Below are 55,242 nucleotides of genomic sequence, written 5' to 3'. Positions count from 1 at the left end.
CGAACGGCGTGAGGCCCTGCGTCTCGAACCCGATCGACGTCTGCACCAGGGCGTCGGCATCCCGCAGCGCCGCGAGCGCAGCGGGATAGGGCACCGGCCCGGGGATGGTCACCCGGTCGGCGAGCCCGAGCGCAGCGATGCGCTCTTCGACGCGCGGCAGCAGCAGCCCGGCTCCGTGCAGGGCGATGTCGGCGTCGATTCCCGACAGCGCGATCGCATCGATGAACTCGAGTACGCGCTTCTCGTGGCTCATGCGCCCGAGCCACACGAGCTTCGGGCGAGTTCGTTCCGAGCGCGGCACCTCCCGAGCAGCGGCGACCGCTTCGTCGTCCACCCCGTTCGGCGTGACGAGCACGGTGGAGCTCACCCCGTGCCGTCGCAGCGCCTCGGCGAAGTGCTGCGACGGTGCGGTGACGGTGTCGGCGTCGGCTGCGAGCTCGGCCAGGTACCTCCACGCGCCGCGCGAAGCAGGATCGACGCCCCCGCGCGGGCGGCCGAGAACGAGCCGCCGCCACGCGCGCAGCCCCGCGAACGCGAGCGGCGCGAGCGGCGTCACGGCGCGCGTGCCCTCATCGACGTGATTGTGCATCGTGTGCACGATCGGCACCCGGAGACCTCGTGCCGCACGGACGCCGTTCATCGCTCCCCAGAAGTCGCCCTGCACGTGCACCAGGTCGACGGGCGGCCTGGCCGCGAGCGCGTTCGCGAGCCTCCGATCAGCACCCCTCCCCGGCCAGGTGAGGCTGTACTCGCGATCGCGCGTGATCGGTCGAGAGGGGAGGTCGATGTACGCGTCGCGATCCGGCTCCGCCGTCGAGTAGCCGAGTCGGTGCAGTGCGGGTGCCGCGACCGTGACACGATGCCCGAGGCGTTCGAGAGCGCGTCGCTGCATGCGGATCGCCACCTGCACACCGCCGAGCGATTCGGGGTGCTGATCGGTGACGATGAGGATGTGCACGGTCAGCGGGAGTCGGCTTCGCCGCGGTAGAGCTCCTCGAACGTGTCGAGGGTGCGATCGATGTCGTGCACGGTGACCGCTTCGAGCGACGCGCGCTGCATGCGCAGGTACTCCTCTGGTGTCTGCTGCAGCACGCGGGTGATGCGGCTCGCGAGCTCGCGGTCGTTGCCCGGTTGGAAGAGAAAGCCGTTCTCCCCGTCGTGCACGAGGTGCGGCAGCGCCATCGCGTTCGCGGCGACGATGGGGAGACCCGAGGCCATGGCCTCCATCGTCGCGATCGACTGCAGCTCGGCGATCGATGCGATGGTGAAGACGCTCGCACTGGTGAGGTGCGCGCGCAGTTCGGCGTCGGTGACCCGACCGGTGAATTCGACACGATCGGAGATGCCGAGTTCTTCGGCGAGCTTCTCGAGATTCTTGCGCTGGTCGCCGTCGCCGACGACGGTGAAGTGCACGTCGAGTGATTCGTCGAGGCGCGGGATCGCGCGGAGAATCACGTCGATCTCCTTCTCGAGCGTGACGCGACCGACGAAGACGAGCTTGTTCGCGGTGCGGGGCTCGAGATCCGCGGTGTAATCGGAGGCGCGAAGCCCGCAGCTCACCGGTCGCACGCCGCGGCGGTGGGTATTGCGCTCGAGGAAGTCCGCCGCCCGACGGGTGGGCGTGGTGACGGCGGCGGCGAGCCGGAGCACGCGGTCAGCGGCGTTCCAGCCCCAGCGCACGAAGACGCGCTTCGCCTTCTCGGGCAGCAGCGTGAAGTCGAGCACGTTCTCCGGCATGACGTGGTTCGTGGCGACGATTCGGATGCCCCGCTTCGCGCCCTCGATGGCGAGCGCCCGGCCGATGACGATGTGCGACTGGATGTGGATGACGTCGGGTCGCACCCGGTCGAGCAGCTTTCGCGCGTATCCGCGCGCCCTCCAGGGCAGCACGAACCGCAGCCAGTCGTGCGGGTACCAGCGCCAACTCGCCCACCGGTGCACGGTCATGCGCTCGCCTTCGATGGTCTCGACGTAGCTGCCGTGCTGGCTGTGGCGCTTCGCGGGTGCGACGACGTGGACGTCGTGGCCGCGCTGCACGAGCCCGGCTGAGAGGCGTTCGGCGAACCGAGCGGCGCCGTTCACATCTGGAGAGAAGGTGTCGCAGCCCTGCAGAATACGCAGGGGAGCCTGGCGATCGGTGGTGCTCACGGTGCGCGGGAGTCCTTCGGTCGGAGATGGGTGCGGATTCGCGCGGACGACGCACGACGCTGCACCAGTCTACAAACCGCGGCTTGGAACCACTTCAGTCGGCGGATCGCGGCGGGCGCCGACCGACGTGCGGCAGATACCGCGGAATCCATCGCCCGAATCCGACGGCGCCGGCGACCGCGAGCAGCCCGGCGGCGACACTCGCGACGGGCAGCGATACTGCGGCGAGCCCGGAGACGGCGAGGGGCGCGACAGCGCCGCCGAAGTCGGTCAACGTGCGCCATGCCGCGAGAAACGGCGCCGGATGGTCGGCGGGCGCGAGGTCAGCGCCCAGCGTCATGTTGATGCCGCTCGACAGGCCGTTTCCGAGACCGACCACGATCGCGATCACGAGCAGCCAGACGCCGGCTCCCGGCAGGTCGTGCGTGCCCGCGAGCACGAGGAACCCGATCGCCATCACGACCATCGCAGGGAGGCTGGCCCACAGGCGGCCGAAGCGATCCATGATCTGGCCGCTCGTGTAGAAGAAGAGGAAGTCGACGGTGCCTGAGATGCCGACGACCAGCGCGACCTGCGTCGCGTCGAGTCCGATCGACACTCCCCAGAGCGGGAGCAGCACGTCTTTGATCGACCGCATGCCGGAGAGGATCGCGGAGGCGCCTCCGATGCGCAGGAGCGCCGCCCCGCCGTCGCGCACCGCCCCGAGCACCCCCGGGCGGGATTCACTGGGGACGGTGCGCGACGCGGTGCGCGACACTGTGCTGCGCGCGCTTCCATCGGCGCTGGCGTCGGGCGCTGCGCGTTCGGGATCAGGCGCTGCGCGTTCGGGATCGGGCGCCCAGGCGACGAGCGCTGCGGCGAGCACCAGGCACGCGGCGAACGCCCAGACCGGGGCCTCCGGATCGCCGGTCGCGGCGATCATGGCCGCGGCGAGGAACGGGCCGATGAACCGCCCGAGCCGGTTCGTTCCGCCGAGCAGCGACAGGGCCCGAGCCCGGAAGTGCAGCGGAACGCGCGTCGTCATGAACGCGTGCCGCGCGAGCCCGAACGAGGCGGCGGCGAACCCGATGACGAGCACGGCTGCGCCGAGCAGCGCTGGAGTCGGGGCGAAGGCGACCCCGAGGCAGCCGAGCAGGGCGACGGCGGCGGCGAGCAGCATCGCCGCGCGTTCACCGGCTCGTGAGACCACCCAGCTCGCCGGAAGGTTGCCGAGCACCTGCCCGACGACGGCCGCGGAGGCGATCACCCCGGCGAGCGCGATGCTCGCGCCCATCTCGACCGCGATGACGGCGACGAGCGGCAGAATCGCGTACTCGCCCAATGAGAAGAGCACCGACGGCCCGTAGATGCTCGGGGCCAGCCGCCAGAGGAACGCCGGAGCCGAATTCGTCATATCGGTTCCACAGTACTCTCAGCACCGCGCGCCGCCGGCCTCACGCGGCGCCGCAATCCGGCGTCCTCCGCGCGCAGCGCCGCGTCGGCCTCGTCCCGGTCAGGGTTCGCGCGTCGCCGACAGCACGGTGAAGACGGCATTGCGCGCGAGCTGCCGCGTCGGCCCCACCTCTCGCTCGACGAGCGGTCGGTACCCGAGATGCGAGTTGAAGACGAGCCGCAGTTCCCCGCCTGGCGCGAGCGCACGGCGGCACGCGCGGATGAGGCGATGACCGACTCCGGCGTGCACCGTCGCGCCGGTGTGGAACGGCGGGTTGAGCACGATCAGGTCCGCCCACGCATCGGGCACCGCCTCGAGCGCGTCGGAACGCTCGACGGCGATGCGATCCGCCACCCCCGCCGCCTGGGCCGTGAGGCGGGTGGCCGCGACGGCCGCCGTGGACTGATCGGTTGCCAGCACGCGCGCCTCGGGGAAGCGGCGCGCGGCCGACACGGCGAGCACACCGTTGCCGCATCCCAGATCGACGATCGTGGCGGGTTGCCGCTGCGTGTCGGCGAGCGTGGTGAGGAGCAGCCTGCTGCCGTGGTCGAGCACCGGGCCGCCGAATGTCGCGCCGAAGGCCGCGAGCGAGAAGTCGAGCGCTGGATCGGTGCCCCACCTCGGGAACGCGCTCTCCATCGTCGCCGGCACTCGGGGCCCTGCCGTGCGGAGCACGCGCGACTTGCGCCAGCCGAGACCTGCCGAGACCTCCGAGAAATCGCGAGCGAGCACGTCATTCATCGCGCGCGTCATGTGCTTCACCCGACCGCCGGCGAAGACGCGCACCTCCGGGTCCGCCCAGCGCGCGATCGCGCGAGACACCTCGGCGAGCGCGTCGAGGCCGCGCGGCAGTTGCACGAGCACGACCCGTGCGCCCGTCAGCGCAGCGGCATCGAGCCCGTGGTTCGTGTACCGGCCTGCCAACTGCACGCGCCGGGCGTTCTGAGCCAGGGCGCGCTCTCCGAGCAGCGGGTCCTGATGGGTCCGGATCCCCGCGACTCCGAACACGGTCGCGGCTCCGAGGGTGAGTGCGCCATGGCGGTCGCCGATGACGACGACGTCGTCGACTCCCAAGGGGACCGCGAATGGGTGGTCGGCCAAGTCGTCGGCCGCGGTGCGGAGGATGAGCTGGTCGGCGGCATCGAACGCTTGCAGCTCCGGCGCGTCGAAATCAGGTTCGCGCGTCAGCTGCGCGAACAGGGCCTCGAGTCGATCATCGGTATCGTGCGGGCTCACGGCTGCCACACGACGACCTCGGCGTTGCGCCGCATGCGCGTGCCGCGACGGAGGGTGACCACTTCTCCCCCGGCGGATCCGGCCGCGAAGACGCGGCGGTCGGGGCGCTGCAGTCGTTCCTCCGTCAGTGCGCGTTCGAGGTCGCGCACGCGCCCCTCGAGACGGCGCACCTGGTCTTCGAGCTCGAGCACGCGGCGGATGCCCTCGAGGCTGAGCCCTTCTGCGGAGAGACGCGCGACCTCTCGCAGCCTGGCCACGTCGTGCAGCGAGTACCGCCTGGTGTTCCCGCGGGTGCGCTGCGGTGAGACGAGTCCGATGCGGTCGTACTGCCGCAGGGTCTGGGGGTGCATCTCGGCGAGCTCTGCGGCCGCGGCAATGGCGAATACCGGCGTGAAACGGTCCAGTTGCGGATTCGCCATGATGCTGACCTGCTTTCGTGTGGCTCGTCGAGGAGCGCAGTGCGGGCCGCACGGCCGGCACTGCGCTCCTCGCTCAATGAGAGGAGATTATCCCTTCGCGCGAGCCAGGAGATCGGCTCGCGGGTTCTCCTGCGGTTCGACGTCGCGGAACGCTTCGAGCGCCGCCTTCGCCTCTGGCGACAGATGCGAGGGAACCACGATCTGCACCTCGGCGAGAAGGTCGCCGGTGCCCTTCGAGCTCGACACTCCGCGCCCCTTGACGCGAAGCACGCGGCCGCTCGGCGTGCCGGGCTGCACCTTGAGCTTCACCGGAGCGCCACCGAGTGTCGGCACTTCGACCGTCGCCCCCAGCGCCGCTTCGGAGAACGTCACCGGCAGCTTCACGCGGAGGTTCTGGCCGTCGCGCTCGAACACGGGGTGCTTGCGCACGCTCACGGTGAGAATGATGTCTCCCGCTGGTCCGCCCGTGGGGCTCGGTTCGCCCTTGCCGCGCACTTTGATCTTCTGACCGTCGGAGACTCCTGCAGGGATCTTCACCTTGACCGAACCGGTCGAGGCCTGCAACGTGACCGTCTTACCCTGCACCGCCGTCTCGAAGTCGAGGGTCGTCGTGGCCTGGATGTCACGCCCGGACTGCGGCCCGCGCGGTGGAGCTCCGCCGAACATGCCTCCGAAGATGTCTTCGAAGCCCTGAGGGCCGCCCGACTGGAAATGGGTGTTGCGCCCGCCTCCGCCGAACATGCCGCCGAAGACGTCCTCGAAGCCCTGGTTTCCGCCGCCACCCGCGGTGAAGCGGGCACCGCCGGCGCCCATCGCGCGGATCTGATCGTACTCGGCGCGCTGCTCGGGGTCGGAGAGCACCGAGTACGCCTCGCTGATCTCCTTGAATTTCGCCTCGGCAACCGCGTCACCCGGGTTGGAATCCGGGTGGTACTTGCGCGCGAGCTTGCGGTAAGTCTTCTTCAGCTCGGCGTCGCCGACGTCTTTCGAGACGCCGAGAAGCTGGTAGAAGTCTTTATCGAGCCAATCCTGACTAGCCATCCGCTCCCACCGCCACCGCGACCTTGGCGGGGCGCAGTTCGACCTCGCCGATGCGATATCCGCGCTCGATGACGTCGAGCACCGTGTGCTGCTCGGTGCCGGGAACCGGAACCTGTGCAATGGCCTCGTGGATCTGCGGGTCGAACACTTCACCCGTTTCACCGAAGCTCTGCACGCCGATGCGCTCGAACGTTCCGCGAATCTTCTGGGCGATCGTTGCGAACGCCGTGCCCTCTGCCAGATCGCCGTGCTTCTCAGCGCGATCCAGATCGTCGAGCACCGTCAGCATCGGGGAGACCGCCGCTGCGATCGCCCGCTGCTTCTCGACGGCCGCGTTCGACTCCGTGCGCTTTCGATAGTTGGCGTACTCGGCCGTCAGCCTCCGCAGATCATCGAGATACGGGTTGTCCGCCTCGTTCCCCGCCGCTGCCTCGTTCGCCGCGTCGACGTCCGCTGCGGCGTCGCTCTGCTCCGCTCCCAGAATGTCATCGACCGTGAGATCGGACTGGGGCGAGGAGCCGGAGTCCTGCGACTCCGGCTCCTGAGCAGGAACCTCGTCAGCGTTCGGGTCTTCCCCGGGCGTGCGCTGTTCCTCGTTCGCCATGGTTACTTCTTCTCCTCGTCGTCTTCAACAACTTCGGCGTCCACCACGTCATCGTCGTTCGACGTTGCATCGGCGCCGCCTTCAGCAGGAGACTCGGCCTGCGCGGCCGCGTAGATCGCCTCGCCGAGCTTCGTCTGGCTCTGGCCGAGCTTCTCCGAAGCGTTCTTCACTGCTTCGTCGTCGTCACCGGCGAGCGCCTGCTTCAGCGCGTCGAGATCTCCCTGCACTTCGGTCTTCACGTCCTCGGGCAGCTTGTCGTCGTTCTCGGAGATGAGCTTCTCGACCGAGTAGGCGAGCTGCTCCGCGTTGTTGCGCACCTCCGCCGCTTCGCGTCGCTGCTTGTCTTCAGCAGCGTGCTCCTCGGCTTCGCGCACCATGCGCTCGATGTCCTCCTTCGAGAGCGTCGAGCCGCCGGAGATCGTGATCGTCTGCTCCTTGCCGGTGCCCTTGTCCTTCGCGGAGACCTGCACGATGCCGTTGGCGTCGATGTCGAAGGTCACCTCGACCTGGGGCACGCCGCGCGGGGCCGGTGCGATACCGGTGAGTTCGAACGTTCCGAGGTTCTTGTTGTCGCGGGTGAACTCGCGCTCGCCCTGGAAGACCTGGATGGCGACGGAGGGCTGGTTGTCTTCCGCCGTCGTGAACGTCTCGCTGCGCTTCGTCGGGATCGCGGTGTTGCGGTCGATGAGCTTCGTCATGATGCCGCCCTTGGTCTCGATACCGAGCGAGAGCGGAGTCACGTCGATGAGCAGAACGTCCTTGCGCTCCCCCTTCAGCACGCCGGCCTGCAGTGCGGCGCCCACGGCGACGACCTCGTCCGGGTTCACGCTCTTGTTCGGCTCCTTGCCGCCGGTGAGCGACTTCACCAATTCCGTCACGGCGGGCATACGGGTCGATCCGCCGACGAGCACGACGTGCGCGATGTCGGACACCTTCACACCGGCTTCGGCGATGACGTCCTGGAACGGCTTGCGGGTGCGCTCGAGCAGATCCTTGGTGAGTTCCTCGAACTTGGCGCGGGAGAGCGTCTCATCGAGGTTCGCCGGACCGTTCTCGGTGAGCGAGAGGTACGGGAGCTGGATCTGGGTGCTCGTCGAGTTCGAGAGCTCCTTCTTGGCCTGCTCCGCCGCCTCCTTCAAACGCTGGAGCGCGATCTTGTCCTTCGCCACGTCGACACCGGTCGAAGACTTGAACTGCTGGATCAGCCACTGCACGATCCGCTGGTCCCAGTCGTCGCCGCCGAGGCGGTTGTCACCGGCCGTGGCGCGCACCTGAATCGTCGAGAAGTCGTCATCCTTGCCCACCTCGAGCAGGGACACGTCGAACGTGCCGCCCCCCAGGTCGAAGACGAGGATCAGCTCGTCCTCTTTGCCCTTGTCGAGGCCGTACGCGAGCGCCGCAGCGGTCGGCTCGTTGATGATGCGGAGCACGTTGAGCCCGGCGATCTCGCCGGCTTCCTTCGTCGCCTGACGCTCTGCGTCGTTGAAGTAGGCGGGAACGGTGATGACCGCGTCGGTCACCTTGTCGCCCAGGTAGGTCTCGGCGTCGCGCTTCAGCTTCTGCAGCGTGCGCGCGCTGATCTCCTGCGCGGTGTAGCGCTTGCCGTCGATCTCGTCGGTCTTCCAGTCGGTGCCCATGTGGCGCTTGACCGAGGAGAGCGTGCGGTCGACGTTCGTGACGGCCTGGCGCTTCGCGGTCTCGCCGACGAGCACCTCCCCGTCCTTCGTGAACGCGACGATCGAGGGCGTGGTGCGAAGGCCTTCGGCGTTCGCGATCACGGTGGGCTCGCCACCTTCGAGTACGGAGACCACCGAGTTCGTGGTGCCGAGGTCGATGCCTACTGCGCGTGACATATGTGCTCCTTCTGTCGATCGGATCGACCAGACGAAGCGCCTGGCCGGAGACTGCTCGTCACCGCCGACTCGCACGAGAGCGCGAGTGCTCACGATGTTGAGCCTGTTGGACTCAAGTTTACTCGCCGCTCAGCGAAGGTCAAGTCTGCACGTCAAAACTTGAGTCGATCCCACTCAACTCTCAGAATGAGAAGTGCGAGCGTCTCAGCGCTCGTCCGAGCTCACGTGCACGACGAAGTCGTACTCCTGGAATTCGGCGACCTCGACGGCCCACCTCGCCCGCACGAACTCGACGTGAGCCGGATGCTCGTTGTAGGCGCGGAACGCGCTCTCGTCGAGGAACACCATGGAGAACTGCCACTCCAGGCCGCTCTTCGGACTGACCTGGCGCTGCACGGTGAACCCGTTCACGCCGGGAATCTGCGCGAGATCACGCGCCGCCGACTCCAAGAACTCCGCCTCCTTGGAAGACCCCCTGGCGTGGATGAGGCGGAAAACGACGGTGTGCTGGATTGGCATTCTGGCTCCTCGGGTCAGGGAAGCTCCTGCGCCTCCGGCCCGAGCCTACGGCGGAGCGGAAGCGCGCACCAGGGAACCAACGGAAGATGACGGAGCCATGAACGGCAGCGAAGCTCCTCGCCCCGAGCCGTGACGGGGCTACGCTGAATCCCATGAGCGACCACGTGCTGCCGGCCCCCGCCGCGTCGGGCCCAGCCGCCCCCGCCTCCGTGAAGAAGCGAACCGTGTTCGCCTGGTCGCTGTGGGACTGGGGGTCGGCATCGTTCAACGCGGTCGTCACGACCTTCGTCTTCAGCGTCTACATCACGAGCGCCCCGTTCGGCCCGGAAGAGCAGGTCTCGGCCGAGCTCGGGATCGCGTTGCTCGTCGCCGGCATCGTCGTCGCGCTGTTCGCGCCGGTGATCGGGCGCCTCACCGACCAGGCGGGTCGCCGGAAGACCTGGCTCGGCATCAACACGGGCATCGTCGTCGTCTCCACCCTGCTGATGGTGCTCGTGGCCCCGGACGAGCAGTTCTTGATCTTCGGCCTCGTGCTGCTCGCGATCGGCAACGTCGCCTTCGAGTTCGCGAGCGTCAGCTACAACGCGATGCTGGGGCAGATCGCGAACAACGGCAACGTCGGCAAGATCTCGGGCCTGGGCTGGGGCATGGGGTACCTCGGCGGGATCGTACTGCTCGCCCTCATCCTCGTCGGGTTCATCTTCCCCGAGGTCGGCTGGTTCGGCGTCACCTCGGATGGCGCCTGGAACGTGCGCATCGCCATGCTCCTCGCCGCCGCGTGGTTCGCCGTCTTCGCGATCCCCGTCTTCTTCGCGGTGCCCGAGATCCCGGCGGCCGCTCACCCCGAGAGCAAGGGACGCTGGTTCCTGCGCGCATACGCCGACGTGTTCCGGAGCGTCGCCGGCCTCTGGCGCGATGCGCGGCACACCCTGCACTTCCTCATCGCGAGCGCCGTGTTCCGCGACGGGCTCGCAGGCGTCTTCACGTTCGGCGGAGTGATCGCCGCGCGGAGCTTCGGGTTCGACAACACGACCGTGATCCTCTTCGCCATCGCGGCGAACGTCGTCGCGGGGCTGGCGACGATCCTCGTCGGCTTCTTCGAGGATCAATTGGGGGCGAAGCGCGTCATGGTCTGGTCGATCGTGCTCATGGTCATCTGCGCCATGCTCGTCTTCGCGCTGCACGACTCGGGCACGTGGGTGTTCTGGATCTTCGGTCTCCTGCTCTGCATCTTCGTCGGACCGGTGCAGTCGGCGAGCCGTTCGTTCCTCGCCCGGCTCATTCCGCCGGGCCGAGAAGGAGAGATCTTCGGCCTCTACGCCACCACCGGCCGCGCGGTCTCGTTCCTGGCACCCGCGGGCTTCACCATCGCGATCGCGATCGGGGGCGCGACCATCTTCGGCATCATCGGCATCGGAGCCGTGCTGCTCATCGGGCTCCTGCTGCTGCTTCCGGTGCGCGCCCCCAGGTGAGGCGCGCAGCACGGGCCCTGGGGCAGTAGCCTGTTCGGGTGGCCCGTCCTGAACTTTCCGCCGAGCAGCTCGCCGTCTACGAACGCATCGAGCACACCCGCGAGCACCTGTTCATCACCGGCCGCGCCGGCACCGGCAAGTCGACCATCCTGAACCACCTCTCGTGGAACACGAGCAAGATCATCGCGGTATGCGCCCCCACCGGCGTGGCCGCGCTCAACGTCGGCGGGCAGACGATCCACTCGCTGCTCCGGCTGCCCACCGGCATCATCGCGGACCACGAGCTGGATCAGCCCGCTGAGCTCAAGAAGATGCTCGCCGCGATCGACACCCTCGTCATCGACGAGATCTCCATGGTGTCGGCCGACCTGATGGACGCGATCGACCGATCGCTGCGCCTCGCGCGCGGCAAGAAGCACGATCCGTTCGGCGGCGCGCAGATCATCATGTTCGGCGACCCCTACCAATTGCCGCCCGTGCCTCCGCGCGACCCCCACGAGCGCGCCTACTTCGCGGACACGTACCGCTCGCTGTGGTTCTTCGACGCCAACGTGTGGACATCGACGCCGCTCTCGACCATCGAACTGCTCGAAGTGCACCGTCAGCGCGACGACCGTTTCAAACAGATTCTCGGCGCGGTGCGCCACGGGGTCGTGACCGAGGATCAGGCGCACGAGCTGAACTCGGCGGGCGCGCGGCCAGCCCCGCGCGACGTCATCACCCTCGCCACGACGAACGCCACGGTGAATCGCCTGAACGCCCAGCGCCTCTCCGAGATCACCGGCTCATCGCTTCGCGCGGTCGCCGAGATCAACGGCGAGTTCCGCGAGAACACCTACCCCGCCGACGAGGTGCTCGAGCTGAAACCGGGAGCGCAGGTGATGTTCCTGCGGAACGACTCGGACGGGCGCTGGGTGAACGGCACGATCGGCACCGTCTCGCGCGTCGACGGGACCGTGTGGGTCGAGGTGGATCGCGAGGAGTTCGAGGTCGAACCGATGGTCTGGGAGCGGTACCGCTACCGGTACGACGCCGAGACGAAGAAACTCGAGAAAGAGGTAGTGGCTGAGTTCGAGCAGTTTCCGCTGCGCCTCGCCTGGGCGGTCACCGTGCACAAGTCGCAGGGACACACCTACGACGCAGCGGTCGTCGATCTCGGACCCAGAGCCTTCAGCGCGGGTCAGACGTATGTGGCGTTGAGCCGCGTGCGCTCACTCGACGGCCTGTACCTGCAGCGTCCGCTGCAGCCGCGCGACGTCATCGTCGACCCCAATGTCGTCCGGTTCATGCGCGGCAAAGAAGAGTCCGTCTGAGCGGAAGAACTCGCCGCAAAGACAGTACGCGTGCGGGGATCGGGCTCCGCCCGATCCCCAGAGCCTGCATCGCGTGACGGGGACTACGCCACCGCGAGCTTCGCCTGGCCCAGGTCGCGGAAAACCGCCGTATTGAATGCGTACGCCGCGCGCACCTCGTCGAGCATGCGGGCGCGCTCGGCCTCGTCGAGCTGCTCGCCGAGAACATCGAGCGCCGCCCGGTACTGATTCTTGAACTCGGCGAGATCGCCCAGCTCGGAGAAGTCGTAGAACGCGATTCCGGCGCTCGGCAGATCGTGCTGCTTCGCGACGCGCTTCGCGATGTACTGCCCGCCCGAGAGGTCGCCGAGATACCGCGTGTAGTGATGCGCGACCACGCCGGCCGCCCAGCCCTCAGCCGCGACCTCCCGCATGCGCGCCGCATACTCGAGCGTTGCAGGAACGGCGACGATCTGCTCGCGCCAGTCGGCGCCGATGAGGTGCACGAGGTCCGCCTCGAGTGCTGGCAGACGCACGAGCGACGGCGAATGGAAGCCGGCGAAGCGCGGGTCTGCGGCGACCTGATCAGCGGCAGCCTCGAGGGCTTCGTACATGAAGTAATGCTGTGCGACGAGATCGATGTAGTCCTGCAGCGACCCCTTGCCGCGCATGATGTCTTCCATGAACGTCGCCCCCTCGCTGTCGGAGTGATCCGACCACGAGCTCTCACGGATGACGACGGAGAACGGCCGGTCCTCTGGCGCTGCGGCTGGCGCGTCGACGGACGCATCAGCAGCGTCGCTCTGCGGCTGCGCGCCGTGCTCGTCGCGCGCCGGCACACCGAGCTTCGCGCACGCCGCGGTGTAGAGCGCGACGACCTCGCGCCGGATCTCCGGTCGCTCCGTGATCGGGCCACCGGGCCATTCCACCGTCAGTTCGTGCTCTCCCTCGGCATCCGTCACGAGCCATCGGCCGGAGGCGCCGGTCACGCCCACCATGGTGCTCGAGGTGGCGCCGGGGTGCCCGAAAGCACGCGCGATCAGGAGGTTGTCGGCCATATGGTCGCCGTTCATGTGCCGGGTCACGCCCGAGATCACGTCATCCGAAAAATTCGTCACCACGTCAGTCTAGTAAGGGTGGCCTCACTTCGCCCTACCCGGCGCCAAACTTCCCAGTCGCACGCAGTAGACTCCCGTGTGTTCTGTGTCCAATTCACCTTCGAGATTGGCGGTCGAATTTGATTCCGCGCTTTGCCCCTTGCACCCGCCTGCTGGCCGTCGGGGCCATCGTTGTCGCCGCACTCGGTCTCACGGCATGCACCGACGGCGATTCGGTGACCAGTTCCGCCGACGTCAACACCGTCGACCCGGCACTCGCGAGCGGCATCGATGACGCCATCGCGTCGGCCATGCAGCAGAGCGGTTCGACCGAAGCCGTCGTCGGCGTCTGGGGCAGCGATGGAAGCGAGTATCTGCGCGGGTACGGCGACAGCGGGGTCGACGGCTCCGCCAGCATCCGCGGAGCACAGGCGACCCAGCCGGTCATGTGCGCACTCATGCTCGACCTCGTCGATGAGGGAACGATCGATCTGGACGGGAAGGTGTCGGAGGACCTGACCCGCCAGTCCGGCATCGAAGACGTCACGTACCGGCAGCTCTGCGAGATGCGGTCCGGCATCGCCGACTACAAGAGCGGCTTCGCCGACATCTTCGCGAACAACCCGACGCGGCCGTGGGCCGAGCAGGAGCTGCTCGCCGAAGGCCTCTCACGGTCACCCGAATCGTGGCCGGGGCTCGACTTCCACCAGTCCGATTCAAATATGGTGCTGCTTGCACGCGCCCTGAAAGTGAAGACAGGACAAGAACTGCCCGATCTGCTCCGAGACCACGTCTTCTCCGACGTGAACATGGGATCGACGTACTTCCCCGCCCCCAATAGCACCACGATCTCCGGTGACGCGCTGCAGGGCCTCACCTACCCCTCGAGCGGCGGCAAGGCCGTCTGCGACGCCGCACCCGTTGAAGTATCAGAGGTATCCCCCTCGATGCTCGCGGGGGCGGGCGCGACGGTCACGACCGTCACCGACCTCAAGAACTTCTACGACGGGTACCTCGGCGGCACCTTCGGCGGGGAGAGTGCCGGAATCGTCACCGAGACCTTCCCGACGAAGAACCCCGAGCGCGACGAGAACGGCGAACCCACTTCGGAAGTCGCCATGGACGGCCGTTTGTGGAGCTTCGGTGTTGAGAAGGAGGGCCCGCTGTTTGGGCGGGGCGGATCGATCACCGGGACGTTGACCGCCGCGTACACCGACCCGGAGAGCGGCTTCTCCGTCGTAGTGGCGTTGAACAACTCGTCGGCGGGCATTGGGTTCGTAAAGGCACTTGCATTCCAGCTCGCGTCGCTCTCTCAGTCGCAGGGCGTGGCGCCGGAACTGACCTGGACTCTCGACCAGCAGACCGCAGCGCTTGCAAAGGCCGCCGTCTGCCAGTAGCAGCCGTGCGGAGTATTTCTGCTGCGGTGAATGAGTTGGAAGCGTCATAATCCCGACTTGAGCTAATTCATTGGCAGAACTTCAGCGTCGAAAGCCGTGACATAGGCGTCCTGAGGACGCCTATGCAGCGAGGGGACCTGCTTCGCTTTGATCAAGGAATGACGCTGCCCCGCGCCAATGATGTGTGGTCGTTGGAAACGCGAGGCAGCACTGCCAATCCTTTCACACGTCGACACGCGTGCGCTTGTCGACGTACCCGTCAGGGGTTGGCATGATCGCGAACGCAGGCTGCCCGACGGCGTTCTACACCGCATACGATCGTTCCGCGTGCTCAATCCCTGGCGGTTACTCGCGGACGATCGCGAGGACACCAGGTGGCGGGATCAACTGGCGATTGACCGCGGTCTCACCCCGGGCGTAACCCAAGCCGACAGGGACAACGGATGCCCCGTTCTCCCGTGCCTCTCAGCTCGAGAGAACGGGGCATTACCAGTGATCAAGTGAGCGGCAGTGCTGTCGTATCCTCCGGCACCGCAAGATGAAAGATCAGAGGGGCCTCGTCCTCGAAGAGACCAATCACCATCTTTGAGCGAGCAATCCAAAGTGGAGTCAAAATGGGTTCACGGGCCTTATCTGATACGGTAGACGGGTCGGAATCTTCGTGATTCCGTATCGGGGATGTAGTTCAATGGTAGAACTTCAGCTTCCCAAGCTGATAGCGCGGGTTCGATTCCCGTCATCCCCTCTGAACGGGCCCTTTCCTCCACGATTGGGCCCGTTCTTCGTTTTACTTGAGGCAAAGCGGCTATCTATTGGCTACTTTGAATCCACTCTCCAGCACCTTTTGCGATCGTCGAGCCCATCGGGTGTCTCCGAATTGGAGCAAGAATGGATCCGCCATTGGATCCTTGCGACCGTGGAGGGCGCCTCATTGCAGAATCACCGAGTGAACTCGATGGTCCGACTACCCGGTGGACGCTGCTCGAAACTCTGGTGATTCCATGACCATCCCTTCCCCGCAACCGAGCACAACTGTCCCTGCCGGCTGGTATCCGACCCAATACGACTTGGCGAGCCGGTCAGCGGCCTTCGCGAGCTCGCTCGCGTGAACGGTCACTTACGCCCCCGTGTTGCGGCGACGAGCGCAACGAGGGAGAACGCAAGTGCGGCAATTGAGAGTACGAGGGTGATGATCTCCATAAGGTTCCTCCCTTAAGAAGACTCCCCGTCCCGGTAGACCATCGGTTCACCGTGCCGATAGCCGAACGGATAGAAAGAGAAGATCACGCCGTCTGTGTAATCATGCTGAGCAGAGTCAGCGTACTTCAGTGCTTCCTCCTGAGATGCGCAGATAGCAAGGACATTGAAGTCCGGCGTGGAGTCCTCTTGGACTACCCACACTCCATCTTTATATCCGCCGTTATGCATCATCGATAGCAATTTCACTATATCCCTTTGGTCTAACCATGACGGAAAAATTGGTTAATAAACAAGTATCTCTAGCACCGCTAGATCAGTGGTGAATTCAATATTCGGTCTCGCGATGGCCGGTTTACTTGTCTCGTCGTTCGCCAGTTCGGCGTCGGCCACTTCTATCGGTGAGGAGGCGGGGTATGTCGAGACCTACGTCGGGGACGAACTCATTTCGACGACGCAAGAGAGCGATGGCTCCAAACCGGACGGGAACCTTAGCACGCGGTCGCTCCCGCCGATCTCGCATGCAGCATGCTACGTGGCGAAGAACGCGGCCTTCTCGGTTGCCAATTTTGATGTGAAGAAGTTCGGGAGTGGCCCAAACAAGGTTGATATGAGATGTGGAACTGCCAACGGTGCTGGTTACCTTCACATCGAATTCCGTCACAAGTCTCAGTGGGTCAAGAAGGGGCAGTGGCATAGTGCGTACCCTGCATCAGAGTGGGATATGTTCATGATGAAGGCTTCCCGCCAAGCCCTTGCAAAGCCGCTCAGCACCGTCGATCAGGGCAGCAATAAGTACTGCTATCAGTCGACGGTCACCCGGACGCATTACACAGCCAAGGGTCTTCAGGATCAGCGCACTTGGCCCATGAGCGTGGTGATCTCGGCGAACAACAAGATTGTCATCACTTCCTTCCCTGGAGCGAGCTGCAAAGAATGATGAAACCAACGCGAGTGACGCTGGCCAACGAGTACGGCTTCACCCTTCCTCTGACGGCTTATGACGAAGACGGGGAACTCATCGACAACTTGAAGGAGCTGTTCAGCCCTTCTCTCGACTCACGGCTTCGGGCGTGGGCCGCACGCTTCAACGATGATTACGATTACGAGTCGGGCTGGCCATCGCTGCGGGAGTGCCGAGAGGCGTATGCGGAAGGTCTTGAGCTCTGTGATTTGGTGAAAGAGGAACTGAGCGGAACCACCGTGACGTATGAGTTTTGGGAGACGCGCGTTCAGGGGAAGGACCGGTCGCTCGACGAGCTTCGGTAGGTCAGGGGGTGGAGCCGCGCTTTGAACGGAGGCATCGAATTGCACAGTGGCTCGGTGACTGCTGGCCGAACGTCGAGAAGCTGATGCTCGGCTCGGACGCGCGCCCCCACTACACACCCCGCTACGCGAACTCCTGATTTACTCACGCCCCCTCCTAGCCTCCGGGCCGGGAGGGGGTTTTTCGTGTTTTCCGGCAGAGGGAGAGCATATTAAAGGCCATTTAGGGCTGCTTTGCATTAGTCACCAGATTGCTAGGTTGAAACCATTAATAAGAAATGGAGCCAATTTTGAGAATGCCATGTCACTTCTTCGTGTGTAGCGCCATCGTGGCGGCCGCACTTCTAACGCCATCGATTGCGACGGCAACACCGCTAGTTGATCCCGATCAGTTCGTCGTGCAAGATGACTCCTTAAATGTCACCTCCGAAACACCTGCGGACGCGGACGGTGGCTCGGATGATGAAGACGACACCGAGTTCGACACGGAGTGGGTCGAGCCTTACGATCCCGCGATGGAATAAGGCGCTCTTGACGGACTGCTCACACCGGAGCCGACAACTCCGCAGTTGGATCTGCCGCCGCTGTACGCTGATGGCGGGCAGAAGGTGTACCGCTGCACTGTGAAGGTAAACAATCCGCACCCTTCTCAAGCGGAGTTGAAGAAGGGGCGTGTCAGTGTTGTCGGAAAGGCCCAAGTGTCATGCCCGAACGCGGGTAAAACACTAAAGGTATATGTGCAGGGATATCTGGCCCGCTCTACGTCCTACAACAAGAAGAACCTTCGGATCGTCGATTCCAATGCAGGGACGCTGGTGATCAAGCCGGGCAAGACAGGAACGTTGATGGTGCCACCACCTAAATCGACCGCGCACTACAAGGGCGGATACTGGTACCGCATGAGCGTTTCAGCTCGCATCGTCGGTGAGTCTCGCATTGCTCCCATCGGGGCTAAAGCAAGCGGGATGGTCTGGGTCAAGAACTAGGTTGATGAGCGAGAAGGGGGGCGAGGCCGGGGAGGCCTTGCCCCCCCAAGGTGTTATCGGCCCGTAGTTAAACGACTTGGTAGAGACACGCCGTAGCTTTTCCAGTTTCGTCATCGATATCCCAAGCCTTCACCCACGCTTGCACCTGCCTGCCGCGCCGTTCCTCATCGATCCAGGTGAGAAGCTCTCGAACATTCGCAATACCGGTGACCTCGTGTTCTGCTTCAACATTGCGATCGGGCCCAGGCAGATCGATCCCGCCGGTGAACGTGACGCGGTACGTCGGCCTCTCGTAGTAGTCGCCAATGAACTCATCACGCTCTATGTAGCGAACTTCCATTCGATCACTCACCTTCGTCAATTACAGCATCGCGAACAGAATATGCCCTGGGGAGACCGTTGCTACATCAGGGCTATGGCCTTAACGGTGCTGCCGTGAATCCACCGGTACTCGCAACTTCGACGGCATGACCCTCACAACACATACACTTGCGGCGTGAAGATCAGTAACGTGACCCGATTGATCGTCGCTGTCTGGGTTGTCGGCTTCACAGTGGGAACGATCACGCACACAATCGATCTGGTTACTGGTGGGCTCAACGTTTACGCCGGATTTCCGATGCCCGTGAGTTGGTTTTGGATCTCGCTCACTGTGCTCGATCCTCTGGTTGTGGTCCTCCTCATCTTGCGATCGCGGGCCGTGGTTCCGATAGCCGTCCTGGTGATGGCCGCGGACGTCACCGTGAACTGGAGCGTTTTCTTCACCGTTGGCGGGCTGTCCCTTTTCGGCGTGATTTCCCAATCCGCATTCGGGGCGATCGTTTTCATCACGTCCAGCCACGTTTGGCAAAGACAACGACGTTGAAGACGTCGACGTGAGCTGTCGGACACCCTCTCGGTTCTCATCGCCTGTCACCGTTGCTGCATGATCGACGGGCTCGGCCTCGCGCTCCTCGGCATCGTGGCGCTCATCCGGGCATTGCGCAACAGAAAGTAGCGACGACCGATCGGTCTTCTGGTTCGTCATGATGGTTTTCTCCTTCGGGAGGTCGAGTGATGTTCGGGGGACACCGAGCCGGGCGAGAGTGTTGATGTCGGTCTCGGTGAGGGTGGGTCGGCGGCCAGTCGGCCACCGCCGCGAAGACGTTGTCCGACGCGTCGCGCTCACCGCGCGGGGCGAGCAGTGCGCCGAGGATCGCGGCAACCGTGAGTGGCGGGACCGCGTTCCCGATCGCGGTTAATTTCTCGCCCTGGTTACCGGGCCAGACCATGTCCGGCGGGAACGACTGCAGCGCGGCCGCCTCGAGGTGGGTGAGCCGAAGTGAGGTGCCCGACTGTTCGCAGAAGACGAGCCCGCCTAGCTCCATGCCGCCGGCGTTCCCGCGGATGGTGAACGCCGGCTGGATGAGTGTTCGGCCTGGTCGACTTCCATGCCGTTCGACCATGCCGCCGCCCATTGTTTCGTCGCAACGGCCTGGCCGTTGAGAAGCCAATCGGGGCGCTCGATCATGAAGCGATCCGCCTTGCTCATGATTGTTCTGTCTGCCCTCGTTCGCGTCCGCGAGCGACCTGTGCCGTGGCGAACCGGAGCGAGGGTCCAACATTTTCGACCTCGAGTTCGAGGTAGGTGCGCTGCCGCCCAGGAAAGACTCAATGACGGGGCGTCACTTGATACCCCTCTCAACAATGACCCAGAACTTGGAGTTCCATTGCCCTCCCGAACTGAACTGTCAGTTGAAGGCGAGAAAGATGAGTAGAGCGGTGAATGAGCCAGCGCGAGGAGGCCGAGATTCAACCGAGCCCGTCGAAGGCAACGCATTCCGTTTCTTCACTACCTGAGGGTTGGTTCTCACTCACGAGGTCTATCAGATCCGGTGGAATCCGCCGTCGGGCTTGATGACCTCCCACCATCACGGCGTCGAACTTTGCCATCGGCGCGAACTTTGGCCATGTTCGCGGCGTGAGCGCGGTCGAGGGCTTTATCGATGTCCGGCGGCCGCGGCGAGCTCGTAGTTGAGGCAGATGATGTCTCCGAGTGGGGTGACCCCCGGCCGCTTCTTCGCGTCGCGACACTTCAAATTGCACTTTTTGCAACGCGCACACGCGGGTGGGCTATGGTCGGGTCAGGGTGGTCGCACCCGGAAAAGAGGCATCATCATGTCCAAAGACAAAGGCCAGAAGGCCGCCAAGAAGCCTGCCGCTTCGACTGCGAAAGAGAAGAAGCAGGCGAAGCGCGACAAGAACCAGGCCGCAGCGAACACGCTGAAGATGGGCAAGTAGGCGGTGTGCCGTCCGACGTCGTCGGGCGGCACCTGCCATCTGGAGAAGTGAGAAGCATCGGCTGGCGGCTGGCGGCTGGGCAGGCTGGCCGCATGCAGCCGCAGCCGAACCCCTTCCTTCCCAGTATCGACACGATCATGGTCCTCACTGTCGTCGCCTCGATCATCGGAAGCCTCGTCTGGCTCGGCCTGCTCTGGGTGATCGTCCGCGGTGCCACGCTCTCCGCCCTCCGCAAGCACTCCGAGGAGCAGGCCGAGCGTCGTCGGAACTCCGCATCTCCGCTGAGCTGACGAACGCGAGTTGACGACGTTCGCGAACGACGCTGCAGTGTCAGCGAGCTTCGGCGATCAGCTTCTCGCGTTCGCCTGTTACCGTTGCCGCATGATCCTCGGGCTCGGCCTCGCACTCCTCGGCATCGTCGTGCTCGTCCGCCGGATGCGAGACCGCAAGAACTGACGCCGGAGTTGCAGCGATTCACGAGCGCCGCCCGGAAAGAGCCGGAGAACGCCGCCGTGGCATCATCCTCTCCAGCGCGGGAGTCGTCAGCGCCGCCCTCGAAGACCGACGTACCAGAAGGGCTCGCGTGAGCGGCGCGTCAGGTCAGTAGCGCCGAACGGGAGGGTTCGCGCTGAGAGCGCGGGTTCGGAACGAGTGTGACGCCTCGCGCTCAGTTGGAACCCTCAGGCTCGGCAGAAAACGCGCGTCACGCGCGTTCCGAGCGAATTGTAGGCTCGAATGCATGACCGGTTCGCAGCAGGATCACCGCGTGCGGCATCTGATCGCGCTCGCGCTCGGTCTCCTCTGCATCCTGTACCTGTTCGTGCAGGCGGGCGATGTGACCACGTACGTGATCCTTCTCGGGTTGAGTTGCGGTGGCGTCGCCGTCGGACATCAGGCGATCCTCCGCTCAGGGCCCCTCGTATGGACCGCGATCATCGGTCTGGTCCTCAGCTACGTGGGCCTGCTGATGGCGATCGGGTTGCTCGTCGTGCGACTCACGCGCACGTTCGGCAGCTGAGGAAGTCAACCCTCCTCTCAGTACACCCACTCGCACGTAGCCTCTGGGCATGAGTTCACGCCCCCTGCACCGACCCCGCTGGGCGAGCGCACTGGCGCGAGCGGGTGACCCCATCACCTGCACAACCGCAGGCGGAGCACCGTGATCCCCGCACACACGCACGGTTCCCCGTCGAGCGGTGTCGGCTCCGACCTCATCGCTCTGCTCCCGGTGCTGGTCGCCATCGCCGTCTACCTCGCCGCGACCGCGATCGGTCGGCAGCGCGGACGATCATGGCCGTGGTTCCGCGCGGTGTTCTGGGTCGCCGGCGTGCTCGCCGCAGCAGCCGGCTTCATCGGTCCGCTCGCCGCAGCCGCGCACGAGTCATTCGTCGCGCACATGGCGGCCCATCTGCTGGTCGGCATGGCCGCACCCCTCCTGCTGGTGCTCTCCGCGCCCATGACGTTGGCGCTGCGGACCCTGAGCGTCGATCCGGCTCGGCGTCTGAGCTGGTTGCTCCGCAGCCCGCTCGCGCGCGTGCTGACGCATCCGGTCGTCGCCGCCGCACTGAACGTGGGCGGGTTGTGGGTGCTGTACCGCACACCGCTGTACGAGCTGATGCAGCGGGACGTGCTGGTGCACCTGCTCGTGATGCTCCACGTTCTGGCTGCCGGATATCTCTACACGTATGCGTTGGTCGGGATCGATCCGTCGCCCCACCGCTCCGGCTTCGTGATGCGCAGCGTCGTCCTGGTGAGTTCGCTCGCTGCGCACGGCATTCTGGCGAAGCTGCTCTACGCGCATCCCCCACCCGGCGTCCCCGTAGCGGATGCGCATACCGGAGCTCGGCTCATGTTCACCGGCGGCGACGCGGTCGACTTCGTGCTGATCGTGCTGCTCTGCGCGGAGTGGTATCGCGCCACGGGCCGACGTCTGGAGGCCACGACCACCACCATGTCAGTCGTCCGGCGCACAGCGACAGGCGCGCGGGGCGGGAGCCGACGCACGAAGGGAGCATCATGATGGGCACGAGCAGTCGGATGGGAGGGTCTCCGCTGCGTTTCCGCTCCTACTGGGCCGGCTTCCTGCTCGGCGTGGCCATGATGGCGGCGATCGATGAGATCGTCTTCCACCAGATCCTCGCCTGGCATCACTTCTACGACAACGCCAGCCCGGACATCGCCATCCTCTCCGACGGGCTGTTGCACGCGGCCGAGCTCTTCGGCTTCGTCTTCGGGTTCTTCCTCATGCTCGATGCGCGTCGGCGTCGCACGTTCTGGGCCGCCGCCGCCTGGGCGGGGTTTCTGGTGGGGCTCGGGTTGTTCCAGCTCTGGGACGGGATCGTCGACCACAAGATTCTTCGGCTCCACCAGATCCGCTACGGGGTCGAACTGCTGCCCTACGATGTCGCCTGGAATGTCGCCGGTGCGCTGCTCCTCGTCTCCGGCCTCATCTGGACCGCGGTGCTCGCCAGACGGGGAACGCCCGGGAGAGCGGAAGACAGTGCGACGCCCCAGCCGATATCGTGAGCGCATGAGATCTCGCGCGCTGCCCGCCCTTGCGTTCGCAGCTGCGGCACTTTCAGCAGTCGTGCTCTCGGGGTGCGCTGCTCCGGCGAGCGTCACCGTCGGATACGAGGAGTCATCGGTCACGATCGAGGACGGGACGGAACTCGTCATCGACTTCGGCGAGGTCAACGCGTCGGTCGGCTCGGACTGGGTGATGATCAGTGAACCCGACCCCTCCGTATTGACGCACGGGGAGAAGGTGAGCGAGTACGCCGGCGAGGAGGGCAGCGTGGGCGGACCGAGCGAACTCGCGTACCGGTTCACCGCGACCGGCACCGGAATGACGAAGGTCCAGTTCGAGTACCAGTTCCGCGGCGCTGTGCCCGACGATCCGACCGAGCAGAGAACAGCGCTGATCGACGTCTCGGTGGAGTGAACGGCTCGCCGATTCGCGCGCAACACGCACAGATTTTCTACCGCAATGTGACGGATGCGCCCGACACCTTGTAACTTGTCAGTATGGATACGACAAGTTTTCAGCGCCTCCCGAAGAGCATTCAGCAGATCGTGCTCGATGGCCTGGACAACGAAGTGCAGGCCGGGCTCGAGCGCCTCGACAATGCGAAGAAGGACGGAACGCTCGCTCCCGAGCAGACCGCCGCGCTCGAGGGCGACATTCGCCGTGCAGCAGAGCTGCGCAATCGCTACTCGCCGGCCTGAGCCTCCCGCCCGACTCCGGCGACCTCAATCGGAGAACAGCTCACGCTGGAGCGCACCTTCGTGCTGCAGCAGGCGCGTCTTGATATCCACGCCGAAGAGGTAGCCGCCCAGACCTCCGTCGCTGCGCACGATGCGGTGGCAGGGCACGACCAGAGCGACGAGATTGTTGGCGCAGCCCGACGCCGCCGCTCGCACCGCAGACGGGCGACCGGCGAGCCCGGCCAATTCGGTGTAGGTCACGGCTCGGCCAGCCGGCACCTCGCGGAGCGCGCGCCACACGTCGCCGCGGAACGGCGTCTCCGGCTGACGCACCACCAGTCCATCGATGGCGGTCACGTCGCCGTCGGCGTAGGCGCGCAGCGCGTCGGCGATCGGGTCGGCAACCGGGCCAGGGGCCGCAGCGGCGTCGGTGATCCCGCGCTCGGCGGCGCCCGCGTCGATGCTGCGGAGACGCGCCGTGAGCGACTCCGCCTCAGGATCGAGCTCGGTGGCGAAACCGGCGGCGCGAATGGCCCCGTCCTCGGGCGACCAGATCGCGTGGAACGGCGCTCCGACGATATCGACGACGGTGCGCGTGAGTGGGCTGGTGGTCATACGAGGTCCTTTCGTGCAGACGAGGCGAGGAAGTCGGCCCAGAGGTGCTGGGTCGCGTAGCTGCGGTAGGGGCGCCAGGGTTCGGCGATCCGTTCGGCCGCCCTCGGGGCAGGATCGCCCAGCGCTCGGCGCAGGATCAGATCTCCGGCGGGATAGGCGTCGGGATCGGCCAGCGCCCGCATCGCGATCATCTCGACGGTCCACGGTCCGACCCCGCGCAGCGCGGCGAGTTCGCGCCGCGCATGTTCGCGGTCGGCGCTCGCACTGACATCGAGCCCGCCGGCGAGGGCGACGGCGAGCGAACGCAGCGTCTCGGCGCGACTGCGCGTGAGGCCGAGCGCCTCGCGCAGCTCGTCGGCCGATTCTCGGGCGATCGCAGCGACGTCGAGCCCACCGTGGAATCCGGCGGCTGCGGCGACCCCGGTGAGGGGCCGTGCGAAGCGCGCCGCGAGACGCCCCTGCAGGGTGCGAGCGGCGGCGAGCGACACCTGCTGGCCGAGCACCGTGCCGAGCGCCGTCTCATGGGCCGACCGCGCCGCCGGCATGCGCAGGCCGGGGCGTGCGGCTACCAGGGGCGCGAGCCGAGGATCTGCGCCGAGCGCTTCGGAGATCTGCAGGGGATCGGCGTCGAGGTCGAGCATCTGCCGCACGATCTCGATGGCGCGCATCGCGTCGGAGAGAGACGGCAGCTCGAGGGCCACCGGGATCGCGATCGTCGCTCCGTGCTCGGCCGGCTCCCCCGCTGCCTCCGGCACTTCGCCCCAGTGCACACGCGCGACGGCGGTGCCTCCGCCGACGTCGAGTGCGTGCTCGGTCGAGCCGTCGAGTCCGATGACGTCTCGTCCCGGAATGGCGTGAGCGACGAGCGACGCTCGCAGGGCGGCCGCGTCGTAGGGTGCGCGGGTGCGCATCCGCAGTGCGAGCATGGGTCGCTCGTCGGAGCTCGGTCCGGAGGCGGCCTCGCCGTGACGCCGAGCCAGCTTCGACGGCGCCACGCCGAATTGCTCGCGCATCACCTCGCCGAACTGCCGGAGACTGCCGAACCCCGCAGCGAACGCGATATCCGCGAGCGGGAGATCGGTCTCGTCGATGAGCGCCCGTGCCGCGTGCGCGCGGCGCGTGAGCGCGAGCTGCAGCGGCCCGGCGCCGACTTCTTCGATGAGGATGCGGCGCAAGTGCCGCTCACTCACCGCGAGCTCCCTCGCCAGCCCTGCGACACCCGCCGCGTCGACGGCGCCATCGCGGATGCGGCGCACGGCTCGGCCGACCAGGTCACCGCGCACGTCCCACTCCCGCGTGCCCGGCACGGCCTCCGGCCTGCACCGCTTGCACGCCCGGAATCCCGCGGCGACGCATGCAGCCGCGCTCGGGAAGAAACGGCAGTTCCCCGGCAGCGGTTTTCTGGCCGGGCATGACGGCCTGCAGTAGATTCCCGTGCTCGTCACCCCGAGGTAGAACCGCCCGTCCCACCGCCCGTCGCGTCCGGAAGCCGCACGATAGCAGGCGTCGAAATCGAGCGGGAGGGCTGGGGGCGGCGGGGTCACGTGACTATCTTCGCTGGCTGGAGCCCGCCGCGCACGCCGGAATCGGACATGGCGGTGCGACGAGTACGCTCGACAGCATGAAAGACCTCTCCGGCCGCGAGGCATTGCTGCGCGCCACCGTGATCGTCGTCTCCGCCGGCGGACTCCGGGCGCTGACGTATCGCGCGGTCGCCGCCGAGGCCGGCGTCTCTCACGGGCTGGTGCGCCACCACTTCGGAACGCGGGATCAGCTCGTCGCCGAGGCGATGGAGTACGCCATCGACGAGAGCCTCAGAGGCTCGAACATGGTCGGAGACGCGTTGACGCCAGCGACGTTCGCCGCTGGCATCGAGTCGCTGGCCGATCGCGAGAGCGGGATGCAGGCGTTCCAGTACGAGCTCCTGCTCGAGTCCCGACGTCGACCTGAACTGCGGCCGCTCGCGGAGCGCCACTATCTCGCGTACCGGGAGGCGATCTCACGTCAGTTGGCCCGCCTCGGCGTGCGCGACGCTGAGCTGACCGAGCTCATCTGGTTCACCCTCGATGGCATCGTGTTCAAGCAGTTGGTGCTGCCGGAGGGCGTGGAGCCGGCGCTCGCGCGGCTCCGGGCCCTCGTGGCCCAGGCCCAGAGCGCGGACTGAACCGGCGCGCGCGATCCGGGGCCTCCGAGGTGCGCTTCGCACTTGACTATCCATATGGATAGTTCTAGGGTGGTCCCACCCGACCCGAGTCTGCACGCGCAGACCATCCCGAGCACCGCAGCCGGGAACGATCGAAGGGACACACCGACGTGCCGCAGCCCCAGACCACCAGTGACACCTCGAACGACACCCGCATCGACTTCCTGTACCTCAGCGAATCCGACATGATCCGCGCCGGGGTCACCGACATGCCCGCCTGCGTCGACACGATGTCGGACATGCTCGGCCTCTTCGCGGCGGGCGACTACCGGATGGCCGGCACCGAGAACAACTCGCACGGCGCGCAGATCTTCTTCCCGGAGCACGAGACCTTCCCCGGGATGCCAGTGGACGGGCCGGATCGCCGCTTCATGGCGATGCCCGCCTACCTGGGCGGCGACTACCAGGCGGCCGGATGCAAGTGGTACGGGTCGAATGTGGCGAACAAGGAGCGCGGTCTGCCGCGCTCGATCCTGATGTTCACGCTCAGCGACAAGGACACGGGCGCGCCGCTCGCGATCATGTCGGCGAACCTGCTGAGCGCGTACCGCACGGGCGCGATTCCCGGCGTCGGAGCACGCTACCTCGCCCGCGACGACGCCCGGGTGGTCGGCATCGTGGGGCCCGGCCCGATGAACCGGACCTCGCTCGAGTCGTTTCTCGCCGTGCGACCCGGCATCGACACGGTGCGCGTCTTCGGCCGGAGCCAGGGCGGCATCGACACCTTCATCGCCTGGGCCACCGAGAAGTTTCCGCAGCTCGCCATCGAGCAGGTCGACAGCTTCGAAGCCGCCGTGCGCGGATCCGACATCGTGAGCATCGCAGTGCCCAGTCAGTCGGGTTCGGAGCACTACCCCCTCGTTCGCGACGAATGGGTGAAGCCCGGCGCCTTCGTCTGCTGCTCGGCGCATCTCGCCGTCGAGGAGTCGCTCGTACAGCGCTCGCGCCACGTCGCCGACGCTCGGAAGATCTACCAGGCGTGGGCCGAGGAACTGCCGGAACCCGCCCATGAGACGGTCGGCATCTGGGGCATCCATCTCGTCGACCGCGTGCGCGACGGCCGGATGGCGCCAGAGCAGTTCGAAGACGTTGGCGAGATCATCCGCGGAATCACCCCCGGCCGCACCGACGACGACGAGATCTTCATCTACTCGGTGGGCGGCATGCCCGTCGAAGACGTCGCCTGGGCGACGCAGGTCTACCGCAATGCCGTGCGCGACGGAATCGGCACGAAGCTGAACCTCTGGGACACTCCGGCACTCGCTTAGGCGACCCGCGACACCGCACGAGCCACGACACCACAGGAGATAGAGGACTCATGGAACTTCAGCACGCAGACGTGATCGTCATCGGCGCCGGCACTGTCGGCTCGATGGCCCTCTGGCAGCTCAGCAAGCGCGAAGGCCTCACGGTCGTCGGCATCGAGCAGTACGGGCCCGTGCACCCGCACGGCTCCTACGCAGGCGAATCCCGCGTCTTCCGCACCGCCGTGCACGAGGGCGGCACCTACGTCGGCATGATCCAACGCTCGCGCGAGCTCTGGCGCGAGCTGGAGCGGGAATCGGGCCGCGACATCTACGCCGAGGTGGGCTGCCTGAGCATCGCCCCCGAGGGCTTCCCCGATCTCGAGACGGCGATCGGCACCGTACGGCAATTCGACATTCCGCACCGCCTCCTCAGCACGGAAGACCTGCGCGCCCAGTACCCGCAGCACCGCATCGCCGACGGAGACGTCGCACTCCTCGACGAGCACGGCGGCGGCCTGCGCCCGGAGGTCGCCGTGATGTCGGCGCTCGACCTCGCCGAGGCGAACGGCGCCGAACTGCACTTCAACACCCCGGTGCTCGAGCTCGAAGAGCGCGGCAGCGGCGTCGTGGTGCGCACGACGCAGGGCGCCTGGCTCGCGCGCACGGTGGTCGTCGCCTCGGGATCCTGGTCGACGCGCCTCTCCCCGGAGCTGAACGATCTGCTGCGCCTGCAGGTGCTCGGCCTCACCTGGTTCATGCCGCGGCACCCCGAGCAGTTCGTGCCAGAGCGGTTCCCCGCCTTCTTGCGCGATGCCGGGCCGATCCACTTCTTCGGGGCGCCGAGCTTCGACGGCTACTCCTTCAAAGCGTGCACGAACCCGGAGTGGCCGGTGTTCCGCGACGTCGACGACGTGCCCGTGTCGCACACGCGCGCCGAGCTCATCAAGATCGGCCAGCGCGCCTCCGAACTCTTCCCCGGCATCAACCCTGAGCCGGTGCGGCAGAGCGTGCACCACTGCGCGTACACCCCTGACCGCTTGCCCGTCGTCGACCGCAGCGCGAGCGGCCGGGTGGTCACGGTGACCGGACTCTCGGGCCACGGCTTCAAGTTCTCACCGCAGCTCGGCGAATGGGCGGCGCAGCTCGCCGCGGGCGACGACCTCGACGCGGTGACGGGGTGGGATCCGCGCTTCGCCCTCCCCGCGCACCTCGAGCGGCTCGCGGCGACCGGCCCCTACACCGGCGGCGGGCACTAGCCCGACACCGAGGGTTCCGATCGAGCTCAAGCGAAGCTTCGGTGATCGAACGCTCGCGGTCGCACGGAACCCTCGGCCTCACGGGCCGTCTCGGGCGAAGGGCACCGCGATCCAGCCTTCGATCTCCACGAGCAGATGCGGCTGAGCCAAAGCTGCGACAATTGCGAGCGAGTGCCCGGGTACGTCACCCTCCGGAAACCACCGTTTGAGCACCGCGTTGCGCGCCGACGCGTACGCCGGCATGTTCTCGGGCCCGACGAGGAACGTCATCAGTCGCACGATCGACGCCGGGGTGCCGCCCGCGGCGGCGATCAGCACTTCGATGTTGCGCAGCGTGTTGCGCGTCTGCTCCCCGATATCGGTAGGCACCACGCCGTCGCGGCCCGCCCCCACCTGTCCCGAGATGAACACCCACTCGACTGGCCCCGACACCGCGGCGAGATGCGAGTACGCACCCACGGGAGCAGCCACCGTATCCGGAGAGTATCGACGGATCATCGAGCGCCCTCCGAGGAGGATCGGCCCACACCGATCTCCCCTGCCACGTTGAGCACCGCGGTACCCCGGACGAGCGAAGCGCTCCGCCGGGGCACCGTTCGCTCAGCTCGCGGACTTCGCAATGAGATCGTCCATGAGTGACCGTGCGTTTCCGTATCCTTCGGCGATGGCCGCATGCTGCATGGTCAGCAGCACGTAATCGGCTTCCTCTGCCACTGCGAACTCCTTCTCGATCTGCGTCCAAGCGGGGAGCACCCAGGGCTTCTCCTGCGCGCGAACCGCGGCGATCACCTTCCGAAAGTCTTCGAAGTCGGCCTCCGTCTGGCGGTACACCCCGCGACCTCGCATGAGCGAGAGGTCTCCCGGCCCGATGAACACTCCGTCGACGGTCGGGAGGGCTGCGATCTCGTCGATGTCTCGGAGCGCACCGGGGTCCTCTACCATGGGGAACACCTTGATCTCCCGGTCCTGAGCGGAGACCCAGGAATCGTCGTACCCGCTGTAATTCATGGTGCGACCACCCGCGAGACTCCGCGTGCCGAGGGGTGGGAACTTGGCGAAGTCGGTGACCCGCTTCGCATGCTCGAGGCCCTCGATGTGAGGAATGATCACGCCATCGGAGCCGAAGTCGAGCGCCTGCTGGATCGCTCCGCGCTCGGGCACGAGCACTTTCGAGAGCACCTCGAGCCCGAGTCCTTTCAACACGGGTACGAACCGCTCCAGGATCGAGAGATCGAACGCGCCGTGCTCGATATCGAGCACCACGAAGTCGTAACCGAGATTTGCGACGATCTCCCCTGTCGCGACGCTGGAGTCGGAGAGCCAAGCGCCCTGTTTGAGTGCGGACATGTGTGTGTTCCTTTCTGAAGTGGTGAGAGAGCGGAGTCGAGCGCCGACTACGTCGAGATCGTGAATCGGCGGTTCGCGAGCGAGGGATTGGTCTGCCGCACCTCCGCGATTCGGTCCGGGTGGATTGCAGCGGTCGCGACACCATTGCGCTCGCCGATCTCGCCGAGCACGAGACCCATCGGGTCGACGATCAAGCTGCCTCCGACGCCGAGCGGCGGCCCTTGCGATATCGCCGCCACGTACAACGTGTTCTCGATGGCCCGTGCTCGGGCGAGCGTCTGCCAGTGATCCTCTTTTCGCGGGCCGGGCACCCAGGCAGCCGGGTAGACGATCACGTCAACACCCGCATCGGCGTGCTGACGTGCGGCTTCGGGAAAGCGGAGGTCGTAACAGGTCAGGAGTCCCACCCGGACCCCATGAACATCGAACGTCACGGCTCCGTCGAGCGCGCCGGGGCAGATGTGATCTGACTCTTTGAATCCGAACGCATCGTACAGATGCGCCTTGTGATACACCGCAGTCAGTCCTGCATCCGGCGTCACGACGACGAGAGAGTTGTACGCACGAGTCTCCCCGGGAATCTCCTCGAGTACGCCCGCGATGATTGCCACGCCGGTTCGCTCCGCGACCTGTGCGAGGCCGGAGACGAACGGGCCGTCGAGCGGCTGCGCCTGCGCGAGGACCTCGGGAGTGAGCGCTGCCACGCCGATCATCGCGAATTCCGGGAAGACGGCGACGTCAGCCCCTTCGGCCGCCGCCGCCTCGGTGACGCGACCGATCTCAGCGAGATTCGCTCCGACATCGTCACTCGAGACGATCTGACATATGGAGAGTTTCATGGTGTTCCTTTCCTGATGAAGTACGGATTTGAGGGTTTTTGGGATCGCTCGTCTCTGCCAGCTCCTGCGTGCTGGGATGGCGGAGTCGTCCACGCGGCCGCGGGAGTGTCAGCCCCCCGACGTGCACTCGGCGATGCAGTGCTCGACGAAGGCGCGACCCACGGAATCCAGGCGGCGCGGGTACCAGGAGACTGACGCGGTCATGCTCGCCCGCGGCTTGACGAGCTTGCGGTAGACGACGCCATTCGGCTGAATCGCCTCGAACGACTCCGGCGCGAACGACACCCCCATTCCCGCCGACACGAGCCCCGCGTGATCGAGATAGGACCCGTACGCGTTGACGCTCCGCGGCGAGAAGCCGGCGTTCATGCACGCCGCCACGACCGAATCGAAGCCCATCGGGTTCGCCGCGCGAGGACCTTGGATCAACCGCTCGCCGCGGAGCTGCCCGAAGCTCACCTCGTCATAGGCCTCCAAAGGATGGCCGCTCGGCAGGCAGACCATGTAGTCCTCGCTGAACAGGTCCACAGCCGAGACGTCTTTGAGGTCGGGACGTGTGAGGAGCACCGCGACGTCGACGCTCCCCTGCTCCAGTTCCTCGATGAGCGTGCTCGTGGCGAGACTGCGCACGAGCACCTCCGCCTCCGGGAAATGCGACTGGAACGAACGGATCGCCCGAGCGGGCGATGCGAAGAGCATCGCGGGCACGACGCCGATGCGCACCCGGCCGAAGTGGGCTTCCCTCGCATCCTCCAGGAGCTGCGAGATCTCACGCATCGAATCGAGCACGTTCCGACAGCGGAAGTAGAACTCACGGCCAGCCTCCGTCGTGGTGATCGGGCGCGTCGTGCGGTCGATGAGCTGCACACCCACGTCCTTCTCCAGACGAGCGATCTGTTGGGAGAGTGCGGGTTGCGTGATGAAGAGTTCATCCGCGGCTTGCCGGAAGCCGCCAGCATCGACGAGCGCGACGAACGCTTCCAGGCGACGGGTTTCCATCGTCAGGCCCGTTTCGCAGCGAGGCGCAGCTCGCGGCGCTCCCGCTGCACCTCGGGATCGGGAACGGGCGCCGCGGCGATGAGTCGCTTCGTGTAGTCGTCCTGCGGGTGGTGCAACACCTGCTCAGTAGCGCCCTGTTCGACGACGTCGCCGTGACGCAGCACCACGACACGGTTGGAGAGCGTCTCGACGACAGACAGGTCATGGCTGATGAACAAGCATGAGAATCCGAGTTCGCGCTGCAGGCCGAGAAAGAGATCCAGCACCTGCGCCTGCACCGATACATCGAGTGCCGATGTCGGCTCGTCCGCGATCATCAGGATCGGCTTCGTCGCGATTGCTCGAGCGATGCCGATGCGTTGCCGCTGTCCGCCCGAGAGTTCGTGCGGAAAGCGGTCCACCCAGTCGGGGTTGAGCTGCACCTGTTCGAGCAGTTCCTGCGCCCGCGCCCGTCGCTTTCGACCGTCGCGCTCCAGCCCCTGCCACTGCAGCGGGTCGCTGATCGCCTGGCCGATGGTGCGACGAGGATTGAGCGACGAAGCCGGATCCTGGAAGACCATCGTCACATGCTCGCGGAGCTGACGCATCGCCACGCGGCCGCGACCCGCGATGCGCTCCCCTTCGACTTCGAGCACCCCCTCGGAGACCGGCAAGAGCCCGATGGCCGCCTTTCCAATGGTCGACTTGCCCGAACCGGATTCTCCAACGAGCCCGACGATCTCACCCTTGGCGACCTGCAGATCGATCCCGTTGATCGCCTGGAAGCCCGGCCGACGCCACCGGCCCGGGTAGCGAATGACCGCCTGATCGAGCTCCAGCACGACCTCTGGCAACACGGTGAGCGCGGTCACGCCATCGATGCGCAGTTTGGCATTGGACGACTCGAGGAAGTCCTTCGCGCGGCCGAGATGGGGCACCGATGCGAGCAGTTGTCTCGTGTATTCCTCACGCGGGTGAGCGAATAGCTCCCGCGAAGGCGCCGCCTCGACCACCGCTCCGTCTTTCATGACGACGACGTCATCGGCGACGTCCGCCACCACGCCCATATCGTGCGTGATGATGAGGACTCCCATGCCGAGTCGCTCCTGAAGCTCGGCGATGAGATCGAGGATCTCGGCCTGCACCGTGACGTCGAGGGCGGTCGTCGGCTCGTCGGCGATCAGCAGCTCCGGTTCGCTCGAGATCGCCATGGCAATCATCGCGCGCTGACGCTGGCCTCCGGAGAGCTGGTGGGGGTAATCGTCGACCTTCGTTTCCGGTTCAGGCATGTGCACGTCGCGCAGAAGTGCGATCGCTCGCTTCCGTGCTTCCTGAGCACTGATGTCCCGATGGCTGCGCAACGCCGCGATCAACTGCTGTCCGATCGTGTACACCGGGTTCATCGCCGTCATCGGCTCTTGGAAGATCGTCGCGATGCGCGAACCACGGAGCTTCCTCAGTTCACGATCGGAGAAGCGCGTCACGTCCACGCCGTCGAACGAAATCGTTCCGCTGCGCCGCGTGTTCGGTGGAAGGAGGTCGAGGATCGACATCGACGTCACCGACTTGCCGGAGCCGGATTCGCCGACCAGCGCGAGCGTCTTGCCCTTCTCGAGGGAGAAGGATACCTCGTGCGTCACCTCGCGCCATCCGTCCGGCGTCTGAAACTCGACGGAGAGTCGATCGATTGTCAGAAGTGCTGTGCTCATGATCGCTGCTTCGCTTTCGGGTCGAGAAGGTCGCGGAGCGCGTCGCCAAGGATGCCGAACGCGAGGATGGTGAGGACGACGACGGCACCGGGAACGAGCAGCGCGTGCGGATCCGTTGTGAGGTACCGCTGCCCCTGTGCCACCATCGATCCCCAGGACGGGGTCGGTGGGACCACGCCGAGACCGAGATAGCTGAGGCCCGATTCCAGCAGAATCGCCGCAGCCATGGTCAGCGAGAACTGCACGATGATCGGAGCCGACACATTCGGAAGGACGGTGCGAAAGAGAATCACGGGCGTAGGGGCGCCGAACGTCTTCGCCGAGTCGACGTACTCCTCGCGCTTCACTGACAGCACCTGTCCATACGTGATCCTGGCGAATATCGGTGCGAACAGCACCCCCATGGCGATGATGAGCGTCACGGAACCGGGACCGTACAGCGTGACCGCGAGCAGTGCCAGAATGATCGGCGGGAATGCGAGCACGACGTCGACGACGAGACGCATGGTGATGAACTCGGTGACGCCGTTGAAGTAGGCGCCGAGCAGTCCGAGCAGTGTTCCCAGAGCGGTCGCGAGGAGGGTGGCTCCGAGTGCGATGAACAGCTCGATCTGCGCGCCGTACATGATGCGCGACAAAATGTCGCGACCGAGTTCGTCGGTGCCGAGCAAGTGCCCTTCCGAGAAGGGCGGCAGCAGACGCAGCGCCACGTTCTGGGAGATCGGATCGTACGGTGCGATGAGGGGCGCCAGCACCATGACCACGAGCATCACGATGAGGTAACCGGCCATGACGGCGCGGAGCGGCGTGATCGCCTGGCGCACACGGGGATGGAGTTTCATGATCGCCTCACTCGCGGATCGAGAATGCCGTAGATGACATCGACGACGATGTTGATCAGGATGAACATCAGCGCGATCACGATGACGATGCCCTGGACGACCGGATAGTCGCGGTTCGTGACGCCGTCGACGAGCAGGCTCGACATCCCCGGATAGTTGAAGACGCGCTCCACGAGAACCGTGGAGCCGAGCAGTGTGCCGAAACCGATGCCGATGACGGTGACGACCGGGGTCAACGAGTTCCGCAGCACGTGCCTGCTGAACACCGTGAAGGGTGCCAAGCCGATCGACTTCGCGGTGCGCACCCAGTCCTGCCCCTGCACCTCGAGCACGGCAGACCGCGTCATTCGGGCGATCTGCGCCGAGAATCCGACCGCGAGAGAAGTCGCCGGGAGGGCGAGCGACCAGATGGCGCCCAGGGGATCCTCTCCGATGTCGACATACCCGCCAGCCGGGAACCAGTTGAACGTGATCGAGAACAGCAGGATCAGCACGGCGCCGAACACGAACACCGGCAGGGCCACACCGATCGAGCTGAGCGCGGTGACCGCGGTGTCGATCCAGCCGCCGCGCCGCGCCGCGATCGCGCCCAGCGCGACGCCGAAGACGATCGACAGGAGCGTCGCGAACCCGACGAGGAGAAGGGTCCGAGGCAGCCTCGCGCCGATGGCTTCGAGCACGGGCTGCGAGGTTCTGAACGAGTCGCCGAGGTCGCCCGTGAACACACCGCCGAGAAACTGCAGGTATTGCACGAATATCGGCTGGTTCAGGCCCAGCTGTTCACGCACTCGGTCGACAGCCTCGGGCGTCGGGGCTCCTCCGTCGCCGACGCTGAGGAGAAGCACGGCCGGGTCTCCCGGAACGAAATGCAGCGCTGAGAAGATGAGCGTGAGCACGAGGAGCACGAGGCCCACGCCCATCGCCAAGCGCCTCGCAATGAAGGCAAGCACGATGAAGTTTCTTCCGTCTCAGGCGTTACTGCATCGAGGTGTTCGCGAGCATGTAGCCGCTGTAGAACGTGAGCGTTCCGGGCAGGTTGGAGAAGCCGGCGACGTCATCGCTGTAGCCGTAGGCCTGAGCTCGCGTGTTGAGCGATGCGAAGGGCACGTCCTCGGCCCAGAGCTCGCCGATCTCCTGGTAGATCTCGTGCTTGGTCGCGTCGTCGGTGGCCTGGAGGCCGTCGCTGATGAGCGAGGTGATTTCCTCGTTCCCATAGCCCCAGCTGACGTTGTAGTTCCGTCCGTCGGTCACCCAGTTGAGCAGATACGAGGGATCCGCCACCATACCGGTGTCGCCGGAGACTGCGATGTCGTACTCGCCTTCGTTCCCCTTCGAGACGCGAGTCGACCAGTCGGGTGCATCCAGTGTGACGTCGATGCCGATCGCCTTGAGGTCCTCCTGCACGGACAGCGCGTTGTCCTGCAGGAACGTGTACTGCGACGTCGCGAGGAGCGTCGCCGGGAATCCATCTTCGTAACCGGCCTCGGCGAGCAGCGACTTCGCTTTCTCGGGGTCGTACTCCCACAGATTCTCGAGATTCTCGTCGTAGGCCGGGTCGCTCTCCGAGATCGACAGGCCGTTCAGCGCTTCTCCGTTGCTCTGGAACGCCGCGAGCACCGAGTTCTCGCGGTTCAGGGCGTGGGCCACGGCCTGACGCACCTTCGGATCGGCGAACGGGCCGTCCTCCACATTGAACTGCACGAACTGGAAAGGCCCGTTCACCTGATCAACCGTGAAACCCGCATCGGCCACGCGATCGAAGTTCTCCCAGGTGACGTAGTCGATGAGGTCGACGTCGCCGGAGAGGAGCGCATTGGTTCGCGCCTCGCCGTCTGCGTAGAACTTCACGTCGATGCCGTCGAGCGCGACATTGTCGGCGTCGTAGTAGCCCTCGTTCTTCTCCATCGTGAGACCGATGCCCTGATCCAGATTCGTCATCTCCCATGGGCCGGCGCCGATCCAATTGGCAGTCTCCGGATTGAGCGATGCGTCTGGAACAATCGCCGCGAATGGCAGCGCAAGGTACTGCAGGAAGGCAGTATTCGGCTGAGACAGCGACACGGTGACCTGCAGGTCGCCATCGCTTTCCACCGTTTCGACATCCGCGAATGGAGCTGCGAGTTGCGAACCGTTCGCCGCATCGCGGTAGTAGTCGAGCGTGTTCTTCACGTTGTCGGCGGTGAGCGGGCTGTCGTCGCTGAAGGTGAGTCCCTCATGCAGCGTGAAGACGAACGTCGTGTCGTCCGGAGTATCCACAGTCTCGGCGAGCGCGGGAACCGCCTCGCCGTCGGCGCCGAAACTCATGAGTCCGCGATGCACCATGGTGAGCAGCTGATTGACCGCCGTGCCCTGCGCAGCCCCGGTGATCGGCTGTGCAGGATCGGCCGAGAGGCCGAAGGTGAGCACCTGCTCTGCAGCTCCGTCCCCCCCGTCCGACTCGTTGGCAGACGAACCGCCGCATCCTGAAAGGGCGAGCGCCGCTACAGCGCCGAGAGAAAGAACTGAGAGCCACGGCTTCGGGCGGTTTGAGCGTGTGAATGACATCGGGTATTCCCTTCGTTGGGTTGAACCCACCCCGACGGGACGGCCGCGATCTTCCTCCGCGGTCTCCGCGACAGGAGTCTCAACACTGAGCTTTGTCAACGGCCATTCGAGGGTGCTGGGCGAGCAGATGAACTGTTCAACACCAACCTAGGATGCCGGAACATAGGCTGCAAGTAACAATCGAAAGAGCTCCATAACGTCAGCCTTATACTGCGAGAAACACCGGATCAGCGGCGCAGCAGGGCAGCTTGGCTTTCTCGCTGCGACAGGAACCCGCCGCGGCCTCGGGAGGTGCCCCGGAGGCCGCGGCCGCGACTCATTCCGAGTCGGGAACGGGATGCACGCGCGCCTCGACCGCGACGCGACGATTGGCGAGAGACGGCACCGTCTTCCTGACTGCCGCAATGCGGGCTCGGTCGACCGAGGCGGTGACCAGTGCGAGCTCCTGCTCGCCGGCATCGGCGAGCGTGAGGCCGAGCGGATCGAATATCGCGCTGCGTCCGACGGATTTGACGCTCACTTCGTCCGAGGCGAAGACATAGGCCGTGTTCTCGATGGCGCGAGCCCTCAGGAGGGTCAGCCAGTGATCCTCCTTCACCACGCCGCGCGCCCATGCCGCGCTGATGGCAAGCACCTCCGCCCCCTGATCGGTGAGCAGGCGGAACAGTTCAGGGAATCTCAGATCGTAGCAAATCGCGAATCCCACTCGCACGCCGTCGATCTCGAGTACCGGTGGAAGGTCATCACCGGGATGAATGGAGTCCGACTCCCTCACAGCGAACGCGTCGTACAGGTGTATCTTGTGATACTCCGCGACGATCTCACCGCCGTCCACCAGCAACAGGGTGTTGAGCGCCCGATCGACCGCGCGCTCGCCTGCGATGCGTTTCGACATTCCGACCGAGATGAATAGGCCATGGAGCCGCGACAGTCGTCGCACCTCCGTAACGAAGGGCCCGGTCAGGTCTTCCGCAGCCTGCACACCTTCGGAGACGGAGGCAGTGACGCGATGGTACATCGCCATTTCGGGAAGGATGAGGACCCTCGATCCGGCAGCCGCGGCGCGTTCGGCGAGCTGCGTCACCGCCGCGAGGTTGGCCGCTTTGTCTTCGATCGCGGGAAACTGACCCACGCTGATCTGGAGCGGTGCATTCATCGTTCAGACCTCGCCCAGCTCGCATCGGCGGAGTTGCGATCGAATTCTCGAACGAAGCCCAAGCAGACCTCGTGAGCGACACGTTGGATCCACACGTTGCCGATATCCGCAGAGCCGAGGTGCGGGTTGCCGGTCACCCCGGATGGAGCGACATCCGAGAACTCCCAGTACAGCGTTCCGGCTTCCCCCGTCCCGGGAACCGCCGCCTCGCTGTAGTTCGTCGGAGTCCAGCCTTCGAAGGGCTCGAAGCCGCCATCCGTGATGAACTGTGATTGCACGAGCTCGGGAAACATGGCGAGCATCGCGCTGTGCTCCGGCTCTGACCCGTGCCCGTAAGCGGAAGCCGGATCCTCGTACATGTCGCGCATGACCCGGTAGCCGATTCCCCACGGGTACACGCTGCCGACCAGCACTCCGTGCTTTTGCCTCAGTCGATCTGCGGCATGCGCCGCAGACGCCTGATTGCCACCATTGTTGTTTACGATGACGATGCGCCGGAAGCCGTGCTTCACGAGGCTGTCCATGACCTCGAACAGCACTGCCTGCAATGTCTCGAACGAGAGGTTCAGCGTGCCGGCGAAGCTGTCGAAAATCGGCGAGTGCCCGTAGCTCAGCGTCGGGGCAACCAGAACCGGCGTCTCGAGGTGCTCGGCGATGTACTCCGACACCCATTCGGCCGTGATCGCGTCTTCGTTGAGCGGAAGATGCGAACCGTGCTGCTCGATCGCCCCTGACGGGATGAGCACGATCGGGTTGAGCGCGGCAGCGTCTCGAGCTTCGGTCCAGGTGAGTTCACCCAGGCGGTGCGTTCTGAAATGTCCCATATGCTCGTTCTCCTTTGATGCGCATTCGTGGTCCGGGGAGCAGAACCATCGGCGACGACGTCATGGCGAGAAGAGCCGACCTGAGTCCGTCATGCGATCGACGATCCGGCCTTTTTCGAGCATAACTTTGGCAGCATGATGAGTCAGCGACTATAAGCAGACGTGATATTCGACTCGCGCGCGTTATACCTCGCCGGGCGAATAGTCGCGCATGGATGCGAGGTCGGTGCGTGGCGAGTGCGCGCGCACGGGCGGGTGAGCGCTGGCCGCCGTCAGCGGGGCCGGAGCGGGGAGTGCTGCTGCACCCAGCTGTACATCGACACCGCCGCAGCGGCCGACGCGTTGATCGAGCGCGTCGACCCGTACTGGGTGATCTCGACGACGGCGTCGGCCGCCGCGATCGCCTCCGCGGTCAGGCCCGGTCCCTCCTGACCGAAGAGCATCACGCAGCGCTCCGGCCAGTCGAAGGTCTCCATCGGCACGCAGCCGGGCACGTTGTCGATCGCGATGATCGGGATCCCCTCGCCCCGCGCCCACGCGACGAGCGCGGTCACGTCTTCGCGGTGCTCCACGTGCTGGTACCGGTCGGTCACCATCGCGCCGCGCTTGTTCCAACGGCGGCGGCCCACGATGTGCACGGTGTCGGCAGCGAACGCGTTCGCGCTGCGCACGATGGATCCGATGTTCATGTCGTGCTGCCAGTTCTCGATGGCGACGTGGAAGGGATGACGATGCTCATCGAGGTCGGCGACGATCGCGGCCATGTTCCAGTACCGGTAGCGGTCGACCACGTTGCGCGTGTCGCCGTGCTCGAGGAGTTCAGCGTCGTACTGCTCTCCGGTCGGCCAGGCGTCGCGCCCTCCCGGCCACGGCCCGACCCCGGATGTCGAGCGCTCGGGTGTCGGGTTGGCCAGGGGCGCTGCGTCGTTCACGCGTAGATTCTCCCACGCGCGGCCCTTCTGCGAGCGGGGTCACTGTTGGTGCGTGTCGGGCGCGCGACACACACGAAGAGTGACCCCGCTCGCAAGGTGGCGCAAGGTGGCGCAGCGGGGCGGCGGCGCCTACTGGTGGGAGAAGGCAGCGTCGAACGAGGCCGTCGGGCGCTTCCAGAGCAGGGAGCGGATCCGCTCGATCGCCTCCGCCGCGCCATGCAGGCGGTCCATGCCCGCGTCTTCCCACTCGATCGAGATCGGCCCGGTGTAGCCGATGCTGTCGAGTGCGCGGAACCCGTCCTCCCAGTGGGTGTCGCCTCGCCCGGTCGAGACGAAGTCCCAGCCGCGCCTCGGGTCGCCCCACGGCAGATGCGATCCGAGAATGCCGGAGCGGCCGGTCTGGGGGCGCACCCGCGTGTCCTTGCAATCGACGTGGCAGATGCGATCCGCGAAGTCGACGATGAACCCGATCGGGTCGACACCCTGCCACACGAGGTGGCTGGGGTCCCAGTTGAGCCCGAACGCCGGATGGTGGTCGATGGCTTCGAGCGCGCGCACCGTCGTCCAGTAGTCGTACGCGATCTCAGAGGGGTGCACCTCGTGCGCGTACCGCACGCCCTCCCCGTCGAACACATCGAGGATCGGCGTCCACCGCCGCGCGAAGTCCTCGTACCCCTCGTCGATCACCGATGCGGGCACGGGCGGGAACATCGCGACGTACGGCCAGATCTTCGACCCGGTGAACCCCGTCACCACGTCGGCGCCGAGTTTGCGGGCGACGCGGGCGGAGCGCTGCATATCGGCGGCTGCGCGCTGCCGCACACCCTCCGGGTCACCGTCGCCCCATACGTAGGGGCGCACGATGGCCTCGTGCCGGAAGTCGATGGGATCGTCGCAGACGGCCTGCCCCGCGAGGTGGTTCGAGATCGCCCAGACCTTGAGCCCGTGCCGCTCGAGCGTGTCGAGCCGGGACTGCAGGTACGCGTCATCCTCGTCGGCGCGGGCGAGGTCGAGGTGATCGCCGGAGGCGGCGATCTCGAGCCCGTCGTAGCCCCACTCAGAGGCGAGGCGTGCGACCTCCTCGAACGGCAGGTCCGCCCACTGCCCGGTGAAGAGGGTGACGGGGTGCGTTGCTTCGTGGCTCATAGACGGCCGCTCCTTTGCAGCTGGTGGTCGGTGAGGAAATCGTAGGTGATGCGCGCGAGCGCGTCCTGCGACTCGGCGAGCGGTCGCCAGATCGACGCTGCGGTCGCGATCGTGTCGTTGTCCCCGGTGAAGCTCTCGAGCGTGAGCGGGCCGGTGTACCCGGCATCGTCGAGCGCGTCGAAGAAGGCCCCCCAGTCCGTGTGATCGGGGCCGGCCGGGCCTCGATCGTTGCCGCAGACCTGCACCACGGCGAGGTGCGCGCCGGCCGCGCGGATGGCTGCCGACGGCGAGCGCTCCTCGATGTTCAGGTGGTAGGCGTCCAGTGCGAGCGCGATGCCGGACGCCCCTGCGTCAGCGGAGCCCAGCAGCGGGTCGAGCACATCGAGCGCTTGCGTGACCGTGTTGATGAGACTCGTCTCGTACCGGTTGAGCGGTTCGATCGCGAGCGTCACCCCGCGCTCCGCCGCATACGCGGCGACCGGCCGAAGGGCTTCGCGGAGCACTCGGATCGCTGCCGCGCGCTCGTCGGCGCCCATCCGCCAGACGCGGCCGGTGCGAGCGGTGAAGGGCCCGGCGACCGTCGGCGATCCGACCGCGACGGCGACATCGACGCAGTGCCGCAGGTAGGCCTGCGTCGACGCCCGAAACGTGTCGTCGAGCAGATCGCGCCCCGCTCCCATCGCACCGACGACGCGCGCGCCCATGCCGAGCGCTCCCAGGCGTTCGGCCGCCAACTCCGGCGACCAGTCCCCCGGCGACTCGACGGGCAACTCGAGCAGCTCGTACCCGATGCCGCGGGCGCGTTCCGCGATCCTCAGCAGCGATGCGTCTCCGAGCGGCGAGGTCCACACCCACGTGTTCACGCCGAGGGTTCTCCGCATGATGCTCCTCTCCTGAGCGATCGGTCGACGGGATGCGCCGGAGGGAGCGCGGTTCGTCCCCGCTCCCTCCGGCGTCGCACCCGCTTACGGGATCTGGCGATCCTGCCAGACCTTCGGGTAGCCCGGCAGGTTCTCGCCGCCGAACTTCGCGTAGTGCCCATCGGGCATGCCCTCGTTGAGCTCGAGGAACTCGTCGAGGTCAGCGTCGGTGATCGGGCTCTGCGGCAGCACCCACTCGGCCGGCACCTCTTCGCCGTCGAAGATCTTCTCGAGCGCGAGCAGCGGCGTGCGCCACTGGAAGTTCGAGTACACGGGCGCGAGAGCGGTGAGGCCGGTGTCCTTCCACTTGCGCAGGAAGCTCAGCTCGTCCTCGCCCGTCATCACGGGGTACTCCTTGCCGGCATCCTCGAACGCCTCGATCGCAGCGACCGCACCGTCGCCGGCGTCCATCCAGACGCCCTGCACGTCGCCCTTGGCGAGCTCATCGGAGATGATCTTCTTGATCTCGGCGGGGTCGCCGCCCGAGAAGTAGTCGACCGCTTCGATTCCGGCCTCCTCGAAGAGCTTCTCGGCGCCGGCCCAGCGCTGCTCGAGTACGTCGACGCCGGGCAGAATGCGGAGCGCGATCACCTTGTCGCCCTCTTCAAGGTTGTCGATCAAGAACTCGGCGGTGTCGATACCCCAGGCGAATCCGCCGATGGGGTGGATGAACGTGACCGCGCAGTCGGTCTCGACGCCGCGGTCGAACACCACGACGGGCTTCCCGGTCTCGCAGGCGCGTTCGACGGCCGGCGTCATCGCCGCGGTCGAGTTCGGCGAGATGATGAAGCCGTCGCAGTTGCCCTCCGCGATGAAGTAGTCGATGTCGGCGATCTGGGTGTCGTCGCTGTCCTTGGCGTCGCGGGTCTCCATCTCGGAGATCGCGCCAGACTCCTGCAGCACCTTCAGCTGCTCGTTCATCGTGATCCAGCCGGTCTGGCGCCACGGGTTCGAGATCGAGGCGTTCGCGAAGCACACCTTCTTCGCCCCGTCGGACGCGAAGTCGGACGTGTCCTTCATCTCGGCGTTGATCATCTGGAGGTAAGGCTCGTCTTCCGGCCCTTCCGGGGTCACGCCGCGTTCCTCGTCCTGCTTGTCGAAGAGCTCCTGGTCGAACCACTCGGTCGAGTCGGTCGATTCAGAGGTCTCGGCAGGTGCTTCTTCAGCGGAGTTCTCCACCGACGGATCGGTGGTGCACCCCGCGAGCAGGATCAGCGATGCCGCACCGACGAGGCTCGCCGCAATGCTCAGCGATCGTTTCATGATCGGTTCTCCTTCTTCTGTTCGCCCCGCACGGCAGCGGTGCCGGCGGGATCGGGTGACGGGGTGCTCCCCGTCGGATCTATCCCGGAGGTTCCGGGAGGTTCGTGAGTGCCGGCGGAGGCACCTGCGTCCGCGTCGACGACCGGACCGGGGGCGCCGGCGTCGGCCACCGCCCCGAGGCCCGATGTCGGCCGCTTGCGGCGTGCGCGGAACGCGGCGCCCGAGTACGCGACGGCGGCGATGATGATCGCTCCCTGGATGGCGTCGCGCATCGTCGACGGCACGGACGTGAAGTTCAGCAGCGTGAACAGCGTCTCCAGGGCGAAGGCGCCGGCGAGCGCCCCCCACACCGATCCGCGCCCGCCGCCGAGGACGACGCCGCCGAGCACGACCGCGGTGATCGCGATGAACTCGTAGCCGCGACCGACCGAGGGGTGCACTCCGGCGTAGCCGACGAGCAGGACGCCGGCGACCGTGGCGCAGAGCGATGAGATGACGAACGCGGCCGTCTTGGTGCGCCACACCGAAGCCCCGGCGAAGACGCCGGCAGCCGAGTTGTCGCCGATCGCCACGAGCGTGCGGCCGAAGGGACGGCGGGAGAGCCAGGCCGCGACGGCGACGACCGCCGCGAGCACCAGCACGGCCCAGGGCAGCAGCCCGATGACGGGGAGCCCCTCGATGCCGCCGCGGCCGACCTGCCGGAACGAGTCGGCCGGGTTGCCCGTCGCCGCCCCGCCGGTCCACCACATCACTCCGCCGTAGAGCACGAGCATCATGCCGAGCGTGACGATGAACGACGGCACCTTCAGGAAGGTGGTGACGAGCCCGTTCACGATGCCGACGACCGCGCCGAGCACGATCAGCAGGAGCAGCACCGGAATCACCTTCGCGTCGTCCTGCCCGATGAGCGTGCCCGCGAGGACGACCTGGGTGGTGACGAGCGACCCCTGCGAGAGGTCGAACTCACCGCTGACGATGACGAAGTACTGGCCGATCGCGACGAGCGCGATGGGAGCGACGCGCTGGATGTAGCGGACGAGCTGACCGGGTTCCGCGAACGACGGGTTCAGGATCGCCACGGCGACGAGCAGCACGAGCAGCAGCAGGTAGACCGCGCCGCGCGGGCTGATGGCGGCGCGCGCGAAGCGGGCCAGTCCACCGGGAGCGGGGGCTGCGGCCGGAGTATCGACGGGGCGGGTGACGCTCGGATCGGTGGCGCTCATCGCGATCCCCCTTCTGCTGTGACATCGGCCGGCACTGGCGCTGCCTCCCCGGATCGCGTGAAGCGCTCACGACGGGCGACGAGTCGGCGACGCGAGTAGATCGCGACCGCCACGACGATGACTGCGCCGCGCACCACGTCTTTCAGGAACGGGTTCACCTGCAGGACGCTCATGAGGTTGTCGAGTACCGCGAAGATCGCGACCCCGCCGATGGTGCCCCAGATCGATCCGCGTCCGCCGGCGAGCAGGGTGCCGCCCAGGACCACGGCCGCGATGGAGAGCAGATCGTAGCCGCCTTGGACGCCCACGGTCGGGCTGCCGACGCCGAGACGACTGGCGAGCAGCAGACCGGCGATCCCGGCGAAGACCGAGCACAGCACGTGCGCCCAGATCAGCGGTCGGCGCGTGCGCACGCCCGACAGTCGGGCGACCTCCGAGTTGCCTCCCACCGCGAATAGGTGGTGCCCGAAGCCGCTGCGCGCGAGCATGAAGGCGACGAGGCCGGCGAGTGCGAGCATCACGATGGTGGAGACGGGCACGGGGCCGACCCCCGTGGCGCCGAAGAGCTGGAACGCCCAGGGCACTTCACCGGCCGTGCCCTGGTAGTTGGTGTCGAGATACCCCTTGAGCATGAGGCCGACTCCGAGCGTCGTGACGAAGCCGTGCACGTTCAGGAAGGTGACGATCATGCCGTTGGCGAGCCCGACGAGCGCAGCGACGGCGAGCGCGAGCAGCACGCCCGGCAGCACCATGCCGGTCTCGCCGTTCATGGTCTGCGCCGCGATGAGGCTCGTCAGGCTGACCACGTAGGGCACGGAGAGGTCGAGCGATCCGCCGAGGATCACGAGGGTCTGCCCGATCGCGACGAACCCGAGCACGCTCATGCCGGTGAGGATGTCGCGGATGCTCCCCGGGCTGAAGAGGTTGCGACCGACGGTGGAGACGAGAATCGCGCTCAGCACGAGCACGACGATCAGAGCGATGTAGACGATCGCGGTGGTGTCGAGGCGCTTGAGGCGCGCGGGGAGTGCGATGCTCATGCCGCACCTCCCGCCTCGACGGCGCCGGTCGCGAGCGCCAGCACGGTTTCCTCTGACGAGCCGGCCGGCAGCTCGCCAGCGATGCGACCATCGCGCATCACGAGAATTCGATCGGCCATGCCGATCACCTCCGGGAGTTCACTCGACACGAGCAGAATCGCCACCCCGCGCTTCGCCAGGTCGCGGATGAGACGGTACACGGCGACCTTCGCGCCGACATCGATACCGCGGGTCGGTTCGTCGAGCAGCACCACACGGGGTTCGGTGGCTAGCCACTTCGCGAGTACGACCTTCTGCTGGTTGCCTCCCGACAGCGCCTGCACCTCCTGCTTCGGGCCGCGGCTCACGAGTTCGAGCGACTCGAACACGCCGGGAATCGTGGCGCGTTCTCGGCGCGTCCGGCGCGGGAAGACGCTGCGGATCGCGAGCAGTGCGTTGTCGAGGATCGACTGATTCAGTGCGAGACCGGTGCGCTTCCGATCCTCGGTGACGAGGGCGATGCCCAACCGCACGGCCTGGCGCGGGGAGCGGATGGCGCGGGCGGACCCGGCGATCTTGAGCGTGCCGCGGGTGAATGGGGCCGCTCCGAAGATCGCTTCGACGAGTTCCGTGCGACCCGAGCCCTGGAGACCCGAGAGCCCGACGACTTCCCCCGCACGCACATCGAGATCGATGCCGTCGAGTTGCGTGTTGCCCCCGTCGCGCACGTGCACGACGACCTCGCCGGGCGCCGTGCCCGGCACCGGATCAGGGAAGTAGGCGCTGATCGGGCGCCCCACCATGCGTCGCACGAGCGTCGGCTGATCCAGCGCCCTGACGGGGTCGCTCGACACCAGCGAGCCGTCCTTCATCACGGTGATGGTGTCGCAGAGATCGAAGATCTCCTTGAGCCGGTGGGAGACGTACAGGATCGCGACGCCGCGATCGCGAAGCCGTCGAATCACTCGGTAGAGGATCGCGACTTCGTGGTCTGCGAGCGCCGCAGTCGGCTCGTCCATCGAGATGACCCGCGCGTCGACCGAGAGCGCCTTCACGATCTCCACGATCTGCTGCTCGGCGACCGTCAGGCTCCCCACCTGCGAGCCAGGGTCGATTCCGGCGATGCCGAGGTCGTCGAGGAGGTCAGCGGTGGCGCGCCGCATGGCAGCGGTGTCGATGAGGCCGCTGCGACGGGGCTCGCGGCCGAGGAAGACGTTCTGCGCGACCGACCGGTCGGAGAGGAGGTTGAACTCCTGGAACACCGTCGCCACACCGGCGGCCGCCGCTTCGACTGGGTGCCCGAAGTCGACGCTCGCGCCGTCGAGGCGCACGTCGCCTCCGTCGCGCCGGTAGACGCCGGCGACGATCTTCATGAGCGTCGACTTGCCGGCGCCGTTCTCGCCCACGAGCCCGTGCACGGTGCCGGGTACGAGATCGAGCGAGATGCCGTGGAGCACCTCGTTGCCGAAGAACTGCTTGCGGATGTCGATCACCGAAAGCACCGGTGCGCCGGTGGCGGCGGTTGGCGCGGGTGCTGGTGCCTCGTGCACGCTCATGCGGCGTTCACCTCCACCCAGCGACCCTCGCGCGCGGAGGCGAGCACGGCGTCCGTGATCTGCGCGGCGCGGTATCCGTCGGCGAAGGTCGGAAGCCCCTCGGGCCGTTCACCCGCGACGGCCGCGTATGCGTCGGCGACGAACGCGTTGAAGGCGTCCTGATAGCCCTGCGCGTGACCCGCTGGGACATTCGAAAGCCGCGCGGCGTCGGGTGAGAGCGTATCGGGGTCGCGTCGCAGCAGCAGCGACTGATCGCGGCGCCCCACCCAGAGCAGTTCAGGATCCTCCTGCTCGAAGCGCACGCTCTCCTCAGCACCGGCGATCTCGAGTACGAGGCCGTTCTTGCGCCCGGGCGCGACCTGGGAGACGAGCAGCGAACCGATACCGCCGCCGGCGAGCTCGAGCGTCAGCGCGACTGCGTCCTCCGTGCTCACCTCCTGCCCGTTGCGCTCCGCGTGCACGGTGCGGGTCGAGGCGACGAGGCGCGTGATGCGGTCGCCGCTCACGAACTCCACGAGGTCGACGAGGTGCGATCCGATGTCCGCGAATGCGCGCGAGGGGCCCCCGGCGTCGGCGGCGACCCGCCAGTTGTCGTCTTGGGCGCCGAGCAGCCAGTCCTGCAAGTACTGACCGGACACGGTGACCACGGCGCCCGGCGCTCCCCCGGCGATGCGGGCGCGCGCCTCGCGCACCATCGAGTGATAGCGGTACACGAACGGCACGGCGCCGACGCGGCCTTCCGAGTCGGCGAGTTCGACGAGTTCCCGGGCATCCGCGGCCGACGTCGCGAGCGGCTTCTCGCAGATCACATGCGAGCCCGCGAGGAGTGCGGCCCGCGCGAATTCGAGGTGACTCGTATTCGGCGTGCAGATGTGCACGACGTCGAGGGCCTCGGCCAGCAGTTGCTCCGCGCTCGACGGGCGCTCATAGCCCAGAGCGACAGCGGCGCGTTCGGAGCTCTGGCGACTCGAGGCGGCGAGCGCCGCGAGGCGCGCGCCCGTGAGCCGGGCGGCGTGGGTGTGTGTGCGGGCCATGAACCCGGCACCGAGCATTCCTACGCTCGGTGCCCGGCGAGACTCCATCGTCTGCGGGGACATGTGACTATTGTGTTTCCCACCTCCCCACTTTTGTCAACTATTCTTCATAAGTAATCAAACCGTTACCCAAGTTCGACCTGTGGTTTACTGAAAGTGTGATCGTGCCATCTGCGCCCCCAGAACCTGGAGCCTCGACCGCCGGAGCGCTCCTGCAGCTGTTCCGCGACGGAGCGCCACGCACACGGGCGAATCTCGCCCAACTCACCGGACTGTCACGCCCCACCGTCGCCCAGCGCATCGACCAGCTGATCGACCTCGGTCTCATCGCCCCCGTCGCCGACGCGGCCTCCACCGGTGGACGACCCTCGGCGCAGCTCGCCTTCAACCCGCGCGCCCGCGTCGTCCTCGCAGCCGACCTGGGCGCCCTGCACGCCCGCGTGGCGGTCACCGACCTGCGCGGCGAACTCCTCGCCGAGATCTCGACACCGCGAGAGATCTCCTCCGGCCCCGAGGCGGCGATCGACTGGATCCTCGACTCCGCCGAAGAGCTCCTCCCCAGCCTCGGCTACGACGTTTCGCAGGTCGCCGGAGTCGGCATCGGCGTCCCCGGTCCCGTCGAGTTCTCGACCGGGCGGCCGATCAATCCGCCCATCATGCCCGGATGGGACCGATTCGACATCCCCTCAGCCATCCGCGCCCGGATCGACGCGCCCGTGCTCGTCGACAATGACGTGAACATCATGGCTCTCGGTGAACTCTCCACATCGTGGAACGGGGTCACCGACCTCATCTTCGTGAAGGTCGCGAGCGGAATCGGCGCCGGAATCGTCTCCGGCGGATCACTCCGCCGCGGAGCCAACGGAGCTGCGGGCGATATCGGGCACATCGCCCTCGCCCGGGCTGCAGACACGCCGTGCCCGTGCGGCAACCGCGGCTGCCTCGAAGCCGTCGCCTCGGGGCGCGCGCTCGCCCGCGAGCTGAGCACCGAGGAGACGCCCCTGCACCGCCCGAGCGAGGTGGTCGCGCTCGCGAAAGCCGGCGACGTGCACGCCATTCAGCTGATCCGGCAGGCGGGGCGCGACATCGGAGAGGTGCTGACCGCGTGCGTCTCGATCATGAATCCCTCGGCCATCGTCATCGGCGGCACCATGGCGCAGGCGGCAGAGCATCTCGTCGCCGGCGTGCGCGAGGTCGTCTACGCGCGGTCGATCCCGCTCTCCACGGAGCAGCTCACCATCGCGCCGTCGCTCGCCGCCGGCAACGCCGCGATCTACGGAGCCGCGCAGCTCGCCATCGACGCCGCACTCGCACCGGAACGCATCACCGCAGCCCTCGGAGGGTAACGAATCCCCTTACGGAACGGTGTATCCTGCCGCGCGGAAGAGCTCGTACCACTCGGCGCGCGTCAGCGTGACATCCGAGCCCTGGGCCGCGGCGGCGACGCGGTCGGGCGACGTCGTTCCGAGCACCACCTGCATGCGCGCCGGGTGGCGGGTGATCCACGCGACGGCGATCGCTTCCGGCGGCACCCCGTACTGCGCGGCGAGGCGCTCGATCACCGCGTTCAGTTCGGGATAGCGATCCGACCCCAGGAAGGGGCCGTCGAAGAAGTTCGCCTGGAAGGGCGACCAGGCCTGCACGGTGATGTCGTGGAGCCGGCAGTAGTCGACCACGCCGTCGTCGCGGGTCACGGATTGCGGTAGGCCCTGCATGTTCGCGGCGATGCCCTGGGCGATCATCGGCGAATGCGTGATCGACAGTTGCAGTTGATTCGCGACGAGCGGCTGGGTCACGTACTTGCGCAACAGGTCGATCTGCCGAGGCGTGTGGTTCGAGACACCGAAGGCGCGCACCTTGCCTGACGCCGAGAGCTCGTCGAACGCCCGCGCCACCTCTTCCGGCTCGACGAGCGCGTCGGGCCGGTGCAGCAGCAGAATGTCGAGGTAGTCGGTGCCGAGGGCGTCGAGCGAACCGTGCACCGACTCCACGATGTGCTCGTACGAGAAATCGAAGTAGGGGCCGTCTTTCACGATGCCAGCCTTCGACTGGATCACCCACTGCTCCCGCTCCGACGGCGTCAGACGCAGGGCCTCCGCGAAACGGCGCTCGCACCCGTGCAGCGGGTCCCCGTAGATGTCGGCATGGTCGAGGAAGGTGATGCCGGCATCGCGCGCGGCTCCCACGAGCGTGCGCACCTCGTCGTCTGACTTGTCTTGGATGCGCATCAGCCCCAGCACGACGTCGGAAACGATGAGGTCGGTGCCCGGCAGTGTGAAAGTCCGCATGCGGCTCACACTACCGGGCGACGGCGAACACGTCAGCGGGTTTCCCGTCAGGCGGAAGCGGCCGTAATATTCGCGAGCTCCGCATCCGAGAGCTCGAGCGACAGCGACGCGAGCAGGGCGGGCAGCTGCTCGAGATTGCGTGCGCTGGCGATTGGCGCCGCGACCGTCGGCTGCTGCCGCAGCCAGGCGAGGGAGACCGCGGCGACCGGCGCGTCGTGGGCTGCGGCCGCGGCGTCCAACGCCTCCAGCACGGCACGGCCACGGTCGTCGAGGTACTCAGCCGCCTCACCCGCGCGCGGGCTCGCGCCAGCAGCGGTTGCGTCATCGGCGTCGCGGTACTTGCCCGCGAGGAACCCCTTCGCCAAGGAGAAGTACGGGAACACCGCGAGTCCCTCCTCCTCGGCGACCGCGCGCAGCCCATTGGTCTCGAAATCGCGCTCGACGAGGTTGTAATGCGGCTGCAGCGCGACCGGCAGGTGGTATCCCCCGTCTCTCGCGATCCGGAACCACTCGGCGACCCGATCGGCCGTGTAGTTCGATATGCCGATCGCCCGCACCTTGCCCGAATCGACGAGCTCCGAGAAGACGGCGACGGTCTCCTCGAGCGGCGTCTCGGCGTCATCGAAGTGCGCGTAGTAGAGGTCGATGCGATCCGTCTGCAACCGCTGCAGCGAAGCATCTGCCGCGGCGCGCACATTCGCCGGGGCGAGGCCGGAGAAGTCGGGGTGCGTCGACACCTTCGTCGCGAGAACGACGGAATCGCGGTTGCGGCGCTCGGCGAACCACTCGCCGATGATCGTCTCGGACTCACCGCCGGAGTTGCCGGGCGCCCACGCCGAGTATCCGTCAGCGGTGTCGACGAAATCACCCCCACCCGCCAAGAACGCGTCGAGCACGTCGAACGACGCGGCTCGATCCGCGGTCCAGCCGAAGACGTTGCCGCCCAGTGCGAGCGGTGCAATGTCGAGGTCGGAGGTGCCGATGCGGGTCCGTGCGGACTGTCCAGCCTGGGTCATGAGATCTCCTTCGCGGTTCGGGCCACCCTGCGGTGCTTCCACTGGAAGCTAACAGGGCGCGCCGCGCGCGCATTCCTTTGTGACGCGGTGCGACAGGCGCGCACCGCCCCACACCATCTCGCCGCATCAACCGCGGAATTATACGTGACATCGCGATCTTTTGACAGCACTCCTCGGATTCCCTGTGTAGCGGCGACCATTGAATCCCAGAACGAGAGGAAAAGTGAGACCGACGATGAACCTCATGGCGCACGCTCCACATATCGCTCTGATCGAGTTGCAAGAAAGGCTGAACAAGCGCATGGCTATCGAGTACGCAGAACACCCCTTCTCCGAGTTGCCGACGGAGGAACAACGGGAAGTGCTGGCACGCATGGCTCGGGAGCGCCAAGCACGCTGGGAGGCCGCAATGCGCGAGGCGGGCCGCACGACATCGCGCATCCCGGACGCATCGGCGCGTCGTTATGCGGATACGGTACGCCCCACAGGGGACGGGTCCATTCCGCTCATTCATGGGTGAAGCGGGTGAACCCTCCGAACTGCTGCACGGCGGTCGACGCAGCCTCGGAGGCGCGTCGTCCGAGATCCCTCGCTGATTCGTCACGGATCAGACCCGTCACGAGACCCGCGACGAAGGCGTCGCCGGCACCGGTGCGGTCGATGACGGGAGCGTCCCCGAACGGGAAGAACTGAGAGCCCCCTTCCCAGGCCACGAGATCACCCGCCCCCGAGACGGACAGTGCGACGACGGACGGGCCACGGCGCAGGAGCTCTTCCGCCGCCCGCTGGGCGTCGTCCGTGCTCGCGATCGTGCGCCCGGTGAGCGCCTCGGCTTCGTCTGCATTCGCTCGGACGACGTGTGCGTGCGCGAGCAGGGGCGCCCCGAATGCCCCGTCGGCGCCACCGTCGACGGCACCGTCGAGGACGATTCGGGCATTCGGCGCGAGTTGGGCCGCGCGCAGCAGCACAGCGGCGGGTTGGCGCAGCTGGAGCACGACCACGCCCGCCGCTTCGAGCACCGGTGCAGCGCGGCTGAGGTCTTCCTCGCGCACGTCCGCTTCCGGCTGCACGTGCTCGAAGATCCGGCGCTCGCCGGCGCCAGTCACGAGATCGAGGAACAACGACGTCGCACCGCGCCGCGCAACCGATGCAGTGTCGATGCCGAGTTCGTGCGCATCTTCGAGTACCGCCTCGCCGGCCCGGTCGGCGCCGAGCGCCGCGATCAGCGTGACGTGACACTCGGGGCTGAGCTGCCGAACCCCGGAGGCGATGTTCGCGCCTTTTCCGCCGAGTCGTTCCATGCGTTCCGAGACGCTCGCCGACGCGCCGGCTTCTGGAAGAGTCGTCGCGCCCAGCGCGAGATCCCTCCCGGCAGACCCCACGACGACCACGCGGTGCGAATTCTCGGCGACCATGTCGATCATGGTAGATCGCGCTCATGACCGGCGGCACGGGGTTGCCGACGCCTGAGGCGACCGGTAGACCGAACGCGCGCCGCCGTCGGGCGCCCCTCAGCGATCGCCGCGCTCGCCCCGCTACGCTGGCCTGCAGAGCAAGAGGCCTGGGGGTGGCGCGTGGACGGGGATCATGACTCGACCGTATCCGTCGTGATTCCCGTGAAAGACGACGCGCCGCTGCTGGCCCGCTGCCTCCGCGCACTCGCGGAGCAGACGCGCGCGCCGCACGAGATCATCGTCGTCGACAACAACTCCCAGGACGACTCTGCCCGAGTCGCACGTGACGCCGGCGCGACCGTGGTTCCCTGCGCAGCGCCGGGCATTCCGGCGGCGAGCGCGACCGGCTACGACGCGGCGTCGAGCGACTACGTGCTGCGCCTCGACGCGGACTGCCTGCCCGAGCCGACGTGGATCGCGACCTTCGCCGGGGCGCTCGACGCGCGGCGCGATGTCGCCGTCGTCACCGGAGGCGCGCACTTCGTCGACGGGCCGAAGCCGCTCCGGCGGATCGCCGCGGCGATCTATCTCGGCATGTACGTCGCGACGACCTCTCCGGCGCTCGGGCACTCGCCGGTCTTCGGATCGAACCTCGGGTTCCGGCGCTCGGCCTGGCTCGCCGTGCGCGACGAGGTGCATCTGCACGCGGGCATCCACGACGACCTGGACCTCGCGTATCACTTCGGCGAGCGGCACCGCATTCGTCGTGTGCGCACGCCGGTGATGGGCATGTCGATGCGGCCGCTGTCGTCGGTCGGCGGGTTCGCGCGACGCACCGCATGGGCGTTCCGCACGGTGCTGCTGCACTGGCCCGCCGATTTTCCGTCGGTGCGGTGGATCCGCCTCGCGTTGCGGCGCGTGCTGCATCGGCTGGGCGTGCCGACTCCGCGCGCAGCACGGACGCGGCAGGGGCGAGCGTGAGTGCGGGGATCCTCGGGGATGCGACCGCCGAGCCGTCACCCTCCGTGCGTGTGATGACCGCGAACATCCGCCGGCGTCTCGACCGCTGGACGCGACGGGCCGACCGATGGCCGCTGCGCCGCGATCGGCTGCGGCGACAGCTCCAGATCGCACGCCCGCATCTGCTGGGCGCGCAGGAGGCGCTGCCGAGTCAGACGCGATGGGTGCGCGAATCGCTCGGCGAGGGCTATCGCTTCGTCGGCCACGGCCGAGGCGCCTGCGGTGGCGGCGAAGGCTGCCCCGTGTTCTACGACGCGGCCCGGCTGGAGCTGCTCGACTGGCGCCAGGTCGCACTCTCCGACACCCCGGACCGCGCCGGTTCACGCAGCTGGGGCAACCTGATCCCGCGCGTCGCGGTCATCGCGCATCTCCGCGACCGTCTCACGTCGACGGAGTTCCGCTGCATCAACACGCATCTCGATCATCTGAGCGGGCGATCGCGGCTGCGTTCCCTGGAGTACCTGCGCGACGAGATCGCGGCCGAGGCTGGTCCGGCGATCCTCACCGGCGATCTCAACACCGGTCCGGGATCCCCAGCCCTCGATGCGCTTCTCGACGGGGGCGCGCTCGACGACGCGTGGCGCAGCGCGGGCGAACGAGGCAGCGCCGAGTACGCCACCTACGCGAACTACCGCACTCCCAGGCTCGGGCGTCGGTTCGACTGGATCGTGACGACCACCGACATCGATGTGGATCGCGTGGAGATGCTGACGGAGCCTGTGCTGGGCGGTTGGCCGTCTGATCATCTGGCCGTGCTCGCCGAGATGCGAATTCCGCAGCGACTCCCGACGCACCTCCTCAGGAGAGGCAGGGGAACCGGATGAAGGCGAACTTTTTGCGCCCCCCGCGGGGCGGCGCGGAGTACCTGGCGGACGCCCTGCGCATCATCGGCCTGCTCGGGGTGATCGGTGCGGCGATCTGGCTCGAGCCCACCGATGCGGGAATTCTGGCGCTCACCCTTCCCGCGCTCGTCGCACCGCGGTTCCTCGGGGCGCGCGCCGGGTTCGACATCCCATTCTCGATCATCGTGCTGCTCGCCGCGTGGAGCAACGTCATCGATCTCTATCGCACCGTCGATGGCTGGGACATCGTCATGCACGTCGTCTGCATGGGCGCGCTCGTGCCGATCGCGTACCTCCTGCTCGCGCACTGGAGCATCGTGCCGTCCACGTCGTCCCCGACCTTCCGCAAGCGCGTGCCGATCGTGCTCTACCCCGTGCTCGGGCTGGCGCTCGGCGCGGTCTGGGAGATGATCGAATGGGCCGGATTCGTCTTCGTCAGCGACGACATCTTCGTGGAGTACCACGACACGATCAGCGACATGGCGGTCGGGGCGCTCGGGGCTCTCGCGGCTGGCATCGTGCTCGCAGGGGTGCGCCTCGACCGGGAGTGATCGGACCGGGCGTTCCGTGCGGCGCGTCACTCCTC

At 66.7% G+C, this 55,242-nt stretch carries 61 protein-coding genes, 1 tRNA gene and 1 pseudogene (2 of these 63 only partly in view); 25 read left to right on the top strand and 38 right to left on the bottom strand.

Annotated features, from left to right (window positions below; translation table 11 throughout):
* The 9 genes from JSQ98_RS12365 to JSQ98_RS12325 form a co-directional block, all read right to left on the bottom strand.
* Positions 1 to 958, bottom strand: partial view of a glycosyltransferase gene (locus JSQ98_RS12365; RefSeq protein ID WP_211649956.1) — the 5' portion only. The gene continues 263 nt to the left of window position 1, outside the view; only the first 958 of its 1,221 coding nucleotides appear in the window; the start codon lies at positions 956 to 958; the stop codon falls past the left edge of the window.
* Between the two features lie 2 nt (positions 959 to 960).
* The gene (locus JSQ98_RS12360) at positions 961 to 2,148 is read right to left on the bottom strand and encodes a glycosyltransferase (RefSeq protein WP_090146392.1); all 1,188 of its coding nucleotides are present in this window, start codon (positions 2,146 to 2,148) and stop codon (positions 961 to 963) included.
* A gap of 94 nt (positions 2,149 to 2,242) precedes the next feature.
* Positions 2,243 to 3,541, bottom strand: coding sequence for an MFS transporter (locus JSQ98_RS12355; protein ID WP_211649955.1), 1,299 nt, complete (start codon positions 3,539 to 3,541; stop codon positions 2,243 to 2,245).
* Between the two features lie 99 nt (positions 3,542 to 3,640).
* The gene (locus JSQ98_RS12350; RefSeq protein WP_346728790.1) at positions 3,641 to 4,816 is read right to left on the bottom strand and encodes a class I SAM-dependent methyltransferase; all 1,176 of its coding nucleotides are present in this window, start codon (positions 4,814 to 4,816) and stop codon (positions 3,641 to 3,643) included.
* A complete protein-coding gene (locus JSQ98_RS12345; RefSeq protein WP_211649953.1) occupies positions 4,813 to 5,235 on the bottom strand; it encodes a heat shock protein transcriptional repressor HspR in 423 nt (140 codons plus the stop codon). Before JSQ98_RS12345 ends, JSQ98_RS12350 begins: the two co-directional genes overlap by 4 nt.
* Before the next feature lie 87 nt (positions 5,236 to 5,322).
* A complete protein-coding gene (locus JSQ98_RS12340; RefSeq protein WP_090146386.1) occupies positions 5,323 to 6,276 on the bottom strand; it encodes a DnaJ C-terminal domain-containing protein in 954 nt (317 codons plus the stop codon).
* The gene (locus tag JSQ98_RS12335) at positions 6,269 to 6,880 is read right to left on the bottom strand and encodes a nucleotide exchange factor GrpE (RefSeq protein ID WP_211649952.1); all 612 of its coding nucleotides are present in this window, start codon (positions 6,878 to 6,880) and stop codon (positions 6,269 to 6,271) included. Before JSQ98_RS12335 ends, JSQ98_RS12340 begins: the two co-directional genes overlap by 8 nt.
* Positions 6,881 to 6,882: 2 nt before the next feature.
* The gene (gene dnaK, locus JSQ98_RS12330) at positions 6,883 to 8,733 is read right to left on the bottom strand and encodes a molecular chaperone DnaK (protein WP_200330334.1); all 1,851 of its coding nucleotides are present in this window, start codon (positions 8,731 to 8,733) and stop codon (positions 6,883 to 6,885) included.
* Between the two features lie 204 nt (positions 8,734 to 8,937).
* Complete coding sequence (locus tag JSQ98_RS12325; RefSeq protein WP_211649951.1) at positions 8,938 to 9,252, bottom strand: Dabb family protein; 315 nt, start codon at positions 9,250 to 9,252, stop codon at positions 8,938 to 8,940.
* Positions 9,253 to 9,404: 152 nt separating this feature from the next.
* On the opposite strand from JSQ98_RS12325, the gene JSQ98_RS12320 reads away from it, so the two are divergent.
* Together JSQ98_RS12320 and JSQ98_RS12315 are read left to right on the top strand one after the other, a co-directional pair.
* A complete protein-coding gene (locus JSQ98_RS12320) occupies positions 9,405 to 10,724 on the top strand; it encodes an MFS transporter (protein WP_211649949.1) in 1,320 nt (439 codons plus the stop codon).
* Positions 10,725 to 10,762: 38 nt separating this feature from the next.
* Entirely contained in the window at positions 10,763 to 12,037 is a 1,275-nt protein-coding gene (locus JSQ98_RS12315; protein WP_090146376.1) for an AAA family ATPase, read from the top strand.
* A gap of 83 nt (positions 12,038 to 12,120) precedes the next feature.
* Here JSQ98_RS12315 and JSQ98_RS12310 read toward each other — a convergent pair whose 3' ends face one another.
* A complete protein-coding gene (locus JSQ98_RS12310; RefSeq protein ID WP_346058636.1) occupies positions 12,121 to 13,134 on the bottom strand; it encodes a biliverdin-producing heme oxygenase in 1,014 nt (337 codons plus the stop codon).
* Positions 13,135 to 13,349: 215 nt separating this feature from the next.
* Here JSQ98_RS12310 and JSQ98_RS12305 point away from each other — a divergent pair, with 215 nt between their 5' ends.
* The 6 genes from JSQ98_RS12305 to JSQ98_RS12280 all read left to right on the top strand — a co-directional run bounded on the left by JSQ98_RS12305 (position 13,350) and on the right by JSQ98_RS12280 (position 17,959).
* The gene (locus JSQ98_RS12305) at positions 13,350 to 14,510 is read left to right on the top strand and encodes a serine hydrolase domain-containing protein (RefSeq protein ID WP_346728789.1); all 1,161 of its coding nucleotides are present in this window, start codon (positions 13,350 to 13,352) and stop codon (positions 14,508 to 14,510) included.
* A gap of 674 nt (positions 14,511 to 15,184) precedes the next feature.
* Positions 15,185 to 15,255, top strand: a tRNA-Gly gene (locus tag JSQ98_RS12300).
* A gap of 771 nt (positions 15,256 to 16,026) precedes the next feature.
* Positions 16,027 to 16,647, top strand: coding sequence for a hypothetical protein (locus JSQ98_RS12295; protein WP_211649946.1), 621 nt, complete (start codon positions 16,027 to 16,029; stop codon positions 16,645 to 16,647).
* A 14-nt stretch (positions 16,648 to 16,661) separates the two neighbouring features.
* Complete coding sequence (locus JSQ98_RS12290) at positions 16,662 to 16,976, top strand: hypothetical protein (RefSeq protein WP_211649944.1); 315 nt, start codon at positions 16,662 to 16,664, stop codon at positions 16,974 to 16,976.
* Positions 16,977 to 17,302: 326 nt separating this feature from the next.
* On the top strand, positions 17,303 to 17,497 hold the full coding sequence (locus JSQ98_RS12285; RefSeq protein ID WP_211649943.1) for a hypothetical protein: 195 nt from the start codon (positions 17,303 to 17,305) through the stop codon (positions 17,495 to 17,497).
* A 45-nt stretch (positions 17,498 to 17,542) separates the two neighbouring features.
* Positions 17,543 to 17,959, top strand: coding sequence for a hypothetical protein (locus JSQ98_RS12280; protein WP_211649942.1), 417 nt, complete (start codon positions 17,543 to 17,545; stop codon positions 17,957 to 17,959).
* Positions 17,960 to 18,026: 67 nt separating this feature from the next.
* Here JSQ98_RS12280 and JSQ98_RS12275 read toward each other — a convergent pair whose 3' ends face one another.
* Positions 18,027 to 18,299: a hypothetical protein gene (locus tag JSQ98_RS12275; RefSeq protein ID WP_211649941.1), complete on the bottom strand. Its 273-nt coding sequence runs from the start codon at positions 18,297 to 18,299 to the stop codon at positions 18,027 to 18,029.
* A gap of 156 nt (positions 18,300 to 18,455) precedes the next feature.
* On the opposite strand from JSQ98_RS12275, the gene JSQ98_RS12270 reads away from it, so the two are divergent.
* Positions 18,456 to 18,824 (top strand): hypothetical protein, encoded by a 369-nt coding sequence (locus JSQ98_RS12270; protein ID WP_211649940.1) that lies wholly within the window; start codon positions 18,456 to 18,458, stop codon positions 18,822 to 18,824.
* A 103-nt stretch (positions 18,825 to 18,927) separates the two neighbouring features.
* Here the strand turns inward: JSQ98_RS12270 and JSQ98_RS15540 are convergent, their stop codons facing one another.
* Both JSQ98_RS15540 and JSQ98_RS15130 read right to left on the bottom strand, forming a co-directional pair.
* Positions 18,928 to 19,326: a DNA cytosine methyltransferase gene (locus JSQ98_RS15540; protein WP_430413606.1), complete on the bottom strand. Its 399-nt coding sequence runs from the start codon at positions 19,324 to 19,326 to the stop codon at positions 18,928 to 18,930.
* On the bottom strand, positions 19,317 to 19,490 hold the full coding sequence (locus tag JSQ98_RS15130; protein ID WP_249290828.1) for a hypothetical protein: 174 nt from the start codon (positions 19,488 to 19,490) through the stop codon (positions 19,317 to 19,319). Before JSQ98_RS15130 ends, JSQ98_RS15540 begins: the two co-directional genes overlap by 10 nt.
* Positions 19,491 to 20,116: 626 nt before the next feature.
* On the opposite strand from JSQ98_RS15130, the gene JSQ98_RS15300 reads away from it, so the two are divergent.
* The 8 genes from JSQ98_RS15300 (at position 20,117) to JSQ98_RS12230 (ending at position 23,464) form a co-directional block, all read left to right on the top strand.
* The gene (locus JSQ98_RS15300) at positions 20,117 to 20,239 is read left to right on the top strand and encodes a hypothetical protein (RefSeq protein ID WP_255536989.1); all 123 of its coding nucleotides are present in this window, start codon (positions 20,117 to 20,119) and stop codon (positions 20,237 to 20,239) included.
* 92 nt (positions 20,240 to 20,331) lie between these two features.
* Positions 20,332 to 20,529 carry a hypothetical protein gene (locus JSQ98_RS12260; protein ID WP_211649938.1) on the top strand — a complete coding sequence of 66 codons (198 nt, stop codon included), beginning with the start codon at positions 20,332 to 20,334 and terminating at the stop codon, positions 20,527 to 20,529.
* Between the two features lie 10 nt (positions 20,530 to 20,539).
* Positions 20,540 to 20,695: a hypothetical protein gene (locus JSQ98_RS12255; protein WP_211649936.1), complete on the top strand. Its 156-nt coding sequence runs from the start codon at positions 20,540 to 20,542 to the stop codon at positions 20,693 to 20,695.
* Positions 20,696 to 20,978: 283 nt separating this feature from the next.
* Positions 20,979 to 21,257, top strand: a complete 279-nt coding sequence (locus tag JSQ98_RS12250) for a hypothetical protein (protein ID WP_211649934.1) — start codon at positions 20,979 to 20,981, stop codon at positions 21,255 to 21,257.
* A gap of 141 nt (positions 21,258 to 21,398) precedes the next feature.
* On the top strand, positions 21,399 to 22,259 hold the full coding sequence (locus tag JSQ98_RS12245; protein WP_211649933.1) for a cytochrome c oxidase assembly protein: 861 nt from the start codon (positions 21,399 to 21,401) through the stop codon (positions 22,257 to 22,259).
* Positions 22,256 to 22,765: a DUF2243 domain-containing protein gene (locus JSQ98_RS12240; RefSeq protein WP_249290827.1), complete on the top strand. Its 510-nt coding sequence runs from the start codon at positions 22,256 to 22,258 to the stop codon at positions 22,763 to 22,765. Before JSQ98_RS12245 ends, JSQ98_RS12240 begins: the two co-directional genes overlap by 4 nt.
* Positions 22,766 to 22,769: 4 nt before the next feature.
* A complete protein-coding gene (locus JSQ98_RS12235) occupies positions 22,770 to 23,180 on the top strand; it encodes a protease inhibitor I42 family protein (RefSeq protein ID WP_211649931.1) in 411 nt (136 codons plus the stop codon).
* Positions 23,181 to 23,263: 83 nt separating this feature from the next.
* A complete protein-coding gene (locus tag JSQ98_RS12230; RefSeq protein WP_090146358.1) occupies positions 23,264 to 23,464 on the top strand; it encodes a hypothetical protein in 201 nt (66 codons plus the stop codon).
* Positions 23,465 to 23,488: 24 nt separating this feature from the next.
* Here the strand turns inward: JSQ98_RS12230 and JSQ98_RS12225 are convergent, their stop codons facing one another.
* From JSQ98_RS12225 to JSQ98_RS15535, 3 genes and pseudogenes are all read right to left on the bottom strand, one after another.
* Entirely contained in the window at positions 23,489 to 24,058 is a 570-nt protein-coding gene (locus JSQ98_RS12225) for a methylated-DNA--[protein]-cysteine S-methyltransferase (RefSeq protein ID WP_211649929.1), read from the bottom strand.
* Positions 24,055 to 25,341: a DNA-3-methyladenine glycosylase 2 gene (locus JSQ98_RS12220; RefSeq protein ID WP_346728788.1), complete on the bottom strand. Its 1,287-nt coding sequence runs from the start codon at positions 25,339 to 25,341 to the stop codon at positions 24,055 to 24,057. Before JSQ98_RS12220 ends, JSQ98_RS12225 begins: the two co-directional genes overlap by 4 nt.
* A gap of 39 nt (positions 25,342 to 25,380) precedes the next feature.
* Positions 25,381 to 25,707, bottom strand: a pseudogene (locus tag JSQ98_RS15535) (Ada metal-binding domain-containing protein); the annotation flags it as partial.
* Here JSQ98_RS15535 and JSQ98_RS12215 point away from each other — a divergent pair.
* The 3 genes from JSQ98_RS12215 to solA all read left to right on the top strand — a co-directional run bounded on the left by JSQ98_RS12215 (position 25,680) and on the right by solA (position 28,764).
* Positions 25,680 to 26,222: a TetR/AcrR family transcriptional regulator gene (locus JSQ98_RS12215; RefSeq protein WP_200330350.1), complete on the top strand. Its 543-nt coding sequence runs from the start codon at positions 25,680 to 25,682 to the stop codon at positions 26,220 to 26,222. The pseudogene JSQ98_RS15535 and the gene JSQ98_RS12215 sit on opposite strands and share 28 nt — an antisense overlap.
* Before the next feature lie 149 nt (positions 26,223 to 26,371).
* Positions 26,372 to 27,529: an ornithine cyclodeaminase family protein gene (locus JSQ98_RS12210; protein WP_211649926.1), complete on the top strand. Its 1,158-nt coding sequence runs from the start codon at positions 26,372 to 26,374 to the stop codon at positions 27,527 to 27,529.
* A 50-nt stretch (positions 27,530 to 27,579) separates the two neighbouring features.
* Positions 27,580 to 28,764, top strand: a complete 1,185-nt coding sequence (gene solA / locus JSQ98_RS12205) for an N-methyl-L-tryptophan oxidase (protein ID WP_211649925.1) — start codon at positions 27,580 to 27,582, stop codon at positions 28,762 to 28,764.
* A 78-nt stretch (positions 28,765 to 28,842) separates the two neighbouring features.
* Here solA and JSQ98_RS12200 read toward each other — a convergent pair whose 3' ends face one another.
* The 18 genes from JSQ98_RS12200 to JSQ98_RS12115 form a co-directional block, all read right to left on the bottom strand.
* Entirely contained in the window at positions 28,843 to 29,235 is a 393-nt protein-coding gene (locus tag JSQ98_RS12200) for a RidA family protein (RefSeq protein ID WP_211649924.1), read from the bottom strand.
* A gap of 129 nt (positions 29,236 to 29,364) precedes the next feature.
* Entirely contained in the window at positions 29,365 to 30,111 is a 747-nt protein-coding gene (locus tag JSQ98_RS12195; protein WP_211649923.1) for an HpcH/HpaI aldolase family protein, read from the bottom strand.
* A gap of 47 nt (positions 30,112 to 30,158) precedes the next feature.
* Positions 30,159 to 30,950 carry a carbon-nitrogen hydrolase family protein gene (locus JSQ98_RS12190; protein WP_211649922.1) on the bottom strand — a complete coding sequence of 264 codons (792 nt, stop codon included), beginning with the start codon at positions 30,948 to 30,950 and terminating at the stop codon, positions 30,159 to 30,161.
* 108 nt (positions 30,951 to 31,058) lie between these two features.
* A complete protein-coding gene (locus JSQ98_RS12185) occupies positions 31,059 to 31,949 on the bottom strand; it encodes a LysR family transcriptional regulator (RefSeq protein WP_211649921.1) in 891 nt (296 codons plus the stop codon).
* Positions 31,950 to 31,951: 2 nt separating this feature from the next.
* Entirely contained in the window at positions 31,952 to 33,637 is a 1,686-nt protein-coding gene (locus JSQ98_RS12180; RefSeq protein WP_211649919.1) for an ABC transporter ATP-binding protein, read from the bottom strand.
* Positions 33,634 to 34,479 (bottom strand): ABC transporter permease, encoded by an 846-nt coding sequence (locus JSQ98_RS12175; protein ID WP_211649917.1) that lies wholly within the window; start codon positions 34,477 to 34,479, stop codon positions 33,634 to 33,636. The genes JSQ98_RS12180 and JSQ98_RS12175 overlap by 4 nt, the downstream gene beginning before the upstream one ends.
* The gene (locus JSQ98_RS15435; RefSeq protein WP_211649915.1) at positions 34,476 to 35,429 is read right to left on the bottom strand and encodes an ABC transporter permease; all 954 of its coding nucleotides are present in this window, start codon (positions 35,427 to 35,429) and stop codon (positions 34,476 to 34,478) included. The genes JSQ98_RS12175 and JSQ98_RS15435 overlap by 4 nt, the downstream gene beginning before the upstream one ends.
* Before the next feature lie 25 nt (positions 35,430 to 35,454).
* Positions 35,455 to 37,023 carry an ABC transporter substrate-binding protein gene (locus tag JSQ98_RS12165; RefSeq protein WP_211649914.1) on the bottom strand — a complete coding sequence of 523 codons (1,569 nt, stop codon included), beginning with the start codon at positions 37,021 to 37,023 and terminating at the stop codon, positions 35,455 to 35,457.
* Positions 37,024 to 37,339: 316 nt separating this feature from the next.
* Complete coding sequence (locus JSQ98_RS12160) at positions 37,340 to 38,179, bottom strand: carbon-nitrogen hydrolase family protein (RefSeq protein ID WP_211649913.1); 840 nt, start codon at positions 38,177 to 38,179, stop codon at positions 37,340 to 37,342.
* Positions 38,176 to 39,003 carry a creatininase family protein gene (locus tag JSQ98_RS12155; RefSeq protein WP_211649912.1) on the bottom strand — a complete coding sequence of 276 codons (828 nt, stop codon included), beginning with the start codon at positions 39,001 to 39,003 and terminating at the stop codon, positions 38,176 to 38,178. Before JSQ98_RS12155 ends, JSQ98_RS12160 begins: the two co-directional genes overlap by 4 nt.
* A gap of 272 nt (positions 39,004 to 39,275) precedes the next feature.
* A complete protein-coding gene (locus JSQ98_RS12150; protein ID WP_211649911.1) occupies positions 39,276 to 39,935 on the bottom strand; it encodes a TrmH family RNA methyltransferase in 660 nt (219 codons plus the stop codon).
* A gap of 129 nt (positions 39,936 to 40,064) precedes the next feature.
* Positions 40,065 to 41,081, bottom strand: a complete 1,017-nt coding sequence (locus JSQ98_RS12145; RefSeq protein WP_090146331.1) for a sugar phosphate isomerase/epimerase family protein — start codon at positions 41,079 to 41,081, stop codon at positions 40,065 to 40,067.
* On the bottom strand, positions 41,078 to 41,962 hold the full coding sequence (locus JSQ98_RS12140) for a sugar phosphate isomerase/epimerase family protein (protein ID WP_211649910.1): 885 nt from the start codon (positions 41,960 to 41,962) through the stop codon (positions 41,078 to 41,080). Before JSQ98_RS12140 ends, JSQ98_RS12145 begins: the two co-directional genes overlap by 4 nt.
* A gap of 84 nt (positions 41,963 to 42,046) precedes the next feature.
* Positions 42,047 to 43,264 (bottom strand): substrate-binding domain-containing protein, encoded by a 1,218-nt coding sequence (locus JSQ98_RS12135; RefSeq protein ID WP_211649909.1) that lies wholly within the window; start codon positions 43,262 to 43,264, stop codon positions 42,047 to 42,049.
* Positions 43,261 to 44,487, bottom strand: a complete 1,227-nt coding sequence (locus JSQ98_RS12130; protein WP_211649908.1) for an ABC transporter permease — start codon at positions 44,485 to 44,487, stop codon at positions 43,261 to 43,263. Before JSQ98_RS12130 ends, JSQ98_RS12135 begins: the two co-directional genes overlap by 4 nt.
* Positions 44,484 to 45,527: an ABC transporter permease gene (locus tag JSQ98_RS12125; RefSeq protein WP_211649907.1), complete on the bottom strand. Its 1,044-nt coding sequence runs from the start codon at positions 45,525 to 45,527 to the stop codon at positions 44,484 to 44,486. The genes JSQ98_RS12130 and JSQ98_RS12125 overlap by 4 nt, the downstream gene beginning before the upstream one ends.
* Entirely contained in the window at positions 45,524 to 47,062 is a 1,539-nt protein-coding gene (locus JSQ98_RS12120; RefSeq protein ID WP_211649906.1) for a sugar ABC transporter ATP-binding protein, read from the bottom strand. The genes JSQ98_RS12125 and JSQ98_RS12120 overlap by 4 nt, the downstream gene beginning before the upstream one ends.
* Positions 47,059 to 48,159, bottom strand: a complete 1,101-nt coding sequence (locus JSQ98_RS12115; RefSeq protein WP_249290824.1) for a Gfo/Idh/MocA family protein — start codon at positions 48,157 to 48,159, stop codon at positions 47,059 to 47,061. The genes JSQ98_RS12120 and JSQ98_RS12115 overlap by 4 nt, the downstream gene beginning before the upstream one ends.
* Positions 48,160 to 48,257: 98 nt before the next feature.
* Here JSQ98_RS12115 and JSQ98_RS12110 point away from each other — a divergent pair, with 98 nt between their 5' ends.
* Positions 48,258 to 49,442, top strand: a complete 1,185-nt coding sequence (locus JSQ98_RS12110) for an ROK family transcriptional regulator (RefSeq protein ID WP_090147360.1) — start codon at positions 48,258 to 48,260, stop codon at positions 49,440 to 49,442.
* A 9-nt stretch (positions 49,443 to 49,451) separates the two neighbouring features.
* Here the strand turns inward: JSQ98_RS12110 and JSQ98_RS12105 are convergent, their stop codons facing one another.
* The gene (locus JSQ98_RS12105; protein ID WP_200330376.1) at positions 49,452 to 50,384 is read right to left on the bottom strand and encodes an aldo/keto reductase; all 933 of its coding nucleotides are present in this window, start codon (positions 50,382 to 50,384) and stop codon (positions 49,452 to 49,454) included.
* A 47-nt stretch (positions 50,385 to 50,431) separates the two neighbouring features.
* Positions 50,432 to 51,400: an aldo/keto reductase gene (locus JSQ98_RS12100; RefSeq protein ID WP_211649904.1), complete on the bottom strand. Its 969-nt coding sequence runs from the start codon at positions 51,398 to 51,400 to the stop codon at positions 50,432 to 50,434.
* Between the two features lie 244 nt (positions 51,401 to 51,644).
* On the opposite strand from JSQ98_RS12100, the gene JSQ98_RS12095 reads away from it, so the two are divergent.
* Positions 51,645 to 51,920 carry a hypothetical protein gene (locus tag JSQ98_RS12095; RefSeq protein WP_211649902.1) on the top strand — a complete coding sequence of 92 codons (276 nt, stop codon included), beginning with the start codon at positions 51,645 to 51,647 and terminating at the stop codon, positions 51,918 to 51,920.
* Here JSQ98_RS12095 and JSQ98_RS12090 read toward each other — a convergent pair.
* Positions 51,907 to 52,815, bottom strand: a complete 909-nt coding sequence (locus tag JSQ98_RS12090; protein WP_211649900.1) for a PfkB family carbohydrate kinase — start codon at positions 52,813 to 52,815, stop codon at positions 51,907 to 51,909. The genes JSQ98_RS12095 and JSQ98_RS12090 overlap by 14 nt on opposite strands.
* Positions 52,816 to 52,974: 159 nt before the next feature.
* Here JSQ98_RS12090 and JSQ98_RS12085 point away from each other — a divergent pair, with 159 nt between their 5' ends.
* Genes JSQ98_RS12085 through JSQ98_RS12075 form a run of 3 tightly spaced genes read left to right on the top strand, consistent with a single transcriptional unit; the run spans position 52,975 to position 55,207 of the window.
* Complete coding sequence (locus JSQ98_RS12085; RefSeq protein ID WP_211649899.1) at positions 52,975 to 53,775, top strand: glycosyltransferase family 2 protein; 801 nt, start codon at positions 52,975 to 52,977, stop codon at positions 53,773 to 53,775.
* On the top strand, positions 53,772 to 54,638 hold the full coding sequence (locus tag JSQ98_RS12080) for an endonuclease/exonuclease/phosphatase family protein (RefSeq protein ID WP_211649897.1): 867 nt from the start codon (positions 53,772 to 53,774) through the stop codon (positions 54,636 to 54,638). The genes JSQ98_RS12085 and JSQ98_RS12080 overlap by 4 nt, the downstream gene beginning before the upstream one ends.
* Positions 54,635 to 55,207: a DUF2238 domain-containing protein gene (locus JSQ98_RS12075; protein ID WP_211649895.1), complete on the top strand. Its 573-nt coding sequence runs from the start codon at positions 54,635 to 54,637 to the stop codon at positions 55,205 to 55,207. Before JSQ98_RS12080 ends, JSQ98_RS12075 begins: the two co-directional genes overlap by 4 nt.
* A gap of 26 nt (positions 55,208 to 55,233) precedes the next feature.
* Here the strand turns inward: JSQ98_RS12075 and JSQ98_RS12070 are convergent, their stop codons facing one another.
* Positions 55,234 to 55,242, bottom strand: the 3' portion of a protein-coding gene (locus JSQ98_RS12070) for an ABC transporter ATP-binding protein (RefSeq protein WP_211649894.1). The gene runs 840 nt beyond the window's last position; the window shows 9 of its 849 coding nt (coding positions 841–849); its start codon lies off the right edge, out of view; its stop codon occupies positions 55,234 to 55,236.

This window comes from Leucobacter manosquensis, assembly GCF_018304845.1.
Lineage (GTDB): Bacteria > Actinomycetota > Actinomycetes > Actinomycetales > Microbacteriaceae > Leucobacter > Leucobacter alluvii.
The sequence above is the reverse complement of the archived record's forward strand: the minus strand, read 5'-3'. Positions and strand labels throughout refer to the sequence as shown.

Coding starts and splice junctions, on each gene's coding strand:
- JSQ98_RS12355 (WP_211649955.1), bottom strand. CDS start 3,541: ATGACGAATTCGGCTCCGGCGTTCCTCTGGCGGCTGGCCCCGAGCATC.
- JSQ98_RS12345 (WP_211649953.1), bottom strand. CDS start 5,235: ATGGCGAATCCGCAACTGGACCGTTTCACGCCGGTATTCGCCATTGCC.
- JSQ98_RS12340 (WP_090146386.1), bottom strand. CDS start 6,276: ATGGCTAGTCAGGATTGGCTCGATAAAGACTTCTACCAGCTTCTCGGC.
- JSQ98_RS12335 (WP_211649952.1), bottom strand. CDS start 6,880: ATGGCGAACGAGGAACAGCGCACGCCCGGGGAAGACCCGAACGCTGAC.
- dnaK (WP_200330334.1), bottom strand. CDS start 8,733: ATGTCACGCGCAGTAGGCATCGACCTCGGCACCACGAACTCGGTGGTC.
- JSQ98_RS12325 (WP_211649951.1), bottom strand. CDS start 9,252: ATGCCAATCCAGCACACCGTCGTTTTCCGCCTCATCCACGCCAGGGGG.
- JSQ98_RS12320 (WP_211649949.1), top strand. CDS start 9,405: ATGAGCGACCACGTGCTGCCGGCCCCCGCCGCGTCGGGCCCAGCCGCC.
- JSQ98_RS12275 (WP_211649941.1), bottom strand. CDS start 18,299: ATGGAAGTTCGCTACATAGAGCGTGATGAGTTCATTGGCGACTACTAC.
- JSQ98_RS15540 (WP_430413606.1), bottom strand. CDS start 19,326: ATGGAGCTAGGCGGGCTCGTCTTCTGCGAACAGTCGGGCACCTCACTT.
- JSQ98_RS15130 (WP_249290828.1), bottom strand. CDS start 19,490: ATGAGCAAGGCGGATCGCTTCATGATCGAGCGCCCCGATTGGCTTCTC.
- JSQ98_RS15300 (WP_255536989.1), top strand. CDS start 20,117: ATGTCCAAAGACAAAGGCCAGAAGGCCGCCAAGAAGCCTGCCGCTTCG.
- JSQ98_RS12260 (WP_211649938.1), top strand. CDS start 20,332: ATGCAGCCGCAGCCGAACCCCTTCCTTCCCAGTATCGACACGATCATG.
- JSQ98_RS12250 (WP_211649934.1), top strand. CDS start 20,979: ATGACCGGTTCGCAGCAGGATCACCGCGTGCGGCATCTGATCGCGCTC.
- JSQ98_RS12240 (WP_249290827.1), top strand. CDS start 22,256: ATGATGGGCACGAGCAGTCGGATGGGAGGGTCTCCGCTGCGTTTCCGC.
- JSQ98_RS12235 (WP_211649931.1), top strand. CDS start 22,770: ATGAGATCTCGCGCGCTGCCCGCCCTTGCGTTCGCAGCTGCGGCACTT.
- JSQ98_RS12230 (WP_090146358.1), top strand. CDS start 23,264: ATGGATACGACAAGTTTTCAGCGCCTCCCGAAGAGCATTCAGCAGATC.
- JSQ98_RS12225 (WP_211649929.1), bottom strand. CDS start 24,058: ATGACCACCAGCCCACTCACGCGCACCGTCGTCGATATCGTCGGAGCG.
- JSQ98_RS12215 (WP_200330350.1), top strand. CDS start 25,680: ATGAAAGACCTCTCCGGCCGCGAGGCATTGCTGCGCGCCACCGTGATC.
- solA (WP_211649925.1), top strand. CDS start 27,580: ATGGAACTTCAGCACGCAGACGTGATCGTCATCGGCGCCGGCACTGTC.
- JSQ98_RS12195 (WP_211649923.1), bottom strand. CDS start 30,111: ATGTCCGCACTCAAACAGGGCGCTTGGCTCTCCGACTCCAGCGTCGCG.
- JSQ98_RS12190 (WP_211649922.1), bottom strand. CDS start 30,950: ATGAAACTCTCCATATGTCAGATCGTCTCGAGTGACGATGTCGGAGCG.
- JSQ98_RS12185 (WP_211649921.1), bottom strand. CDS start 31,949: ATGGAAACCCGTCGCCTGGAAGCGTTCGTCGCGCTCGTCGATGCTGGC.
- JSQ98_RS12180 (WP_211649919.1), bottom strand. CDS start 33,637: ATGAGCACAGCACTTCTGACAATCGATCGACTCTCCGTCGAGTTTCAG.
- JSQ98_RS12175 (WP_211649917.1), bottom strand. CDS start 34,479: ATGAAACTCCATCCCCGTGTGCGCCAGGCGATCACGCCGCTCCGCGCC.
- JSQ98_RS12165 (WP_211649914.1), bottom strand. CDS start 37,023: ATGTCATTCACACGCTCAAACCGCCCGAAGCCGTGGCTCTCAGTTCTT.
- JSQ98_RS12160 (WP_211649913.1), bottom strand. CDS start 38,179: ATGAATGCACCGCTCCAGATCAGCGTGGGTCAGTTTCCCGCGATCGAA.
- JSQ98_RS12155 (WP_211649912.1), bottom strand. CDS start 39,003: ATGGGACATTTCAGAACGCACCGCCTGGGTGAACTCACCTGGACCGAA.
- JSQ98_RS12145 (WP_090146331.1), bottom strand. CDS start 41,081: ATGAGCCACGAAGCAACGCACCCCGTCACCCTCTTCACCGGGCAGTGG.
- JSQ98_RS12140 (WP_211649910.1), bottom strand. CDS start 41,962: ATGCGGAGAACCCTCGGCGTGAACACGTGGGTGTGGACCTCGCCGCTC.
- JSQ98_RS12135 (WP_211649909.1), bottom strand. CDS start 43,264: ATGAAACGATCGCTGAGCATTGCGGCGAGCCTCGTCGGTGCGGCATCG.
- JSQ98_RS12130 (WP_211649908.1), bottom strand. CDS start 44,487: ATGAGCGCCACCGATCCGAGCGTCACCCGCCCCGTCGATACTCCGGCC.
- JSQ98_RS12125 (WP_211649907.1), bottom strand. CDS start 45,527: ATGAGCATCGCACTCCCCGCGCGCCTCAAGCGCCTCGACACCACCGCG.
- JSQ98_RS12120 (WP_211649906.1), bottom strand. CDS start 47,062: ATGAGCGTGCACGAGGCACCAGCACCCGCGCCAACCGCCGCCACCGGC.
- JSQ98_RS12115 (WP_249290824.1), bottom strand. CDS start 48,159: ATGTCCCCGCAGACGATGGAGTCTCGCCGGGCACCGAGCGTAGGAATG.
- JSQ98_RS12105 (WP_200330376.1), bottom strand. CDS start 50,384: ATGCGGACTTTCACACTGCCGGGCACCGACCTCATCGTTTCCGACGTC.
- JSQ98_RS12100 (WP_211649904.1), bottom strand. CDS start 51,400: ATGACCCAGGCTGGACAGTCCGCACGGACCCGCATCGGCACCTCCGAC.
- JSQ98_RS12095 (WP_211649902.1), top strand. CDS start 51,645: ATGGCGCACGCTCCACATATCGCTCTGATCGAGTTGCAAGAAAGGCTG.
- JSQ98_RS12090 (WP_211649900.1), bottom strand. CDS start 52,815: ATGGTCGCCGAGAATTCGCACCGCGTGGTCGTCGTGGGGTCTGCCGGG.
- JSQ98_RS12075 (WP_211649895.1), top strand. CDS start 54,635: ATGAAGGCGAACTTTTTGCGCCCCCCGCGGGGCGGCGCGGAGTACCTG.